Source organism: Noviherbaspirillum phoenicis (genome assembly GCF_047237965.1).
Lineage (GTDB): Bacteria > Pseudomonadota > Gammaproteobacteria > Burkholderiales > Burkholderiaceae_D > Noviherbaspirillum_A.
Map to the genome: position 1 here is coordinate 2,105,358 of NZ_JBDFLX010000001.1, position 57,671 is coordinate 2,163,028.

A 57,671-nucleotide genomic window follows, 5' to 3' on the forward strand; every position below is an offset into this window, starting at 1 on the left:
TGTGGACCTTGCCGGTGTCCTGCACGTAATTGACGGTGCCGAATGGGCAGGCGATGGTGCAGACCTTGCAGCCCACGCAGATATCCTGGAACACCAGCTTGGCGCCGGTGGTGAGGTCGAGCTTGATGGCGTCGACCGGGCAGGCATGCAGGCACCAGGCTTCGGCGCACTGGGTGCAGGTATAAGGCACCTTCTTGCCGGTGTCGTGGAACTCGAACACCTTGATGACGGACTTGGACGGGTTGAACAGCCCGTAATGCTCATAGCTGCAGGCCATTTCGCATTGCAGGCAGCCGGTGCATTTCTCCGGCTCGATATGTAGCGACTTTTGCACTCTGGTCTCCTCCTGGTGGAAGCTTCGCTGCGATGCGCCGCGCAGGGCGGGCAAGCGACGGCGCGCTTTGGGCAAAACGCAGGATGATGTGCAAAAAGCAAGCCAGGCCAGGGCCAGGAGACTTATGTAGCCTTGTTCATACGCAAAACCGGCCCGGCAGGGAAAAACAGTCCATGCCGATACGATCAAGGACTGTCACGGAATGGAACAGTTGACCGGATCTGGAACAGTGCCAGTGTGTGTCAATGCGTGTCATTGCGCGCCCCGGGCGAGCCGGGGCGACGCGGGATTCAGACCAGCTCGGCAATCAGCGCGACGATTTCCTCGCCATAGGTCTGCAGCTTCTTTTCGCCAACGCCGGACACGCCGCGCAGGTCGTCCAGCGACAGCGGCTTGGCCTTGGCGATCTCGCGCATGGTGGCGTCGTGGAAGATCACATAGGCCGGCACATTATGGGCGCGTGCCGTTTCCACCCGCCACCAGCGCAGTTTCTCGAAGATTTCCTGCTCGCTGCGCGACAGGTCGGCCTCGACATAGCCGCGCGGCTTGGTCGAGGCGCTGCGCTTCTGCTTGACCGGCTTCTCATAGCGCCGCAGCTGGATCTGGCGCTCGCCGCGCAGCACCGGCTTGGCCTCGGCGGTGAGCTTGAGCGCGTTGTAGCTGTCATGGTCCACCGTCAGGAGGCCCAGCGCGATCACTTGGCGCAGGATGGCGCGCCACTCCGCCTCGCCGATTTCCGAGCCCACGCCAAACACCGACAGCTGGTCATGCTTCCATTGCTTGACCTTGTCGGAATCGATGCCGCGCAGCACATCCATCACATGGCCGGCGCCGAAGCGCTGGTCAACCCGGTACACCGCCGACAGTAGTTTCTGCACCGGCACCGTGGCGTCATACGACACCGGCGGATGCAGACAGGTGTCGCAGTTGCCGCACGGCCCGGACTCCTGGCCGAAATAGCTCAGGAGCCGCACCCGGCGGCAGCCGATGGTCTCGCACAGGCCCAGCATCGCATCGAGCTTCTGGCCCTGGATGCGCTTGTAGGTTTCGTCCGCCTCGGACTCGTCGATCATGCGGCGCTGCTGCACCACGTCCTGCAGGCCATAGGCCATCCAGGCATTGGCCGGCGCGCCGTCGCGGCCGGCGCGGCCGGTTTCCTGGTAATAGCCCTCGATGCTCTTGGGCAGGTCGAGGTGGGCGACGAAGCGCACGTCGGGCTTGTCGATGCCCATGCCGAAGGCGATGGTAGCCACCATCACGATGCCTTCCTCGCGCAGGAAGCGGGCCTGGTTGGCGGTGCGGGTTTCCAGGTCCATGCCGGCGTGATAAGCCAGCGCGGTGCGGCCGTTCTGGTTCAGGAACTCGGCCACCTCCGCCACCTTCTTGCGCGACAGGCAATACACCACGCCGGCATCGTCCGGATGCTCGGCCTCGATGAAGTCCAGCAGCTGCTTGCGGCCATTGGCCTTTTCCACGATCTGGTAGCGGATGTTGGGCCGGTCGAAGGAAGAGACGAACTGGCGGCCCTCCTCCAGCTGCAGCCGGCGCGCGATTTCCTCGCGGGTCTGCTGGTCGGCGGTGGCGGTCAGCGCAATGCGCGGCACATTCGGAAAGCGCTCGTGCAGGATGGACAGGCGGATGTATTCCGGCCGGAAATCATGGCCCCATTGCGACACGCAATGGGCCTCGTCGATAGCGAACAGGGCGATCTTCGACGACTCCAGCAGCTCCATGCAGCGCGGCGTGAGTAATCGCTCCGGCGCGACGTAGAGCAAATCAAGCTCGCCGTCGCGCACTTGCTGCTCGATGCGCGAGGCCTGCTGCCAGTTCTGGGTGGAATTGAGGAAGGCGGCGCGCACGCCGACCTCGGCCAGCGCGTCGACCTGGTCCTGCATCAAGGCGATCAGCGGCGACACCACCACGCCGACGCCGTCGCGCAGCAGCGCCGGGATCTGGTAGCACAGCGACTTGCCGCCGCCGGTGGGCATCAGCACCAGCGCATCGCCGCCGTTGGCCAGCGTATCGACGATCTCGGCCTGCTGGCCGCGGAAAGCCGGATAGCCAAAGATGGTTTGCAGCAGGTCAAGCGCGCGTTCGCGAAGGTCGGACATGGTTCTGTGTTTCGCCTTTTCCGGTTAGTCGGCCCACACCACCCAGCCGCTGTAGGCGCTGAGCAGCACGAACAGGCCGAACACGATGCGGTACCAGGCAAAGAGGGTGAAGTCGTGGGTGCTGATATAGCGCAGCAGCCAGCGTACGCACAGGAAGGCCGAGCCGAACGCGGCGATGGTGCCCACCGTAAACATTGGCAGGTCGGCCGCCGACAGCAAGGCGCGCTCCTTGTACAGGGAATACACCGTGGCTGCCAGTAATGTGGGGATGGCCAGGAAAAAGGAAAACTCGGTGGCCGCCTTGCGCGACAGGCCGAACATCATGCCGCCGATGATGGTGGCGCCGGAGCGGCTGGTGCCCGGAATCAGCGCAAAAGCCTGGGCGCAGCCGACCTTGAAGGCATCCAGCACCGTCATGTCGTCTACCGACTCGACCCGGGCCGGCCGGTTCTGCGCGCGCTGGCGCTTTTCCACCCACAGGATCACCAGGCCGCCGAGGATGAAGGCCATCGCCACCGGCACCGGCGCGAACAGCACCGCCTTGATGCTCTTGCTGAAAATGAAGCCGAGCACGGCGGCCGGCACGAAGGCGACGATCAGGTTCAGCACGAACAGCCGTGCGCGGCGATCGCTGAACATGCCGGTCAGTACCGCCGCGATGCGCACGCGGTATTCCCATATCACGGCCAGCATCGCGCCGGCCTGGATCGCGATCTCGAACACCTTGACCTTGTCGCCGGTGAAATTGAGCAGGCTGCCAGTCAGAATCAGGTGGCCTGTGGAGGAAATCGGCAGGAATTCGGTGAATCCCTCGACGACGCCCATGATGAATGCTTTAAAAAGTAATACCAGATCCATGCTTGTATTTTTCTTGGGTGAAAGATGCGCTGCGGGAGCCTGCGCGTTGAAAAGGAAAAACCCGCCGGGATGATACAGGCGGGTTCGGTAGGTAGCCCCCGAGACAGGCTGGTTCAGTTGACCGGCGCAAAGGTTACCACGAGGCGATCCGGCTGAGTGACGATTTTCTGGGGCGCAAACTGCATGCCGGCATAGCGCAGGTCGCCGGGCGCGAAGCTGTACACCGGCAGGTCGCCCAGCAGCTGCGCGGCCAGGAAACTGGCGATATTGGCAAGCTGGCCGCCGAATGCCTGGTCCAGACCCGGTATGCGCAGTTCATCCACCCGCGGGTCGCCCAGCAGCAGCACGCCGCGCGACATGTCCACCCGCGGCACGCCCGACAGGGTCAGGCTGCCGCGTATGCCCCTGCCCAACGCCAGCACCGGCGCCACCGACAGGTCCACGCTGGTGGCGATGCGGTTCAGCTCGGGCTGCATGGCCAGGCGCGGATTGACCGCGGTGACGTCGAACAGGCCGAGGTAGCGCTGGTTGTACGGAAACCGTCGCTCCAGGCCCTGCTGCAGGCGCGACACCGGCACGTCCACCTCGCGCGGGCCGATCAGCCCGGCGCAGGATGCCAGCAGCAGCAAACCAAGCACGGCCAGCAGGGAAAACAAGCGCTTCATGCCATGGTCTCCTTCTCCAGCCTGTCCAGCCAGGCCAGCGCCTGTTCCCGGCTTTCGCCGCACATCTCGGCGGAAGGCCTAAGGCTGGCGCACACCGCCGGCCGGGCCTGACTGCCGAAGATGCGGCAGCCATTGGCATCATCCAGTTGGATGCAACGCACGCCGGCCGGCTTGCCGTCAGGCATGCCGGGAATGGCGGAGGTGATGGAAGGCGCGGTGCAGCAGGCGCCGCAGCCGGGGCGGCATGACAGAGCGGAAATCATCGGGGGATTGTACTGAAAAATGGCGGAGGGCTTGAAGTGTTGCCTTTCGGCAAGATTCGGACAGCAAGCGTAAAGGTCACAGCCTTGCATGAAATCAACAGAAATGTTCGTGGACTCGTCATAGTGCAATACATGACTGACCCAAAGCTAGTTTGTAAATAGTTAGTTCACGTTTATATTGTTCGTTATTCGAAAATTACAATCAAAAAACGACCAAGTCTGACAGTGATCAGGCGTCCCAATTCACCCTGGAAAATACAAGGCACGTTGCGCGTGGCGGTTTTCGTCACTGTCTCTACAATTGTGCACCGGAGAAATCGCATGCTCATCGCCGGAATTTCGCTCGTTGCCCTGGCAGGTGCCGTCGCCGTCTGCATCCGCTATGCCGTAACTGACCGCGACATGGACGGTTATTAGCAGTGATCGGCAGTGACTGGCAGGACGGCATCGCATGCTCCGCGATGGCGTGGCTGCAGATCATCCACGAACGGCTATAGGGAAGCGCCTTGCTGCCGCTGTTTCCTTGAAACGCCCGCTTCCTCCTGCGTTACACCGGCCGAATGCGGCAGGTCAGCGCCGCCCGTAACCTCCTTGGCGCGGGCTGTCGGCTTCGCTGCGGATTTGCCCTGCTGCCGCGCGCTACCCACTTGCTTCTTCCTCGGCTTGCGCCGGCGTTCTTCCCACCTTATCCCGGCATGAGAGCCGGGGATCGGCAGGCGGCGGTAAAAACTCCCGTTCAACTGGGTATGCTCGATCAGATAACTGCGAAAACGATTCAACAGTGCGCAATTGACCACCGTCTTTTCCGCATCCTGCCAGAACTGGTCCAGTTCCTCCTGGTACACCAGCCCCTTTATGGCATAGATGGCCTCGCCGCACACCTTCAGCGGCGACTTGTGGAACAGCGCCGACAAGCCGACCGTGCTGTTGATCAGCACCGTGCCGCGCGTATGCTGCAGCAGGCTGGGCAGGTGCAGGTCGTGAACGTAGAGCAGCCGGCCAGCTATGGCCAGTTCGCGGCCGAGACGGCGTAGCAGGCGGCTATAGTCGTTGTAGCCCCGGTCCATCGGATGATGCTTGACCACCAGGACCGTGCCGGCCGGCGCATGCAGCGCAAACGATGTCGCCACATGCCGTATGAATTCCTCCACCGAGGCAAAGCGGGAATGGCTGTGTATCTGCGCATCGTTATGAACCTGCAGGGGCACCAGGAAGAAGCGACTGGACAGCGCGCCGGTCAGCCGGGATTGCATGTCGCGCTCCTTGATCCGGTAAAACGCCTTGCGCCATATCGACCGCACCCAGGGCCCGGTTTCAAGAATGCTCAACGGGCGATGGTGGCGGTAGCGGGAAAACACCGGCCACAGGATCTGCGCCGCCAGGTAGTAAAGGCAGGCCCACAGCGCAGCCAGCCAGAAAGTATTGCCTACCGGCTCGGTATAGACCTCACCGGACGGCACCTTGTTGAGATAGAAGATCGGGTTGTTTGGCAGCGTCGAATTGCCGTTGACGCCGTCGCGCTCCAGCGTGATGTAATCGGGACGGATATAGCCTTCCTCGAACACGCCGACTTCCAGCTTGCGTTCCTTCGCGATCTGGTGCGCGATGCGATGATACGCGCGGCAATCGCCGAACAGTAAAACGGTGTCGATCGCATGGGTGTCGATGACCTCATTCAGGAAGACAGGCCATTCATCGAAGGCGCCGCGAAATGCCATTGCGCCGCGCGGGTAAAAGAGCCAGTCCCCGCCATTCAGATTGACCTTGAACACCTGCGCGCCAGCGGCGGCCAGATCGGCCGCAAGCCGCTGGAAAAAGGGCCCCACCGGCCCCTGCAATAGCAGGACCCGCTTGTTGCGGAACGCTGCCAGACCTTGAACTATCATTTTTCGTGTTCTTCTAATCGACTTTTGTGGCGCCGGCTTCTGTAACGCCGGCGATGTGCAAGCAGCACAACTCCCTCTTTCCCCTACCAGGCTGCCCTGCCCCTCCGCCCAGAGAAAAGTAATTGTCCTATCGCGCCCGCCTTGCGTAACTTGCGGTCGATCCACCCGGCCAGGCCGGTTCGATGCATGCCCGTGCCTGACGAGGCGGCCTGTGCCAGCAGCGCGGTCAGCACCTGTTCCGCCGATGCCAGCCCGGAAACGCCTGGCAGGGCATACCGTGGATATTTCAGCATTGCCGCGAATACCAGTTCATCGAGCGCTATCCGGCGCTGACGATGAGGCAATGGAAAATGGTCCACGGTCAGGCCCCAGCCCGCATAAAACGGGCCGCCATAGCAATGCACCACGCGGCCATGTAGCAATGCTTCGAAACCAGAGAGCGACGTCATGGTATGCACCTCGTCCGCCGCAGCAATGCAGTCGATGATGTTTGCGTCCGGCACGCACTGGTCGACCAGGCCGTTCAACATCTGCGCATCGATCGCGCCGCGGCGATTGCCAGCGACGACATCGGGATGCGGCTTGTAGACAATGTAGGCATCCGGATTGCGCTCGCGGACCTGGCGCAGAAGCGCGAGATTGCTGGTCACGAGAGGCGAACCGCGCTGTATGGATGCATCATCTTCGACCTGTCCCGGCACGAGCAGCACGCGACGCCCGCTTGCAGGGATGGGAATCGGCTTGCCGCCAATGTTGTATTTACTGGCGCGCATGTCGACATACGCCTGCCTGAAGCGCACCGCCCGCTGCAGGTCTTCCTCGGATAGTGCCTGGTTTGCCAGCATGGTTTCCAGTTCGCTCGCGGACGCCGGATCGTAGTACATGCCGCTACGGTCGAGCACCAGCGACACCGGGCGGTGCAGATCGGAGCCGAGGCCGACCGACCGCAGGAAGCCGTCTTCCATGCGCCAGACGGGCACCTGTTTTTGCGCCGCGACTTCCCGTACCGCTTTTTCGTTCTTGATCCCCCAGATGACGACCTTTGCATCGGCAGCCATTGCCATGCGCGCCAACTGCGCAGGCGACCTTGCGAACCTCACTCGCGTGGAAGGACTGTCGAGGAACGGACGCACTATCGCGCGCTTCCACATGCTCATGCCCACGCACCAGAGCTCGCCGCGCGTGACGTCATTGGCTTCCTTATTGCGGGCCAGCCAGTCGATCACATGAAAGATGGTGCCGGGCTTGCCAGTCACCGGGTCGATGTACCGGGCATATTGCAGGTAGGCTGCGGCGAACAGTTCCTCCAGCGTGCGCTTGACGTTGCGGCGTTCGCGCAAGGCATCCATGCCAGGATGCCGGTCGTCGGTAAGACCCCAGCCCGCGTACCACGGCTGGCCAAAGCAGACTACGGACTTGCGCAGCATCAGCGCTTCAAAACCCATTTGGGAGGTGACGACGTAGACTTTGTCGACTTGTTCGATGAGCCAGGCCGGATTGAGATCGGCCGCAGTGCAGATGATGCGTTCGTCGTCGGCAAGATTTGTTAGATAACCCTGCTTCTTCCCTGATAGAACATCAGGGTGAGTTTTCACCAGAACAGCAGCATCAGGATTTTCTGCAATCGCCGCTTCGAGCATGGCCGAAAATACATCGGCAGTGCCAAATCCGCCTGACACCGACATATCCCCGGCGGTTTGGTCAATCACCAGCACTTTTTTTCCAGCGGGAAGGCTAACGCAACCTGATGCCGGCGCATGATTATATTTCGATAAGCGGTTCTGGATGACCAGTGCTATCGCCCCTTTCGCGTCGGTCAGCAGAACCGGATCCATGTGCGGTTCAAGAATATAATTTTCTAAGCGCGATGGCCATGCAGCGTTGTAGTAAACGCCTTTTTCATCGATCACGATCGAATAGGGAGAGTACCCTGCCACACCCAAGCCAACAGAGCGAAGAAAACCATCTTCAAGCGCCACATAAGGTAATCGGTGTTTGCGAGCATAGGCGCGTGCCGCATCGGACGTAGTTTTTAGACCCCAGCCGGCGATTGCATCTAGGCCAGTCGGCTTCATAAATTTGTGCTGCCGTCGATAGGTATGGCTCAGTAGGTTGCCCAAATTCGGGATACGCAGAATGCCACTCGAAAAAATGCCTATCATTTAGGTGCAATCTCGCTTGCGCTAAAAAGGAAATCCGCTTTCATGCCCAACAGGCCTCGAATGCGTTTGGCAGCATGTTCTGTTGCGGCCATCAGTTCGACATGCAAGGCATGCGTATCTGCCATTTCAAGCTTGACTTTAGCGGCCAGCAAATATGCGCCGCAGGCAGTATTGCGCTTGGCTGAAGTCAGGTAGCAGTGCTGCATCACGTCATGGAGCAAATCAAGCGTCACCGACTGCCCGGCATAATCAATGGCGCGGACATCTTCGTTTTTGAAATGCAGGTCAAACAGGGAACGAGCAGTGTAATAGAACAGGTACACGTTATAGGTATTCGCATCTGGGTAGAGATGCAAAAGCGGCATGCCGTGTGAAAGTACATAAACATGGTCGAACCGCCGCGCACGACTCTTGAATCGAGCCGCGGAAAATGTAACCGGCAGTTGTAGTTTGTGGTGTGCATCCATGGCTCGATCCCAACGAATTCCGGCCCGCAGTAGCTTGGCCGGCGCACCGCCAATCAGGCAGTTCGCTTCGCTGAACCTCTTGCCAACGACGGCGCCTGCAGCCACTACGCTATCAGCGCCAATCTTGGTGCCCTTCAGAATTACGGCATCGCGGGCAATCCAAACCCGCGCATCAATGGCTACATCAGCAGAGGTGTTAATGCGCCGACCGTCCTCGACAGAAAAAATGCCGTGCATGTCGCTTGAATAAATAGCGACATTAGCAAACAGGCAATCGTTACCAATCTCGATGCGCGTGCCGTCAGACGCATGGAATTTGCACAGGTCGTTGCATATCAGACCATCACCGATGACGATCTCGCTCTTGTCGTCGACGATGATCGTGCCGCGCAATTCGCATCCAACACCGATTCTCAACTTGCCGCTACCACGCACGATAATGCGCACCTCACGCAGTTGAGTGTCGTCGCCGCATTCAAAAAAGGCAGCAGGCCCTTCGAGCGCGAGGGACGAATCGGACATGGAGCAGTCGTCGCCATAGTGGAAATTCGGCAGGCGGGGCGAATTGAAAGAGGTATAAAGCATGGTTTCCCCCTTATTGGAGACGAAAGCCTAAGTGATTCACGACTGGACGCTCAATCAGCTGGTTTTCCGGCAACGCATTAACGCGCTGGCCATGGATAACCAATGACGTACTCCCACCGCCATCCATATTTACGCCGCGTGTAATATGCAGGCGCCGAAACAGTGCGGAGAGTTCGCCTAGCGTCATGCCCGGGTAATCCACCAACCGGCCTTCTACGGCGACCAGATAAAGATGCTCAGCGTTTGCATCCAGGCCATAGGCAGTGCGCGGATGGGTCGGGATTGCGTTATTGATACGGCAGCCAACAGGTGCCGAGGGCGCACATTGGAAGCTGCCATTCTCGTATATTTGGGAACCGGTTAACACGGTCATCCAGGCAGGATCGACCTTGCTGATAGTGTCGTTGGTTTCGATGCTGCACCGATTCTCCGAGTCGCAAGCAAAATAGGCATGGTGCTTAGAATCCTTGGTGTCGGGCCAATGTTTGCCATCGGTAACGATCAAGCCGTATGGCCGGGCCGAGGCATCCGGCGCATAGAAGTTTCCGTTGACGGCCACATCGACTGCTGCGCGGCGCGCGAATTCGGTCGTCGTCATCAAGCCAAGTCCTTCAGGAGTGCCCGTCAATTTGACCTGCTTGCAGTTCAGGTCAATTTTAACAACGTGCACGTGGGCCTGTGGCTGGCTGTATTCAGCGCACCGGCCGATTGACTGCCTGGAAAAAGCGTAACTGGCGGGTAGCACTGCCAGGCCGGCGGCCAGAACAAAAATATTTTTTGAAATAGTCATGACGTCCTGCCTTACATATTTTTAATGATCGACAGTTTCGGTGCCTCATGCTGAGCTGTTGACGCAGCACTTTCAAACGGCATGGACAGCAATTGAAGCAGTTGGATGCTTTTCGCGTTATCTGTAGGCTTCTTGATCACTTCATTCATCAAGCGATTTTTAGTGGCGGCATACACCAGTTGCGCAGCTTCCTTGGCTTTCCCCAACTTGGCAAAAGCAGTCAACAGGTTAGCAACTGCCTTGTCCGTTGCCTGATCAGGATAAAGCTCCAGATGAAGCTGCCAAACCTTGCTCGATATTTCCCAATCGCCCATTGCGTGACAGACCTCCCCATACAGGTGCAAGTATTCCCTGCATTCCGGGTCGATTTCATAAAGGAATGCGACCGCCTTTCGTGCCTCGTCCATTTTTCCAATTTTGAAACTCGCAAGAGCGCGCTGGTACTTCATACGATGCTGAATGCTAATTTCTAACTCGCCCGCATAGCGGAGATCAACCGCCAGCAGCTTGTACCAGGCGCCGCTGGCAAACAGCATTTCCATGTAGCTGAGCAAATAAGTACCGCGCAATACTGCCGGATTGGAGAGGAAAAGGGCCAAGGATTCCTTTTTCATCCCCGCCATGTAAAGTAGCTGCGCTGCGCGATGGCGCATTACTAACGTAGGCAAGAGGCCGGCATCCTTGGCTAGTTGCGGTGCCAAGGCTTTGGCCACTGCCAAGTTGTTCTGATGTATACCAATCTCAATTTCCAGCAACAGACTCTCCGGCACCCGTCCGGCGCGGCGCTCAAATTCCTTGAGTCTTTTTGCTGCCGAAAGGCTATCGCCAGCTAGGAGCGTGGCATTGGCAAGATCCAACCGGGCGCGCAGCGGAATCGCGCCGTCGCTTACAAATTTTGCGGTATGCCACAGGCGTATAGCACGCTGATGCTGACCGTGATGTGCGGCGATGGCTGCATATTCGCAGGTAACCTCGGCCTGCAGATGTGCGACCCGCACTTGGCGTAGGAAACGCTTGGCGCGCCGGGTAAAGCCCATAAATCGGTAGCTGCGGGCAAGCGATAGCAGCTGCGCGGCATCGAGAGTGGGAATTGCCTCAATAATCGCATTGTGATCGATCTGTTTCAGCACGACATGCGCATTGCCGCGTTGGCCAAGCCGCATTGTGCAGGCGGCGATGGCCGGCAGCGCCTCCGTTGCTACTTGTTCGGGCCAGTTTTTCAACGCCGCTTCCCAACGTTCTTTAGCATGCGCAAAGCGTTCATCCATCAGGGCTGTACGAGCCGCAGAAATAGCAAGACATGCCGGCGCTGCCGCATCACGGTCCGGCGCATTCAGTCCAGCGATCGCTTCAAAGGTCCTTTGGCAGTTCTGACCGTCCCGCAGCACAAAGGTTTTCTCGACACGCGCCTGGTATGTCGGCGGCATGCCACTATTCTTTGCCAGGAAGGTAATGGTATCGGCTAGCTCGACGCTGTTGTATACGCAGGGCCCGAAACCATGATCGTCGTAATCGTAATAGCCCTTCTCGGTCGTGTGCCCACCAGAGAAGTGGGTGGCTCGGTCAAATTGAAAATAGACAGTCGGCTTATCCAGAAGCGCCATCTCGAATGCGACCGACGAATAGTCGGTGACTAACATGGCAGCCCGACGGAAAACGGCTTGCATGGAGCCGGCTGGGCCCTGCTTCATAATTTCCACATGGGCGGGTACCTCGAACCAGTCCAGGTACATCGCCACATTCGGGTGCGGAAAAAATATAATTTTAAAACCGTGTTGTTCGGATAATTCGCGCAATTTCTGTGAATGCAGCGCCTCCTTCCATTGGGTGGCATAGGCAGACGCATAGAAATCCGGATTGACCGCGCGTTCTGCGCCCTTGCCAAGAATTCTTCCGGCCAAGCTCAACCGCCAGGTCGGCATAATGAGAATCAGCTTCTCGGTTGGCACCTTGGAATTGAGCAATGCGTCATGACGCGGCATGCCGCTCATCACCGTATTCTTGCGGGTGAACTTGTAGCGGTTGCCATCACCGCAAATGGACTCATGCTCGTCGACGGTCGAAGTCACGAATACGCCGATATCCTTGGTATTCAGCCAGGTCGCCAAGTCATCCTTCGTAACACCATGCTGCAGGAACGTGTATTTAAAGTTCAACATGTCCTTGTACCACTTCTGCGGCAGATAAGACACGACATATGCATCGGCATGTGATGACACCACATGCTCGGCATTTAACAGACAATGTTTGTGCGCAAGGCTACCAAATGCGAGCAGGCGAAAGCCCTCTTGCCGCAAGCGGTCCCAGTCCGGAGATTTTCTACTTAACACGAAGTAGGCGTTGACTTGCGGATGATGCTTTTGGACGTAACGATACAGATGCTCGGCATTGTCATCGGCCACGGTATCCCTGTCCATGAAAATCCAAGAGTTGTGGAACCGCTTTACTACTGAAGGGCTGCGCGCAGTGTGGCGCAACAGGCGCACACCGATCGGGAATTCCAAGTTAAGTTTCACTACTGTGGTGAAGTGAGCGACGATCTCTTTCACCACCAGACCCAGCGGATGCTGCTTTCCATTCAACGACAGCCGCACCGGCTTATCGTTCAGCGTTAAGATAATGCGCGAATTTTCCGACGGGACACGCACCCAGAGCAAGCGTTCGGTAACGAAGCTCTTTTCAAACAGCAGATTTTCTTTCGACTTGGCGTACGCGGGTATGACTTCAATACCGTCAATCATTATCGATTCGACCGGCATAGGGCCATTGACGAAATAGCGAAGTTGCACCATTTCCTTGGCATCGTCATAGGCATCGACATAGCTGATTTGCATTGGCGGCGCCGTGTCATAGAACATGCCTAACAAGCCGACTTTGTGAAAAAACCAGCAACCGGCCAGATCAAACGCCATCACCGTTTCCGGTTTGATATAGCTGAAGAGCTGATATGTTAACACCTTGAATTCGTTTTTTTGCTCGTCGGTCAGATGCGACAGCGCCGCCGGCGCGCCGACAATCTTTGTGATAGACCAGAACAGATGGTAAAGGATGGTGCGCTGCAGCCATTCCGGTACCGTGCCGGTCTTTAAGAGCGACTGCTTGGCCAGATCAACACATCCTAGGCGCAGCACATCGGTAAAATATGCAGGCTTTGCCCATGAGCCATCTAGGGTAGACGTCCCATCTTCGCGCTTGCGATAGTAGTACTTGGCCTTGGCGCAGAATCCTGCGCTCATGCTGGCTGTATGCAGAAGATATTGCCCGACGAAATGCGCATCTTCAAAACAGGGGCGGATCGCTGGATTAAAGCGGATCTCTTTAGCTTGCATCACCGACCGGCGGAAAAACGCGGAATTGACCGACAATTGCACGTGCTTTCCCAGGTTACCCGGAGCAAGCACCTGATTTCCTTTTGCAAAACGGTATTTCAGGGGATGTGCATCGTTGTACTGATTGGTGTTTTCAATGTAAAAAATGAAATTGCAGGACACCATACCGATATTGCCAGCCGTCTGCTCGGTGAGAAAATCCGACACTGCGCCAAAATAATTCTTGTCCACGAAATCATCTGGGTCGATGAAGGTAATCCATTCGCCGCGGGCGTGTGGAATGCCCGTATTGCGTGCTGCGGCCTGTCCGCCGTTCTCCTGCTTGATGTAATGGATATTGTTCGGGTACTTGGCCTGCCATTTAAGAACGATTGCAGCCGATCCGTCCAGCGAGCCATCGTCAACCATGATCAACTCGACGCTCTCATTGAAATTCATGGTCTGCTTGACCATGCTGTTGAAATACTGCTCTAGGTATTGCTCGACTCCATACACGGCAGAAATTACTGAATAGCGGATGCCGGTCGACTTCTCTCGTTCTCGCGCCGGGGCGGAATCCGAACGGAATTTCCTGAATCTGTTCTTTGCCGCGTCGACAACGAACAATTGAGGATTGCTAATTAATTTCCGAAGTTTCTTGTTCATTGCCTTACCCATTTTTCGATTTTGCGGACCTGACGCTGCAGGGAAAACCCCCTGCCCACATGCCCTGCGCGGTTATCCGAAAGAACCTTAAATTGTTGAGGATCGACTGCCCGTTGCTTGCATTCGCGCTCGAAGCGCGCTTCCAGCTCTAGCCGGCTGCCAGTTGTCGACAATTGTCTGGCACTGTCATACAAATCGATGAGAACCGACTGAAACAGCAGCGCATTTTTCTTGCGTCGCTCGCGGTATGGCCCTTGCATCTCATTTGAATGAAACAAGTGCAGCGCCACGTGTTCGTCTAGCAAGTTCGCTATGGCAAGCTGCGACAAGGTCGCCCGGAATCCTTCCGCCAACAGGGGCGCCCGATATGTTTTGTCGACAAAAACATCGAAGCAAGGTTTTACCAGTGCGAACCAGTGTGCAAAACGGACCATGAAATCAAAATCTTCATAGCCATGACCGTAATAACGCTCGTCAAACCCGCCAGCTTGCCAATAATCGACGACTTTCATCGACATTACCGACGATGGCATGGCCATATGCAAGACGCACTTGCGGTCGAATGCGAGATAATCGTTCATCGCAGCGCTGACATCTCCACTGCTGCGTAGTCGTTGCGTGCCCCGAGCAGTCAGGTATAGACATGGAGCCATAGCCAGCCTTGTACCTTTTTGTACTTCAGTCATCAAGTGCGCGAACAAGGCTTTATCCGGATAAATGTCCACATCCAAGAAAAGTGCTATTTCGGACATCACCTGTTCCATGGCCCGGTTACGTAGCAAGCTCTGGTGGCCGACGTGTTCAGTAAATTTGCCTGATACCAGACGTAGGGAGTGATTGCCAAATTGCCGGACCCAAAGTTGTAACAACTTGTCATGCAGTCCGCCCCGATCGTTGTGAGCGACCACCACTTCAAACGGCGCATCCTGCAATACAGATACAAGCGAAATAGTTCGCGACAGTAGCTGGGTCGCGCGTCGAGCGAAATCCACCGGAATGACGATGGCACCCAGCGGTGTGCTTCTTTTCTCCACCTTACAATCCCAATACGACCTTCGCGCTAACCGCGATCTGGTAAATAATCTGCGTCATGTCCTTCCATATCTGCCGCGACTTCACATCAATCCTCGGCAGCACCAGCACTTCATCTCCCGCGCGCAATGCCTCCGCGCCATTGGCGCTATAGCTGCCGTCCCGATGCGCCACCACTACCCGCGAGTTGTCCGCGTTCTGGGTGTAGCCGCCGGCGCGGCTGATGTAGTCGTCCAGCGAAAGCGTAATGTCGTAGGCAATGGCGTTGGGAAACAGCACCTCGCCGCTGACCAGCACCAGGCCGTCTCGCGACGGCACTTTCAGCACGTCGCCGTTTTCCAGCAGCAGCCGGTCGCGGCTGCTGGCTTGCGCGATCAGCACCTGGCCGCTTGGCTCAACCTTCTTGGCGCGCTCTACCCATTGCAGGATCAGGTCGGCTTCTTCCCTCCTCAGCCTGGCTTCGTCGCTGGTGCCGCTGCGTGCAGTCAGCACGGTGGTTTCCAGGCTCTTCATCGATGCCTGCAACATGGTCTTCTGGCGCTCGCGCACGCTTTGACGGTATAACTGCACGCTCTGCGTGTCGGAACGCTCGGAAAACTGGATCTGCTGCATCAACTGGCCCATCCGCGCGCCATACGGCAGCACATATTCCTGGGCGCTCAGATGTTCGCCTTCCACCCTGACTGTAATGGTGCCGGGCTTCTTGTCGGCGGTGTATTCGACCTCGTCGCCGTTGCCGATGGCAATGTTGGCGGCATCGGCCAGCAGGTAATAGTCGACGTTGCGCACCGTGCCGGTATTGCGCACCACCCGTACATGCGTTGCCTGCGCGCGCGGCTTGGCCAGCCTGGACAGTTGCGCGATCGTCAGGGACGAGGCATTGAATTCGAAACGCTTGGCATTTTCCGCCAGGCCGCTTGCCTGAATCGTATTGCGCCGCGGGCTGATGAAGATGACATCGCCGTCGGCAAGCTGGATCAGAGGCAGCCGGCCTTCCAGCATGAAGTCGTACAGGCTGACGGTGGTTCTTACCTGCTCGCCGCGCTTGACCTGCACGTCGAGAAAGCTACCGCGCTCAGGGTCGATGCCGCCGGCCTGGTCGAGGTAGTGCAGCAGGCTGTCCATGCTGGTGCCGTTGTACAGGCCCGGACGGTTGACATTTCCGCCAACGAAGATGCGCACCGGCTGCGCGGCGGCCAGGCTTGCGTAGCTGTAGACGTTGTTGCGGAATACCTGGCGGCTGGCGGCTTCCATGACGCGCTGCAGATCTCGGTTGCGCACGCCCAGCAGCTTCACCGGACCGGCATGCGGGAGGAAGATATTGCCTTGCGGGTCGACCGCCACGACGCTGTCGAAGGAAAATCCGCCCCACAGCCGCACCTGCACGCGGTCACCCACCGCGATCATGTAGTCGGGGTTGAACTGCGTTGGTCCTGGTCGCGCAAAACTGCCGGAAAAAAGCTGGGCGCCGAACACATCGCTCTTGAGGTTGGCGGCGTAATCAGCCAACTGCGGTGCGACCAAAGGCGGCGGCATGCCCTGGTCGGCCGGCTGTGCGGCTGCGGTATTCGCAGCGGCGGGCGCCACCGGCGCTGTCACCGGCTGCGCCGTGGCGGCGCCAATCACCGGCGATGGTGCGCCTCCGGAAAACAGGTTGAGCGAAGGGCCACTATCTGCGGCAAGGGCGCCACCGGCACTGAGCGCGGCGAGCAGGGTGGCAAGCAGGTACGGGCGATGCATGAATTAATCCTTGTGGTCGCGGATGATCACCGCGAGGAGATGAACGATTCCGGCAGCCAGCAAGGTCACCAGAATGGACAGGACGATGTTGTAGAGGCGGGCTGGCTGCAATGGATATTCAGGCAGCGTTGCCTGCTGTAGCACGGTGACCTTCTTGATGGTGCGGGTAGCCTCCACCCGGCTTCTTTCGAGCGCCACGAGCGCGGTCTTGTAGATGTCCTGCGCGAACGTCGCCGCCATTTCCAGGCGCTGGTATTCCTCGACAGTGCTATTGAGCGTGTTGCCCTTCGGCGCGGTGAGGCGGGCCTGCTCCTGCGCAATCTGCTTGTCCACCGCAGCAAGCTGCGCCTCGATCTCCACGATGCCCGGCGCCTGGGGCGCAAGGTAGGCCAGCAGGGCGGTGCGCCGTGCCTGCAGGTCGGTGCGCTGGGCTTCCAGCCGGCTGATCACGCTGGCCAGGTTTTCGGCGGTGGCCTGGGGTGACACCAGGCCTTTCGTGTTCTGGTACGCCAGCACCTGCCGGCGCGCTTCCTGGAAGCGGTCGGCCAGCACGGTCACCTGCTTCTCGATGAAAGACACCTGCTCGCGCGCGAGTTGATGGGCCGCCAGGTTCATGGTGCGCTCGCCCTCTTCCACCAGCATGGCGGCAATCGCGTGAGCGGTTTCCGGGTCATAGCCTTCGGCCTTGATCACCAGTACGCCGGCATAGTCGTCAAACTCCACGCTGACGCGCGAGAGGTAATACCTGTGGAACCGTTCCTGCGGCGTGCCGGCGGACCACATGCGCGACAGAAGGTCGTGGCTGCTGTTGCTGTAATGGGCACGCAGGTCGAGCTTTGCATCGAGCTTTTTCAGCATGTCGACCGACAGCAGGTGGTCGCGCAGCAGAAGCTGGTCGGCGCGGTTGGCGCCGCTGCCCCCGCTCAGCAGCGAGCTGAAGTCCATGTCCTGGCTGCCTGCGAGGTCGGTGCGCTGGATGATGATGCGCGCCTCGGATACATAGCGGTCCGACGCGATCATGCCCCAATAGAGGCTGATGAGGAGGCAGGCCAGCAGTGCCAGCGCAAGCGTGCGCCGGCGCTTCAATGCACGCAGCTTCAGCCGCAGAGGCATGGTGCCCACTTGCAGGAAGCCGCGCGCGAAGCGTTGTTGTGGAACAGGCGGGGTCATGCTGGAATGCTTTCCTTATAGTGTTTCAGGGCGTCGCCGATATCGTCGAACCAATGGGCACAGCCCTCATGCAGCCAGATGCCGGCGCTGCAGAACTGCCTGAGCGTGCCCTCGCCATGCGAGACCATGATCAGCCCGGCGCGGTCGGCCAGGTTTCTGAAGGCGGCGGCAGCCTTGTTCTTGAAGGCGACGTCACCGGTGGCGGTCACTTCATCAGAGATGTAGACGTCGAAGTCGAAGGCCATGGACAGCGCGAACTGGAGCCGCGATTTCATGCCGGATGAATAGGTCTTCACCGGCTGGTCGAAGTAGTCGCCAAGATTGGCGAAGTCGTTGATATAGGCGAGCCGGTCGGCCAGCGCGTCGTCATGGCCGTGGATGCGGCAGACAAACTTGGCGTTTTGGCGCCCGGTCAGCGAGCCTTGCAGGCCGCCGCCAAAGCCCATGGGCCAGGAGACGCGACACTGCCGCTCGATGCGGCCACGGGTCGGGGTGTCGATGCCGCCGATCAGGCGCAACAGCGTGGACTTGCCGGCGCCGTTGCGACCCACCAGGCCGACATTGACCCGCGGTGGAATGGTGAAACTGACTCCCTGCAATACCCAGCGGCTCGGCCCATGCTCGCCGCTGTAGCGCTTGTGAACATCATCGACGATGATCATTGCGCCACCATCCGCCCGGCGTAACGGACATGCAGTGCCAGGCCGAGAAAAATGGCGACCAGCGCAAAGCCATAGAGATAGGACAGTCCCGCTTCGGGCGCCGGATGAAACTGCACGAAAAAGCCGGCGCGCAGCATTTCCAGTCCATGCAGGAAAGGATTGAACAGCGCCCACTGACGGTATGGCTGTGGAATCGCCATTGCCGGGACCATGACGCCGGAGATGAAGTAAAGCGGAATGAAGGCAATGTTGACCAGCTTGTTCACTTCGGGCAGCAGCTCGGCGGCAACGGACAGCATCAGACCCAGCCCCAGGCCGCACAGCCACAGCCCCGAAAAGGCCGCGAGCGCAGTCAACGGATCATGCGGCGCCACATTGAATCCCGCCAGGGCGGCCCCAGCCAGCAGGACCAGGGTGCTGATGAGCATCAGGAATCCTTCAAGCGCCGCCCGGACCAGCACCGTATCGACCGGGAGCACCTGACGATATGCGAACAGCGCCGCATTGGCGCTGACTGCCCCGGCGCTGCGGGTCGCGGTGTTGCGCGCAATGATGAAGCCGAGCAGGCCAGTCATGATGAACACCCCGCCTTCGACGCCATGCACCATGCGGTGGAAAACGAAACCGAACATCGTCATCAGGAAAATGACATGCGCCAATGGCTCGAGCAGGATCCAGACCCAAGCGATGCGGCTGGCCGAAAGCCGGGTGATGGCTTCGCGCAGAAAAAGCGCGGACGCGACCGACTTTTGCACGTTCCAATGACTTCTCATTTCTGCTTACCTGAAAAGATGACGAAGAAATTCCGTATCGACGTTCAATTTCTTCAACTGACGAATTGACATGAATGCTGAATGCCCGCTCAGCAGGAATGCACCTTTATTGAGGTGCAAAGACGTTCCGTTGGAACCAAAAGAAGGTGTATTTCATTAACAAAAATTACTTTCCGCGCCATCAACTTTCCATACCGCACAATTTCGTAAAGGAAATATTATATATTGATGAATGGAAATAAGTCGAGAGACGGAGCGGAATTTTTATCGACAATTGTTAAAGTGAGAACTTCTCGGTGCACTATGTCAGCTTCCTTACAAAGCCGATCAAAGTGGTGACGCCATGCTGCTTTTGCTTAAGCAATCTGCTTAATCTATTTAATCAAACGACATTTATTAAATCGACGAATGAGAGCTATTGCAGTGGGAAATAAAGCACAGCTTTTCCGTCAATCTGATTTCGATTTCATGCAATTCCAAGAAATATTAGTCCGCGACTTAACATTTTCATTTTTAGCCGATGCGGCGTGCGTAAAACTCGTTTCGCACTCATTGATCGGATGTAACAAGTATTCATAAGCCGGCGGCTTCAGAATGCTGGAAATTCCTTGGTTACCTGTTTGGGAAAGCAGGGGTGATGTACCGGGACTGGCGCTGATCTGCCTGCAAACACGTTGAGGCGATGACCTGTGATGGGCGCTTGACCCGATGCCGGTTTCAATCCAGGGAAGGCCTGCGTCTTGGGGCAACCTGATCGGAAGGGATGTCAGAAGGTGTATTTTGCGAATAAAAACAGCACATCCCCCTTGCCCTTGCGCGTCGACATGTGCGGCACATAGGTGCCCATCAGCTTGAAGTTGCGGCTTCCCAGCGAAAACATGGGCAAGACTGCAGGAAAGGGCACGCCGTCGAACCAGTCCTTGCGCTGGATCAGCCCGGCACTCAGGCCGGCACCCGCCTCGAGACCTGTCGAGCCAAGCGGAAATATCCATTGGTAGGCATAGCCTGCAGACCACTGGTGATTCCGGTTGGAGTCGCGGATGACCAGGGCATAAAGGGATTCGTCATTGCCCTGCTCATTGCGTATCGTTTTGCCCACGCCGACGCCCCACGCCTTTTCATTAAGTTTCTGCAAACGCTTGTGGCTGTAGGTATCGCGGCTATGGTGGGCATAACCGGACAAATAGAGATCCCAGTTGCCGCGATCCGCGATACCGGATACACGGTCGATGGCTGCACCCAACGCATTTTGCTCGGGACCTGCTTGATCGCCTGCGGCATCAGCCTGCTGGGCCAGGCAAGAAAGAGGCGCGGCAAACGCCATCAGCAGCAATGCCTTCTTACAACGAACGATATGCGACGCCATCACTACTCCAGTTGATTTTTTTACAACTTTATAGGGATGACAAACTGACAAGTTGTCAATACGCAAACACTCTTTCCGTTAGTCCAGACTCCCGCTGGCGAAGCTGAGGGTGTATCCATTGCGCAGCGCAATCCGGTACGCCAGAGATGGCACGAGCACGGTGCAGGGAACTCGACAAGTCCCGGTGGTACCCATCGGACCATTCTTTTCACTTTGGCGAGGGCGTCCCATGAAAATCGACGGCAAAAGATTGGCGGAACCGCACCTGAGCTCGTCCGGGCTGGCTTTCAACGAGGCAAGGCGCAATGAGCTGACTACCCCAAGACTGCTGGCAAGGCCGGAACATGCCGAAAAGTTCATGCGTGCCGCGCAAGGCGAAAGCAAGGCAGGCCCTCTCCCCGTTCCACTACAGCTTGCTTCCTTGCCTTTCCCGGCGCTTTCATGTCAGATCAATGCCAGTTTCCCGGACGCCGGACAGCAGTCTTGCAAGCGGCCGGCAAACGAGCCGTTTTCCACTCCGCACGACGCTGTACTGTGCTTTGACGAACAACTTAGCGATCAGCGGATCGCTCATCAGCACATGCGCAATCTCGCCAGGTATTTCACGGATACCTGGCCCAGCCGGCTTCCGTTCAGCCAGCCGCAGCAGTTCGAGCAGAGCGAGTACGTGCTAACCCATGGCAACGGGCAATCTCGCCGATGCACGACCTACCGCGAACTTGCCCGTTTCGTCGCCAGCAGCGCCGTACCTGACATGCCGGACCGCCTCCTGCACGTGGCGGGGCCGCAGTTGTCCAACTTTCTGTGCCAGACTTATCTGTATAACCCCGCACTTTGCCTGTTCGGAAATGTCGGCCATCATCGCATCGAACCGCTGGCAAACCTGCGTGTCACGTTCGAAATCGCCTGTAACCCGGATGGAGCGATCAGGGTCCGCTATAGCGCGAGCGATGACCATGTCGACAGAGTCATGCTGGTTGGTCCACAGGAGCACGACGAGCACGAGGCGCCGCTTCTTGCGCCAGCCAGCATCCGGTTCAGCGGCACGCTGCTGTTTGCAGCAGACGGCGCTTATGCTGTCGGCCCGGTGCAAGTGCGTGCCAGTGCCTTCCAGCCGCAACATGCGCCGTATAGCTTGTAGTTTCACTTGACGCTTCGCGCAACGGGCACTTACATTACTGACTCGTCAGTAAGTTATAAGAAGTGCCCAGATGCAATGCCCGTTCAAAAACAAACCCCGCTGGACGCGCCGCAAGGATGCCCGGCCTCAGGAACTGCTGGCCGCTGCGCTGGCGCTGTTCGTTGAACGCGGTTACGCAGCGACCCGCCTGGATGACGTAGCCGCCCGCGCCGGCGTATCCAAAGGCACGCTTTACCTCTATTTCGCCAGCAAGGAAGACTTGTTCCGGGCAGTGGTCCGGGAAAACCTGGTGCCGGTGCTGGACGAGGCTGAACAGATCATCGACGGCTATGCCGGTGACAGCGCGAGCCTGCTGCGCGAATTCATTCTTGGCTGGTGGCAGCGTATCGGCGATACGCCGCTGTCCGGCCTGACCAAGCTGATGATGGCCGAGTCGGGCAACTTTCCCGAAGTCGCCAAGTTCTATCACGATGAAATCATTTCGCGCAGCGACGCGCTGATCGTGCGCATGCTGGAACGCGGCATGGCCCGCGGCGAGTTTCGCCAGGTGGATGCGGCGCAGGCGCGGCTGGTGATCGTGTCGCCCATACTGATGCTCACGCTGTGGCAGCATTCGTTCGATCTCTGCCGGCCGGAACCGATTTCCGTATCGCATTACCTGGAAACGGTGATCGACCTGATGATGCACGGCCTTCTTCCTTCGCCTCCGCCTTCTCCAACTCCCTCTCCTACTCCGACGGAATAGTCATGCTCAGACGCCGGTCATTCTGGATCATTGCCATCGTAGTGCTGCTCGCCGCGGTCGGCGCACGCGGCTTCGTCAAGTCGCGCCAGGCAGCCGCCAGCACGCAGGCCAGCGCGCGCATCGAAGCGCCGCCGTTGCAGTTCCTGGCCTCCGACCTGCTGACGGTCACGCCGCGCGACCTGCGGCAGACGCTGTCGGTGACGGGTTCGCTGCGGGCCATCAACCAGGCTGCGGTGAAGGCCCGGGTGGCGGGCGAGGTGCGGGAAGTGCTGGTCCGCGAAGGCGAGGCGGTGACTGCCGGCCAGGTGCTGGTGCGCATGGACGAAAGCGACTACCGGGCGCGGCAGGCACAGTCGGAAGCGGCGCTGGTGGCCGCCCGCGGCCAGCTCGATATCGCCATCAAGGCGCGCGACAACAACCGGGCCCTGCTGGAGCGCGGCTTCATCTCCAAGAACGCGTTCGACACCACCGCCAGCCAGTACGACATCGCGCTGGCCAATGTCGACGCCGCGGCGGGCGCGCTGGCGGTGACGAAGAAGGCGCTGGCCGATACGGTGATCCGCGCGCCGATCGCGGGCCTGGTGGCCAGCCGCAGCGTGCAGCCGGGCGAAAAGGTCGCGGTCGACGGCAAGCTGCTCGACGTGGTCGACCTGTCCAAATTGGAAATGGAAGTGGCGGTGCCGACCAGCGACATCCTCAGCATCGCGCCCGGCCAGGAAGTGGCGGTCAGGGTGGAAGGCCTGGACAAGCCGATGCCGGCGCGGGTGGCGCGGATCAACCCGGCAACCCAGGCCGGCTCGCGCTCCATCATGGCCTATCTGCAGCTGGATAATCCGCAAAGCCTGCTGCGGGCCGGCATGTTCGGCGAGGCGCGGCTGACGCTGTCGAAGAAATCCGGCGTGCTGGCAGTGCCGCAGTCGGCACTGCAGGGCAATGGCGACAGCTTCTTCGTCTATGCGATCGAAGGCGACAAGCTGGAACGCAAGACGGTGCAGACCGGCATCACCGGCAGCGACGGCGACGCGGTGCTGGTGGAAATCACCGGCGGCTTGGCGCCGGGCGCGCAGGTGGTGCGCCGCAATCTCGGCAACCTGCCCACCGGCGCGACGGTGAAGGTGCTGCAGACCGCCGCCGGCCCGGTTGACGCGTCGGCGCGCTAGAGGAGGCCGCCATGTGGTTCACCCGCATCAGTATCGGCAATCCCGTGCTGGCCACCATGATGATGGTGGCGTTCGTCGTCCTCGGCCTGTTTTCCTACCAGCGGCTGCAGGTGGACCAGTTCCCTGACATCACCTTCCCCATCGTGGTGGTGCAGACCGAATATCCGGGCGCTTCGCCGGAGTCGGTGGAGTCCGACGTCACCCGCAAGATCGAGGAAGTGGTCAACACCATCAACGGCATCGACAGCCTGACCTCGCGCTCCTACGAGGGCAACTCGGTGGTCATCATCCGCTTCCTGCTGACGGTGGACGCGGCCCAGGCGGCGCAGGACGTGCGCGAGAAGGTGGCGCTGGTCAAGCCGGCCTTCCGCAAGGAGGTCAAGGAGCCGCGCATCATGCGCTACGATCCGGCCGACCGCGCCATCTTCTCGATCTCGGTCTCGGCCGAGGAAGGCAGCCAGCGCAATCTGCGCGAGCTGACCACGATTGCCGACCAGGTGGTCAGGAAGCGGCTGGAGAATGTGCGCGGCGTCGGCTCGGTGACGCTGGTGGGCGGCGTCAAGCGCGAGATCCAGATCTATGTGCGGCCCGGCGACATGGAAGCGCTGGGCGTGGGCGTGGACCAGGTGATCGCCGCGGTGCGCAACGAGAACCAGGAACTGCCGACCGGCGCGATCCGCGCGGTGGACAATGAAAAGGTGGTGCAGGTGCAGGGCCGCATCGGCGACCCGGCGGAGTTCAGGCGCATCATCGTGGCCCGCCGCGGCGGCCAGCCGGTGCTGCTGTCGCAGGTGGCCACGGTGGTGGACAGCCAGCAGGAACAGGAGACGCTGGCGCTGTACAACGGCCGCCGCACCCTGGCCATGGACATCCTGAAGGCGCAGGGCCAGAACACCATCGAGGTGGTGGACGGCCTGCGCCAGGCCCTGACCGAGATGGCGCCGACCATGCGCGCGCTCTATCCCGGCGTGCGGCTGGAAGTGATCAAGGACGGCTCGCGCCAGATCCGGGTCGGCGTGGAAAACGTGCGCAAGACCCTGATCGAGGGCGCGGTGCTGACCATCCTGATCGTGTTCCTGTTCCTCAATTCCTGGCGCTCGACGGTCATTACCGGCCTGACGCTGCCGGTGGCGCTGATCGGCACCTTCCTGTTCATGTACGCATTCGGCTTCACCATCAACATGATCACGCTGATGGCGCTGTCGCTGTGCGTGGGCCTCTTGATCGACGACGCCATCGTGGTGCGGGAAAACATCGTGCGGCATGCGGGCATGCGCATCAACGGCCGCTACAAGACCCATAGGCAGGCGGCGCTGGAAGGCACGGCCGAGATCGGCCTGGCGGTGCTGGCCACCACCTTTTCCATCGTGGCGGTGTTCCTGCCGGTGGGCTTCATGGGCGGCATCATCGGCCGCTTCTTCCACCAGTTCGGCATCACGGTGGTGGCGGCGGTGCTGATCTCGATGTTCGTCTCCTTCACGCTGGACCCGATGCTGTCCTCGGTATGGCCCGACCCCGACGCCCATGGCCGCGCCGGCAAGCGCACGCTGTATGACCGCACCATTGGCCGCGTCACCGGCAAGTTCGAGGAATGGGTGCAATCCCTGTCGCGCGTCTACCAGGTGCTGCTGAAGTGGTCGCTGCGGCACCGGGTCGCCACCCTGGTGCTGGCCATCGCCACCTTCTTTGCCGGCCTGGCGCTGCCGGCCTCCGGCCTGATCGGCAGCGAATTCGTGCCGCAGGCGGACTATTCCGAAACCGGCGTGGCCTTCTATACGCCGGTGGGCTCCTCGCTGGAACTGACGGAAGCCAAGGCGCGGCAGGTGGAAGCGGTGCTGCGGGAATTTCCGGAAGTGCTGGACCTCTACACCACGATCAATACCGGCAACGCCGCCGGCAAGAATTTCGCCACCACCTTCGTGCGCCTGAAGCCGCGCGCCGAGCGTAGCCGCAGCGCGGCCCAGCTGACCACGCCGCTGCGGCAGCGCCTGGCCGGCATTCCCGGCATTACGGTCACCCTGGTCGGCAGCCTGGACGACGTCGGCGGCGACAACAAGCAGGTGCGCTTCTCCATCCTAGGCAACGACCTGGCGCAGCTGGCGCGCATCTCGGACGAGGTGCAGCAGCGGCTGCGCAGGATACCCGGCGTGGTCGACCTCGACTCCAGCATGAAGGCGCAAAAACCGACCATTTCCATCCAGCCGCGGCGCGACATCGGCGCCGACCTGGGCGTGGGCGTGGCGCAGATCGGCAATGCGCTGCGGCCGCTGCTGGCGGGCGAAGCGGCCAGCAGCTGGCGCGGCCCGGATGATGAAAACTACGACGTCACCGTGCGCCTGGCGCCGTCCGACCGCGGCAGCAGCGAAGACCTGTCGCGCCTGATGCTGACCAGCTCCCAGCTCAATGCCGACGGCTCGCCGCGCATGGTGCCTCTGCGCCAGGTCGCCACCGTGGCGCCCTCGCTGGGCGCGAACCAGATCAACCGGCGCAACCTGAACCGCGAGGTCGAGATCTCGGCCAACGCGGTCGGCCGCTCGGCCGGCCAGGTCAATGCCGACATCAAGCAGGCGCTGGACGAGATGCACTGGCCGCCCGGCTACCGCTACGAGATCGGCGGCGCCGCCAAGAACATGAAGGAGTCGTTCGGCTACGCGCTGTCGGCGCTGGCGCTGGCCATCATCTTCATCTACATGATCCTGGCTTCGCAGTTCGCCAGCTTCCTGCAGCCGGTGGCCATCATGTCGGCGCTGCCGCTGACGCTGATCGGCGTGTTTCTCGCGCTGATGTCCTTCCGCTCCACGCTCAACATGTTCTCCATCATCGGCTTCATCATGCTCATGGGGCTGGTGACCAAGAATGCGATCCTGCTGGTGGACTTTGCCAACCAATCGCGCCAGGCCGGCATGGAGCGCGGCGCAGCGCTGCTGGAAGCGGCCCATGTGCGGCTGCGCCCCATCCTGATGACCACGCTGGCGATGGTGTTCGGCATGGTGCCGCTGGCCTTCGGCCTCTCGGAGGGATCGGAGCAGCGCGCGCCGATGGGCCAGGCGGTGATCGGCGGCATCATCACCTCCTCCATCCTGACGCTGGTGGTGGTGCCGGTGATTTATACCTATCTCGACGATTTCGCCGCCTGGGCGAAGCGGCGGCGGCGCCCTGCCGAAGCGGTCGGCCAGGGTGCGGCGCCGATCGTCGCGCCACAGGCCGGTCATCGCGACGACGGGCTTTGATAAAATTGCGCCATTTTTCCATTCCTGACACTGAGCCTCTCCATGAACATTGAGCAAGCCCGCTTCAACATGATCGAACAGCAGATCCGCACCTGGGACGTCCTGGATACGGAGATACTGGACCTGCTGCATGTGGTCAGGCGCGAAGCCTTCGTACCGGAAGCCGTCCGCAGCCTGGCCTTCGTCGACACCGAGATTCCCCTGCCGGGCGGCGAAAACATGCTGCCGCCCAAGTTCGAAGCGCGCGTGCTGCAGGAAGTCGCGCCCAGGAAGCATGAAACCGTGCTGGAAATCGGCGCCGGCACCGGCTACATGGCGGCGCTGCTGGCGCACCGGGCGCTGCATGTGACGACCGTGGAAATCTCGCCCGAACTGAAGGCAATGGCCGAGAAAAACCTGGCCGACTACGGCGTGGGCAATGTCGACGTGGTGCTAGGCAATGGCGCCTTCGGCTGGGAAGGCAGCGGCCAGTTCACCGCGCCGTATGACGTGATCGTCATTTCCGGCTCCCTGCCGGTGCTGCCGGACGCCTTCCTGCGCCAGTTGAAGGTCGGCGGCCGCCTGCTGTGCGTGATTGGCGAGCGTCCGGTGATGGAAGCGCGGCTGATCACCCGCACCTCCGAAACCGGCTACCACACCCGCAACCTGTTCGAAACCAGCGTGACGCCGCTGCGCCAGGCGGTTCATCCTTCCCACTTCAAGTTCTGAGGACCAGCGATGCAACATCTGAGCGCGCCTGAACTGGCGCAATGGCTGGCCGATCCGGCCCGCGACAAGCCGCTGCTGCTGGACGTGCGCGAGCCCTGGGAATTCCAGACCTGCCAGATCGCCGGCTCGACCGAGATGCCGATGCGCACGGTGCCGGCGCGGCTGGCCGATCTGCCGCAGGATGCGCCGGTGGTCTGCATCTGCCACCATGGCGCGCGCAGCATGCAGGTGGCGAATTTCCTGGAGCAGCACGGCTTTTCCGAAGTGTCCAACCTGACCGGCGGCATCCATGCATGGGCGCTGCAGGTCGACAACAACATGCCCACTTACTGAAATCCACGCCGGAGACTCTATGCGCCTATCCCGCCTTGCCGCCCTGTTTGCCACCACCCTGTTTGCCTGCCAGACGCAGGCCGCCGACCTGTTGCAGGTTTACCGGGAGGCGCTGGCGAATGACGCGGTGTTTGCCAGCGCCCGGGCGGCGCTGACGGCCGGCGCGGAACGCGCGCCGCAGGGCCTGGCCGGACTGCTGCCCAACATCGGCGTCACCGGCAGCTATGTGCGAACCGACGGCACGGTGGATATCTCCAGCCTGAATGTGCGGCGCGACAGCGGCGCCACCGTCAACAGCTATACGGTGTCGCTGGCACAGCCGCTGCTGCGCTGGGCCAACTGGGAAACCTACCAGCAGGGCAAGCTGCTGACCGCGGTCAGCGAAGCCCAGTTCGCGCAGGCCCAGCAGGACCTGATCGTGCGAGTGGCGCAGGCCTATTTCGACGTGCTGGCGGCGCAGGATGTGCTGGCCACGGTGCAGGCGCAGAAGGTGGCGATCACCGAGCAGCTGGCCTCGGCCAAGCGTAATTTCGAAGTCGGCACCGCCACCATCACCGACAGCCAGGAAGCCCAGGCGCGCTATGACCTGGCCGAGGCGCAGGAATCGGCGGCCATGAACGACCTGGAAGTCAAGCGCAGCGCGCTGCAGCAGATCATCGGCCGCCCGGCCGGCGACCTGGCGACGCTGAAACCCGGCCTGCTGCTGCCCAGGCCGGACCCGGAACGCATGGAGCCGTGGATAGACAGTGCCGAGACCCGCAACTATGGCGTGATGGCGCAGCAGCTGTCGCTGGAAGTGGCGCGGCGCGAAATCAGCAAGAACCGGGCTGGCCATTATCCGACGCTGGACCTGGTGGCCAGCCGCACCCACTCGAACCAGACCGGCGTGCTGCCTACTGCAGTGAACCAGGCATCCGGCATCGTCTCCAACACCAGCAATATCGGCGTGCAGTGGAATATCCCGCTGTTCTCGGGCTTCGCAGTAACCAGCCGCGTAAGAGAATCGATTGCGCTGGAAGAGCGTAGCCGGGCTGACCTGGAAAACGCCCGCCGTGTCGCCACCCAGGGCGCGCGCCAGGCTTTCCTGGGCATCAACAGCGGCCTGGCCCAGGTGCGGGCGCTGCAGGCGGCGGAAGTGTCGAGCCAGTCGGCGCTGGAATCGAACCGGCTCGGCTACCAGGTGGGCGTGCGGATCAATATCGACGTGCTCAATGCGCAGCAGCAGCTTTACGCCACCCGCCGCGACCTGGCGCGCGCCCGCTATGACACCCTGGTCAACAGCCTGCGCCTGAAATCGGCGGCTGGCGTGCTGCGCGAGGAAGACCTAACGCAGGTGAATGCGCTGCTGCAGTCATTTTGAGCGCTAGCTCAGTGCATGGGCGCTCCATAGGGAAGCGGCTATGAGCCGACGCAATCGGCACGATCAGCGCGATCAGCGCTTCTTGTGCTTGGGCCGTTTCATTACCTGCCATGCCATAGGTGAAAGGGCGGAAACCGCGATGCAGTAAATCTGCAGCGTCAGGCCCCGTCATGGATCGAATCCGGCGTCAGGCCTGCCCTGCCCGCCTCACACTTATCACCACCCGCCTGTTTGGCGCCAGGCAATCCTGCTGCTCCTGACCGCTGCCCGCGCAACTTGACAGCGGTACCTTGGGATCGGCCGCGCCCATGCCGCGCACCGTGATCGGCACGTCCGGGAATCCGTTGGCCTTCAGGTAGTCGCGCACCGCTTCCGCCCGCGCCTGCGACAGCTTCAGGTTGACCGCATCGCTGCCGAGCTGATCGGTATAGCCGCTGATAGTCAGGCCGGCAATTGGCTCGCCATCCTCCACCGACGCTTTCGCTTCCTCGATCAGGCTGTCCAGTTCCTCCTTACCCTCCGGTTTCAGCGTTGCCTGGTCGAAGTCGAACAGCACGTCGGACGACAAGTCCAGGTCGTCCGACGCGGGCACATCCGCCTTGCACACCGGGCATGGTTGCCCGCCACAGGCGGTGCCGCTGTCGGATGTGGTATTGGCTGGCGTATTGGCGTCGTCATTGCCGGGGACGGGTTGATCGTTGCCACTGGTGGGTGGCGCCGGCGGATCGCCGCTGCCCTTGTTGCCGGCCGGGTCGGGCGAGGTGGGCGGCTGCGAAGCGGGTGGATTCGACGAACCGCCTGGTCCGGCGGGATCGGCTGACCTGCTGCCTTCCGGCGATATCCACACCGGGTTCGCCCACTCGAAGGCATCGCTGTTCATGTGCAGCGTGATATCGGTGACCACCGGCACCCTTCCCTTGGCCAGCAAGGCGCTGACGAAGCTGTCCTTGCCATCGTCGGCCGCCTGCAGGCCGCCGGTGAACACCTTGCCCACCAGCGGCACGCCCGGCCGGTAGCCATGGGTGATGCGCACCTTGAGCAGATTGGCGTCGAAGATGTTTTGCCCTGAGTTGGCCTTGATGATGGCGGGATTGCGCAGCGCCAGCGAGGAATTGGGCAGCACGCGGGCATCGGTATTGTGCTTTTCCTTCAGCTCCGGCTCGCTGAAGTCATCGAAACTCGCTTTGGTGGGATTGATCAGTTCGAGGCGGAAGTTACCCTGCATGTCGACCGCCGCCCGCGCCGCCGCCTGCGCCACTTCCTCGGCGTTGCTGCCGCCGCCGTACAGCGGCGCCAGATGGCGCAGGTAGGCAGCGCTGATCGACTCGGCGGTCGCATTGTGCATGCTGCCGGCCCGCACCGCCATGAAGCCGGCGTGGTTGACCTGGTTCCTGGTGAAGAACAGTAATGCGTATTGGAGCAGCGCCAGGCCGATCAGCAGCAAAACCGGGGCGACGACGATGAACTCGGTCATCGAGGCGCCGCGCTGGGGGTGGGAGGGTATCGCGGCTTGCTTGCTGAAGAAGGGATGGGCGAGGTGGTGGCCGGACGCGATGCCCAGACGCGTGATGCTGCCGGCGGCCATTTCCAGCACATGTTTTGCGCCCGGCCTGGCACTGGCGCGCCACGGGGGGACGTTGGCGACGCAGCGCAGGACCACGCCGTGGGCGTCGAGATAGAGAACGTCGATGGTTTGCCGCATGAAGGCGGTATGGATGCTGGCGCAGCGGGTCAGAAGCAAGGCGGTCATCGGTTCCAGAGGGCGTGCGAACATCAGCCCGCGCAGACGGTGCCAGAAGTTGTCGGCGGTTCGGACATTCAACGGCTTGAAGCCAGAGCCGGTATGCAGACCGGTTGTGATGTCAGCGCCCGTAGCCTGGGTTGAGCGCAGTGAAACGCGAACCATCCCTGCCTCACTCACAAAATCCTCCGCTCCCAGCCTCCTTGCCACCCCGGTCAACCGGATAAATCACCTGGCGCACAAACCAGTGAAATGAGGAAGAAGTCCATTGCACCATGCGCGGCACAGGCAATACAACGACGGCATCCAGGATGAAGGGCCATTGGGCGCACACTGATTGCAATGCGTTGCGCAGGATTGCGATGTGCTCAATCAGGAAAGAGGAGATCAGATTCAGCACGGCGCCAGTAAATCTGTAACTGGCGCCGTGAAGGAAATTGCGACGGTATTGGACCATGGCTTTTCAGGTTATTTGCAGTTTTTGGTAGGTGGGCACAGGTTTCGCAGCGCTCCACCCAGGCTACGATGGCTGCTTTTTAGGATGCCTCCTTGCCTAATTCGAGCCAAATAATTCTTTCTACAGCCGCTTGAATGAATTTGCATTCAAAAATAGGAACATCTTGACAACTATACAATGACTGCAAACCTGCATTCATTTTTCTCCAGTCATTACCTCGCCACTCACCAGAAAAGTAAATTATTCCTTTTCTATAGAAAAGATCTTCATTTAACTCAGTAAAAAAATAGATAATGCCTGTCTTTTTATCTTTTATTCTTAACAAAGGCTTATCATCTAATCCAAACTCTTTCACCCATAAGTGACCATCAAAACGGTGAATTATTGAGTATATCTCTCTTCTATTGTCAGTCGAAAGATTTGTAATTCGCTGAATCCATACATCAAGGATTTGACAGCTTTCTTTCCCATCAATAGATAAATAGTATCGTCGCGAGGAAAACGGAGTATTTGGCCTTTTTGGCTCAGGAGCCTTAACTTTTTTACAAGTAGATTCCGGCTCCACAACGAAGCGGCTCGTGATTTCCCGGTCAGAATATTCTTCTTCAGCATTACAATTCGAAGAAATAAAAGATAGAATATATAGAAATAAAAATTTCATCACGCCTTACTCTCCTTGGCAAAGAACGAATTGCTACCGACCAAGTTTTTCAATTATGGCCGACACAACCAAGCGATAACGATTCCTGCACTCAATAGGCAATTCAAGCTGACGAAGCTCCAACGGATCGGTGTATGTTGCATTTAGCCACCCAGAAATGACATCATTCCAATATCCCTTAGGATCAGTCAATGGATCATTTTTCGCAAATTCAGGAAAATGGAATAGAAGCATATAGCTTATGGCTAAATATTTTCTCGAAATTTCACAATTTACGGGACTAAATCCCGCAGCGGCACTGTAACCTGCATTCCCATAAACATAATCGACTTGCATTCTTTCTCCACTAACCTTATCCAATAAAATTAGCGGTACCCAGCTTCCAGCCATGATAGGCGAAACTTTCCATCGCCCTCCGGTGTATTTTGAAATCCGTATTGGATATCCATAAATCTTACTAGTGAACTTTGATGTCTCCATCTCACCTACATCATATAATTCACACATACCATCACCATCAGCATCAAGCCAACGCCGCATAAATATTTTATGTTTATTTTTTTCTGGATCGAGGAAAAATATTGGTGGAATAGGCTTTGCCGATGGCCTATTGCATTTTCCAGCATTCACCCACAAAAAATCTTCTTTAAATTTATCAGGCTGCTGTGGTTCACCAAGATCACCTGCTACTGAACTTTTTAAAATAGCCATTCCTAGAAAAAAAATATAGATTTTCTTCATGATTCAACCAAGGTTTAAAGGCAAAAGAAGCAAACCGTTCAAACTAATATCTGACTTTCTGGCACACCGCAGCGAAGAGTAATTGCCATATTCATCGAAGCCTGGAGAGCCAGCCATTTTTTTTACGTAATCATGTGCATCGTTCTTTTTTAAATCTTGAATGCTAGACCACCAAGCGCCGCCGTTGTGTCTACGTGCGAGACGCAGAGCCATCTCTAAATTTATACTCAGCTGGTTTTCCGCGGTTTTTTCTTTTGCCAAAGGATAGAGATGGTCTTCACTGTACTTAAGGCCATGCTCTTTGTCATTTATTAACTGCTGCTCCCGAATTTGAAAATACAAAATAGCAAGTGCCTCCATCTTTCCGCCGGCTGAATTATCACTAGCAAGATTCCTAAACCATTTTTCTGCATCAGAAACTGTATTCCATGCATGCCAGGAAAGTGAATCCAGCAGTTCCTTTGGATTAGTTCCATTAACATAATCTACTTTTGATTTAAGTTCACCATTAACGAATTTTTTCAAAAAATCCCAAGCATTGCTTTCAAGACCTGTTTTCATCGAAAACTCTTCTCTAACAGTCACTTTTAAATCTTCCCATTGCTTTGAACTGTCCAATCCCGAAGGGCAATCCATATTTCTATAGAGATAACGACTTTTTTTACCACTCAAACAATCAGCGTATACATAGGCCCATCTGGCACGCGTCGATGCCAAATTAATATCACTCTTACTAGCATTACTATCGAATATTCTATCAATTAATACTGTGCTAATTTTGTATTTTATGACCGCAGAGTCATTAAGAATATTTTCCGTAATAATTTCAGTAAAAGTTTCTGGCGCGAATTGAAGATGACTGAACGCAGCAGGTATTCTATTTTTGTATTCACTTGGAATTTTCAAAAATATACCAGCTTTAGATGGGCAACCGTTCAATGCACAGTCTTTATAAACCTCAGTTATTTCATTTAATGAAATCGCCTGATTTAGCTTTAAAAATTTTCTGATTCTTATTGTTTCCACTTCATTTTTGCTGAGCGATATATCACCGCAATTCAAAATTCTCTGCGGAACCTTATTTTCAATAGGCGATATCGGATTTTCATCTGCAGCAAAATTTATTGGAGGAAGAAGCATGTTTTTAACAGGGCACAGTTTCGCGTCTTCCGTATTGCCTACTAACCCTGCCACTAACAACGCCGCATCCCGATTACTAAAATTCCCAATCGTAAAATTCGGCAACCCAATCAAATTTTTCCCGTAGTGCTTCCTGAACCCATCCACCGTCTCATCCGCCGCGCCATTCCATGACACCGCCTTCTTCCCACCCGTTAGATAATCCCCGCCGCCGTCGAACAGCAGACCGGTCTGGTTTTTCGCGTACTTTTCCATTAACTGATTGATCGCGTCGCTGCCGCCGTCGCCGCTGGCTTCGATGCCGTCGATGCTGAAGGCCCAACGAGCGCGGGTGAAGCCCTGAGTCACGCCCAGCTGCTTACCCTTGGCGTCGGTGGTCAAGGCGTAATAGATCAGGCGGGCGGCGCCGTCGGGGTCGATGTATTGCCAGGGTTGACCGGCGACGTAGGCGGTGAGGTCCAGGCGTAGCGCGGGCGGGACGTCGGCGAACAGGGTGTCGGCGATGCCGGCCGGGTCGGGGCTCAGGAAGCGACCCTGCGATGGGTCGTAGTAGCGGGCGATGTGGTAGGACAGGCCGGTTTCATCGTCGGCATACTGGTTCACCAGACGCAACCTGGGGTCGTGCGGGCTGGGCAGCGCGTTCTTGGGGCGACTGCCCCAGGCGTCGAGTTCGGCGCGCCACAGGGTTTGGGCTGGCTTGCCATCATTGGCCAGGGCGCGCACTTCACTCAGCGCGCCGCGGCTGTCGGTTTGCAGCGCATGCGCGACGCCCTCGCGCAACCAGGCTACTGCCCGATAACCCTCATACAGGTACTGGTTCAGGCTGCGACGGCGCTTTGGATTGATCCTTACCGCAGCAACCAGTTGCGTGCCTTCGTACAGGTAGTACTCATCGCCAGCAGCGGTGTGCTTGCTGGCGCGGCGACCGCGGGCGTCGTAGCGGTAGCGGGCAACCGGTTGAGATCCGGATTGGTCGGCGCCGGGCACCACACCTACCTCGCTCAGCTGGCGGGCGGCATTCCAGCGCAGCAGTAGTTTTCCCCCGGGAGCGGACAGGCGGTGCGGCAAGCCGGCTGCATCATGGTCGGCGCCTGGCGCCTGGGCGCTCAAGCCGGGTTCGGCATCAGGCGGCCTCCCGGGCCAGGCGATTGGCCCGGCAGCTCCTGCCGCTCCTGCCGCTCCTGCCGCTCCTGCCGCTCCTGCCGCTCCTGCCCTCACCGCATTCAATCCCGCTGTCATCGTCATCGCCGCCGCGCCCGATGCCGCCAACGTTTGCTCCGCTTCCCGCGGCGCAAACACCGCAATGCGGGTTTTCCAATGCCAGCGGTCCAGCCAGGTTTCGGGCAATCGGGTCATCAGCCCATCCAGCCAGACCGGCCAGTGGATTTGCTCGATGGCTGCCTGCTGGCTGCGATACGGTGCGCTGGCGTAGTAGCGCCAGGCCAGCCGCTCGCCGCCCGGCAGGGTGCGCGAGATCAGGCGGCCGGCGCTGTCGTAGCGCGACTGCAGGCTCATCCGGACCGGCGCGCCGCCGTCGGCGCCCGCGATTTCCACCTGCATCTGGCTGACCTGGCCCCAGGGGGCGTGGCGGTAATGCGTGGCATGGGTCTGCTGTCCGGCGATGCGCACGGTTTCAGTAAGCCGCTCGGGACCGCGCCAGGCAATGTCCACCCGCTCGGGCAACGCGCCCGGCATGGTCCGCTCTACCCGCAGCAGGCGGCCGGCGGCGTCGTAGCGGGCCAGCGTGATGGCGGCGCGCGCATCGCGGATCTCGACCAGGCGGCCGGCTTCGTCATAGCGGGCATGCTGCCAGCCCTGGCCGGGATTGCGTATGGCCACCACTTGGCCGAAATCGTCGATGCGGCGTTCGGCCGAGCGGCCATTGGCGTCGAAGCGCAGCGCTTCATGGGCGGCCGCGGTCAGCGGGTCGCCGTACTGGGTCGGCCAGAGCGCACCGGGAGCATTGGTCTGGTCTGCCGGGGGCAACAGGCCAGGTGCGGCAAGGGCTGGGCTGACCGCAGTGCCTGCCAGCGATGCCGCAAGCGCTCTGACGGCAACAGCAGATGGCATTGCTGCTGACTTCATGGAAGTTGTAGAAATCGCAGAGGTCGCCGAGGTCGTGGAAGTTGTGGATGCCATCGAAGCCTGCGCCCCGACCAACCCGCCTTCATCCAGTTCCCGCACCGTGCCATCGGCTTCCACCAGCGCGCTCGGCCGGCCCAGCGCATTCCAGCGAATGCCCAGCTCCCGTTCGGCCAGCACCGTGAGGCCGTCCACATCCAGCACCCGTTCCCCCACCTGCTCCACCTGCCCCAGCGGATCGTAGGCATAGCGCAGTTGCCGCACCGTGCGCTCCCAGCGCAGCGTCAGCACGGCGAGGCGGCCGGTGTGCGGGTCGTATTCCATCTCGCTGATGGCGCCCATCGGATGGCGAACGCGGCGCACGTAAGCGCCCGCGGCGTCCCATTCATAGCGGGTGATGTCGGAGTCGGCCGGCGTGCCGGCCGGGCCGTTGGGCAGCGGGCCGTCGATTTCCGAAAGCAGGCTGCGCCCGGCGATCTCTGCATAACGGTAACGGGTGGTGCGCGCCTGCATGCTGCCATCCGCCGGGTGGTAGCCGGTTTCGGTCACGGTCAGCGGCTGCCGCCGCTGGTTGTACTCGATGACGGTCTTGTGATCGTGCCCGGCCAGCACGCTGGGCATGGCGACCTGCTTGGGGCCATGCTGGCCGGCCGGCAACGGCGTTGCAGGCGATGTCCCGGACGCCGCAGCCGCGATGCCGGCCGGCCGGTACAGCTGGCGCAGCATTAGGGTGCGGCCGGTTTCTCGGCCATGGGCATACTGAACGGTCTTGCTGGAATATGTCCGGCCCCATGCATCGTGCTCCTCGCGCCGGCCTTCGACCGGCATGCCCCGCGCATCCAGCCGGGTGACTTCCTGCAGCCGCCCAAGGTGGTCATAGCCATAGCGCAGATTGACCGGACCACAGCGCTCGCAGCCGGCGCCCCGCGCTTCCAGCAGGCGGAAAGCGCCGTTGACGATGGCATGGCGGTAGACGGTGACGCGGCCATCGCCATCGGTGAGCGTGGTGCGGCCGGGCGTGCGCCGGTCCAGCATGATCAGGCCGGCGCCGGCATGCGGCTGGCTGCCGGGTGCCGCGTCCTGCGCCGCCTTGCCGCTGGCCGACAGCACCGCCAGGCCGTTGCGGTCATAGGCCCAGCGGGCAATGCGCTGGTCGAACTGGCGGCCGTCGCTGCCGGCGCCGGTGACGGAAATGCCGGTCAGGAACGCGGGAAAGCGCGGATCCTCGTAGTGATAGCGCCGCCGCAGGGTGCTGCGGCTGTAGTCGGCGGGCCGGTCGCCGCGGCCGTCGAGCGAGCGCAGCCTGCCCGGCTCGTGGTGGGTCGGCAGATGGACCGCAAGCAGGTTTTCCGCCTGCTGGGGCGGGTCGCCCGGCGCGGCGTCGCCATAGTCGTAGAGGATGCGGCCGACCGGGGTATCCACGTGGCGAATCGCGCTCAGCCGGCCCGGCCGCAGGCTTGCCTTTCCGGGGTAGTGGAAGCTGAGGCTGCGGCCCTGCGGATCGGTGACGCTGGCAAGGCGGCCATCGGCCAGGCGCTCGATTACCAGCGCCTCGCCGCCGGCTAGTGTGATGCGCCGCAGACGGCCGTTGCGGTCGAAGCCGAGTTCGCGGCCATCCGGCCAGCGCCAGCGGTAATGCAGCACATCGTCGCCGCGCGCGATGCGCACCACGCCCTCGGCCGGATTGGCGCTGGCAAAGAGTGTGGTGCGCAGCGCGCTGCGCGCGAAGCTGCGCCGCGCGCCGTCGGCCTGCACAATGTGCAGCGTGCGGCCCTGCGCATGCAGCCGGGTGTCATAGGAAAACTGCCAGCCTCGGCCGATGCCATACAGCGGCATGCCCGGCCGCGCCAGTTCGCTGTTGTAGTGGCGGACCAGTTCCAGGCCCAGTGCGCCGGGCAGCGCCGCCATGTCGGTCTCGCGCTGGTGCTTGTTGCCGGTGATGAGATTGACCGGATTGCCCACGCCCTGCGGCACGCCGCCGGTGGCGGGCAGCCCGGCGACCTGCTCCTCGCCGCAGGGAGAGCCGGCGACATCCGGCCCGCAGGCGGACGGCTCGGCGGCCCGGCCATGGCTGGGAATGACGCAGGCAAGCAGCAGCAAGGCAATCGGAAGGATCCGGCAAAGGCATGCACGCATGGCGACGCGATCGGCAAACAATCAAGGCAATCAACGCGGCGGGCTGCCTGCCGGCCACGGGCTGCCGCGCTGCGTCGCAGGCGGGAAAGGAAGGCGATACGGGCAAGTCGGGTAAATCGGGCAAGACGTGCGAGACCAAAGACTGAGGCAGTGCCGGCCAGGCCGGCGCGGGCATGTGCCCGGGCGCTACGGAAACGGTGAGGCAAGGCAGGACTGCGATGCTGCTGCGCCTGCCCGTCAAAGGCAAGCGCGTCTGGCGCAATGGCAGGAAAACGGCGACGGCCGGCAAGGCCGGTTTGCAGGCTGTTCTTCTATCGAATCGAGCATGCACAGGCGGCAACGAAGCCCGCTGATAATGCCCGTTTGCGCGGTGGATTCAGCCAAATGGCGAGAGCGGCCGCAGGCCGGGTGCATGCGACGGATACGCTGTCAGGGCCTGGGGTATCGCGATGGGCGCCGATACCGGTCGCGGCAATGCCTCGGGCGCCAGCGCCGTTTCGGTATCGGCCGTCTGTGCTGTGCTCACCGTTGCCTGGCTCGGCTGCGGACCAGGCGTCTGCGCATCGACCGGCGTCGTCCCCTGCTGCAGGTTCAGCGACAGCTGCGCCATGTAGGCCTGCCAGACGGGCAGGCTGGCATCCGGCGGCGGTGCGACTGGAATGCTGCCCGCGGCCCGTATCGCCGCCGTCACCCGCGTGCCTGCCGGTATCTCCGCATAGTCGTTGATGACTGCGCCTGGCTCTGCCCGTACGTCGGCGCCAAGGCGCGCGCCATGGCCGACCACGACGCCCTGACCCAGGGTGAGGTTGCCTTCGACGATAAACATCGCCGGCAGGGTGGTCCGTGGGCCAACGCAGAACCGGCGCACCCGGGCGCGGTCGGCCACGACTACGCCAGGAGGCAAACGCACGCGCGGCCCGATCACCACATCCTTCCCCAGCAGCACGCCATCGCCGACGCAGGCGCAGGCCCCTATCACCGCATTGCCGGTAAACACCACTTCGCTGCCCAGCGTGACATTGCCGGCAATCTGCAGACGGTCGATGCGGGCGCCGTCGCCGATGACGGCGCCGTCCGGAACGGGCACGCCTGGCCCGAGCCGTATGCCGGCGCCGAAAACGACCTGCCGGCCGATCGTCACGCCGGCTGACATCGACAGGTCGCCATGTATGCGCGTGCCGTACGGCACCCGGACATTGCTGGCGATGGACAGCGCGCCCAGGCGGGTGCCGGGCGCCACCTGCAGGCCTTCCGGCAGGCGCACATGGGGCCCGATTTCCACGTTGGCGCCGAACTCGACATCGCTGCCCAGCACGGCGCCGCGCCGGACGATCAGGTTGCCGCCGATGCGCGTTCCCGCTGGCAGCGACACGCCCTCGCCCAGGCGCAGATCGCCCAGCCGAGCGCCGTCGCACAGCATCGTGCCGGCCGGCAGCGCGACGCCCGGGCCGATCACCACGTCCCGCCCCAGCATCGCGTTGTCGCCGATGCAGGCAGCCGCGCCGACGATGGCGTTGCCATGCAGGTGAAAGCAGGCGGGCAGGTCCGCGTCCGGCGCGATCTCAAGGCGGGTGATGCGCGCCTGGTCGGCGATGCGCGCGCCGTCAGGTATGCATACGCCGGGTCCGACCTCCACATCGTCGCCGAACTCGACGCCCGCCCCGACCCGCACGCCCTGCGCCAGGCGCAGGCTTCCGCCGATCCGGGTGCCGGCCGGGAGCGTCACGTCAGGCGCGACTTCGAAGAAGCGCACCCGGGCGCCGGCGCGAAATACCAGTCCATCCGGAACCCGGCAGGCGGTCTTGATGCGCACGCCATGCTCCAAGCGGATATGGTCGCCAAGCGCGACGCCGCTGGCGAGATACAGGTCGCCAGCGATGCAGGTATCCGATCCCAGCAGCGCGCCAGCCACGTCGCACTTGCGCACTACTGCGCCGGGAGCGACCGAGAGTCCGTCCGGGATCGTGGCGCGCAGGGTGACGTCCGCGCCCAGGATCACGCCGCGTCCGACCCGCGCAGTCGGACCGACGATGAGATTGCCATGGATGGCGGTGCGAAGCGGAAGCGGCGCATGCAGCCGCAGGTAGTTGATTCGCGCTCCTCTGGCGACATGGACGCCAGCCGGCAGCTGCACTGCCGGGCCGATCCGGTTGTCTCCCTCGAACACCACGCTGCGTCCGACCCGGCACTGGCGTCCCAGTGTCAGGTTGCCGCCGATCATGGTCTGGTGCGGCAGCTCGCAGCCGTTCAGTTGCAGGCGCTCGATGCGCGCATTTGCCATCACCGTCACGCCGGATGGAATGATCACGTCGGGGCCGACGTCGGCGCCATAGCCGAACACCACGCCGATGCCGACCACGCAGTTGCGGCGCAGCGTCAGGTCGCCGTGCAGCACGGTGCCGGGCGGTATGCTGGCGCTGGCGGCGATGTTGCAGCGGCTGATCCTGGCGCCGGCGGCGACCATGATGCCGCGCGGCAGATGGAGCCCGCTGCCGATTTCCGCTTCGGCGCCGACCTCGACGTCGGCGCCGAAGCACACCCCGCCGCCGATGCGGCTGCGCGTCCCCACGGAGAGGCTGCCCTCGATCCGGGTGCCCGGCGCCAGCACCACGCCCCGCCCAAGGTAGAGCTGACGCACCCGCGCCAGGTCGGCCACGACGATGCCGTCAGGCAGATGGACGCCGGCGCCGATCTCCGCATTCGCGCCCAGGCTTACCTGCCTGCCCACGCGCACGCCGCGCTGCAGGCGCGCGCTGCCGCACAGCACGGTGCCGGCCGGCAGCAATACGCCCTCCAGCGCCAGGCTCGTGACCCGGGCGCCGGCAGCCACCACCACGCCCTCCGGGATCAGCACGCCGGCGCCGACTTCGGCGCCGCCCTGGATGATGGCGCCGCTTTCCACCACGCTGCCCCTGCCGATGCGCACGCCCGGCCCCAGCAGCGCATCCGGCGCCACCTGCGCCTTCTCGTCCACCTGCGCCATCCATCCGGCCATCAGCCGGGCCGAGGGATGGCGGGGATGCAGCATCTCCTGCGGCCACATGGCCGCCAGCTTCATTACCGCATCGGCCAGCAGCACAGCGGCCGACAGGCTGCCTTCCAGTGCTTCGCCAGACGCTGCCTTGTCGATGGCGTCGGCCAGCAGCATGCAGGTTTCGCTCATGCCGTTGAAGTCGCTCAGTCCCGTGTCTTCGGCCTGCGCCATCAGCGTGGCCAAGCCGCGGCACTGCGCCGAATCGGCATCCCAGCCCCAGCCCTGGCCGGCGTCATGAAACATCAGCCTGAACAGAAGGAGCACCGACGCCTTGAAGTGACGCTCCACTTCCTGCGCGACGCGGGCCTGCCAGCCGGGCGCGCAGATGAGCTGCGGCGGCTGGCCCGGCGCCTGCAGCAGGAAGCCATGCGCCAGCGTGTCGGCATCAAGCCAGGCGCAGCCTTGCGGCATTGCCGCGACGCTCAGGCGCGGCCGCCTGGCCTCCTGTTCCAGCAGGCGGTCGCGCAGCAGCAGCTTCTGCAGCGGCTGCCAGGCCAGCTGCAGCCATGGCCCATCCTCATGACCCGCACCCTGACCGGGGCTGCGCAGGTGGGGATGGCTGTCGCAAGGCTGCATGGCATCGGCCATCAGCGGCACGGCCGAAAGCTCGGCCAGCATGCCGCCGGCGCCGCGTGCCGACATGCCGATCGCATCCGGCGTCGCGGCACGGCCCATGCTGAGCGCGGCGGCATACAGGCCGTTCCATGTGCCCGTGCTGACGCCGATGCGCAGCGCCGCTTCGTCGCCGCTGATCAGCCCGTGGCTGCGGTTCCAGCGGGCCAGCTGGCGCATCGCATGCTCATACTGGCGCGGGTCCTGATAGACGGCGACGATGCCGTCGGCGGCGGGCCTGGAACAAGCGAGGAACTCGGCGATGACGTCCAGCCCATCGGAATAAAACGTGGTTGCTTGATGCATGACGGCCTTTCCTGCTTCGGGGTCGATGAAGGAAAGCGACAGTAAGGCCTGACCGCCCGCGCCGCCTTGGGACGGCTCAAGCGGCTGCATCGAACCGCGTGCGCCGCCGTGTCACCGGCCGGGGAAGGCGGCACATGCGAAGCGGCACGAAAGGAGAACAGCGTGATGGCGGCCACAGGCCTGGCCGCGCTGTCTGCAGGCGCTTATGCGTTGCGGCTCATGCGTTGCGGCTTGCGCTCGGCGACGGTGCGCAGCGAAGGCGCGCAGCGCAGCATCTCGATGGCCGCATCGACCATGCGTTCGGCATGGGCGTCGAAGTCGGCGCTGTCGGGTGTGAAAAGACTGATATTGATCAGACCGTCGATCTGCGCCTGCATCATGATGCTGGCCAGTTCGGTGTCGAGATCGGCGGGAAGCTGCGACCTGGCCAACGCATTGTCGAGGATGCGGCGCAGGTCGCTGCGGCCTTTCAGGAACACATCCTGCTGGCGCTCGATGATGGGTCCGGCCGCTTCCACGAACTCGCATTTGTGAAACACGATGCCCAGCACCTTGCGCGAATGCGGATTGTGGCGCACGTCGTTGAGCACGAACAGGATGGTCTTGCGCAACTGCCCCAGCGGATCGGCTTCCCGGTCGTCCAGGCCGGCGGCTGCCATTTCCTCCATCGGCAGCCGCACCCGCTCGCACATCGCGTCGAACAGGTCGCCCTTGTTCTTGAAATGCCAGTAGATCGCGCCGCGAGTGACGTTGGCTGCCTGCGCCACGTCCGCAAGCGAGGTGCGCGACACGCCATTGGCATGGAACACTTCCTCGGCCGCATCGAGGATGCGGTTACGGGTTTCTAGGGCTTCTTCCTTGGTTGATCTGGCCATGATGGTCCGGTGGGGGACGCACCGTTGATGAATTTCCATTGCAGGAAAAAAAACTTCATCGGCACGCCATACATACATTCATGAATGTATATATACTAGCAGACTTTGACGGCAATATTGACGGTTTTCGTTACTACGTACTGTTGACCGCACCGTTACCCCAATTCCTTATCCATTGTTTCCGATGACAACCCACCGTGTGCCAGCGCGGTCTTTTTGTGTGAGATTTCCATGACAGCTTTCCAACGTTCTTCCTGGGCAGCCGCCTCCCTGGCGCTGCTGGCGCTGGGCGCCTGCGGCGACAAGAAGGCCGATGCCCAGGCCCAGCAGGCAGCCATGCCGCCGCCCGAGGTGTCGGTCGTCACCGTCGCCCCCGAGCGCATCGCCATCACCAATGAATTGCCGGGCCGGCTGGAAGCCACCCGCACCGCGCAAGTGCGCGCCCGGGTGCCCGGCATCGTGCAGAAGCGCCTGTTCACCGAGGGCAGCGATGTGAAGGCCGGCGATGTGCTGTTTCGCATCGACCCGGCCTCGCTGCAGGCTTCGCTGGCCAATGCCCAGGCGGCGCGCTCCCGTGTGGAAGCCAACCTGGCGCAGGCCAACCTGAAGGTGCAGCGTTACCGGCCGCTGGTGGAAACCAATGCGATCAGCCGTCAGGAATACGACGACGCGCTGGCCGCGCAGAAGCAGGCCCAGGCCGACCTGGAAGCGGCCCGCGCCACCCAGCAGACCGCCAGCCTCAATCTCGGTTACGCCACCGTCACCGCGCCGATTTCCGGGCGCATCGGCCGCGCACAGGTCACCGAAGGCGCGCTGGTTGGCCAGGGCGAAGCCACGCCGCTGGCCACCGTTCAGCAGCTCGACCCGATCTACGTCAACCTGACCCAGTCTTCCAGCGAGCTGATGCGGCTGCGCCAGGCGCTGGCCGCCGGCAAGCTGAAAACCGTCGGCAAGGATGAAGCCAGCGTGTCGCTGGTGATGGAGGACGGCACGCCCTACCCGCGCACCGGCAAGCTGCTGTTCTCCGACCTGGCGGTGGACCAGAGCTCGGGCGCCATCACGCTGCGCGCCATCGTGCCCAATCCGGAACGCTTCCTGCTGCCCGGCATGTATGTGCGGGCGCGGCTGGAGCAGGCGGTGGCCGAGTCGGCCATCACGGTGCCGCAGCAGGCGGTCCAGCGCGACAACAACGGCGCCTCCGTGATGACCATCGCCGCCGACGGCAAGGTTGCGCCGCGCCCGATCAAGACCGGCAGCGTGCAGGGCGACAAGTGGATCGTCACCGAAGGCCTGAAGGAAGGCGATGTCGTCATCGTCGAAGGCCTGCAGAAGGTCAAGCCCGGCGCGCCGGCCAAGGGCGTGCCCTGGAAGCCGGCCGGCGCGGCCGGCACCCCGGTTGCCGCTGCCGGCGCTGCCCCAGCCGCTCCGGCAGCCGCAGCCAACCAGAAATAAGGAAGCCGCCACATGGCCAAGTTTTTTATTGACCGCCCGGTCTTTGCCTGGGTGATCGCGCTGTTCATCATGCTGGCAGGTCTCCTGTCGATGCGCACGCTGCCGATCTCCCAGTACCCGACGATCGCGCCGCCGCAGATCGTCATTACCGCCACCTATCCCGGCGCATCGGCCGCGACGCTGGACGAAAGCGTCACCAGCCTGATCGAGCAGGAGCTCAACGGCGCCGACGGCCTGCAGTACATCGAGTCGCAGAGCCAGTCCAACGGCCAGACCCAGGTCACCGCCACCTTCCTGCCCGGCACCAATCCTGACCTGGCGGCGGTGGACGTGCAGAACCGCATGAAGCGGGTCGAGCCGCGCCTGCCGGAGTCGGTGAAGCAGCAGGGCGTGCAGGTAACCAAGTCGCGCGCCAACTTCCTGCTCTTCACCACCCTCGCCTCCACCGACGGCCGGCTCGACCCGATCGCGCTGGGCGACTACCTCTCGCGCAATGTACTGAATGAAATCCGGCGCGTGCCGGGCGTGGGCCAGGCCCAGCTGTTCGGCACCGAGCGCGCGATGCGCATCTGGATCGACCCGGCCAAGCTGGTCGGCTACAAGCTGAGCACCGCCGACGTCTCCAACGCGATCCGCGCCCAGAACGCGCAGGTGGCGTCCGGCACGCTGGGCGACCTGCCCGCGCCGAACCGGCAGCAGATCGCCGCGCAGGTGGTGGTCAGCGGCCAGCTGACCTCGCCCGAGCAGTTCGGCGAGATCGTGCTGCGCGCCAATCCGGACGGCTCCACCGTGCGCCTGCGCGACGTCGCCACCATTGAGATCGGCGGCCAGGCCTATGCCACCGCCGCCCGCCTGGACGGCAAGCCCACCGCCGCCATCGGCGTGCAGCTGTCGCCAACGGCCAATGCGCTGCAGACCGCTGACCTGGTCAAGGCCAAGATGGCCGAGCTGTCGAAGTTCTTCCCCCAGGGCGTGAAGTACGAGATCCCCTACGACACCTCCACCTTCGTCAAGATCTCGATCGAGGAGGTGGTCAAGACCCTGGTCGAGGCGGTGATCCTGGTGTTCCTGGTGATGTACCTGTTCCTGCAGAACTTCCGCTACACCCTGATTCCCACCATCGTGGTGCCGGTGGCGCTCCTGGGCACCTTCGCCACCATGGCCGCCTTCGGCTATTCCATCAACGTGCTGACCATGTTCGGCATGGTGCTGGCCATCGGCATCCTGGTCGACGACGCCATCGTGGTGGTGGAGAACGTCGAGCGCATCATGAGCGAGGAAGGCCTGTCGCCGCGCGACGCCACCCGCAAGGCCATGAGCCAGATCACCGGCGCCATCATCGGCATCACGCTGGTGCTGGTGGCGGTGTTCATTCCGATGGCCTTCTTCGGCGGCGCTGTCGGCGCGATCTATCGCCAGTTCACGGTGTCCATGGTGTCGTCGATGATGTTCTCGGCGCTCCTGGCGCTGACGCTCACGCCGGCGCTGTGCGCGACGATCCTCAAGCCAGTGGAGAAAGGCCATCATGTCGAGAAGCGCGGCTTCTTCGGCTGGTTCAACCGCGGCTTCGGCCGCACCGCCACTCGCTACCAGGGCTTCGTCGGCCGCATGCTGACCAAGGCCGGCCGCTACATGCTGGTGTATGGCGCGATCCTGCTGTGCGTGGGCCTGCTGTATGCGCGCCTGCCAACCTCCTTCCTGCCGGCCGAAGACCAGGGCTATGCGGTGACCAACATCCAGCTGCCGCCGGGCGCCTCCGCCGCCCGCACCGAGCAGGTGATCGAGCAGGTCGAGAACTACTACATGAAGCAGAAGGACCTGGCCCATATCGTCGCGGTGCGCGGCTTCTCGTTCTCCGGCAGCGGCCAGAATGCGGGTCTTGCCTTCACGCCGCTGAAGCACTGGGACGAGCGCAAGGGCGAGGAACATTCGGTCAATGCCTTCGTCGGCCGCGCCTTCGGCGCGCTGTCGCAGATCAAGGACGCGATCATCTTCCCGGTCAATCCGCCGCCGATTCCCGAGCTGGGCAATGCGACCGGCTTCACCTTCCGCCTGCAGGACCGCGCCGGCCTCGGCCATGACGCGCTGCTGGCAGCGCGCAACCAGCTGCTGGGCATGGCCGCGCAGAGCAAGGTGCTGGCCGGCGTGCGTCCGGAAGGACTGGAAGACACGCCGCAGCTGCGGGTCAATGTCGACCGCGACAAGGCCAATGCGCTGGGCGTGTCGTTCGCCGACATCAACGCCACGCTGACCACCGCCTTCGGCTCGTCCTACATCAACGACTTCCCGAATGCGGGCCGCCTGCAGCGGGTGATCGTCCAGGCCGATGCCGAGGACCGTTTGCAGCCGGAAGACATCGGCCAGCTGTACGCAAAGAACAGCGCCGGCGACATGGTGCCGTTCTCGGCGTTCTCCAGCACTTCCTGGAACACCGGCCCGGTGCAGCTGAACCGCTACAACGGCTATCCGGCGATGAAGCTGGCCGGCAATGCCGCGCCTGGCCGCAGCACCGGCGACGCACTGGCCGAGATGGAGCGCCTGGCCTCGCAGCTGCCGACCGGCTTCGGCTATGAATGGACTGGCCAGTCGCTGGAGGAAAAGACCTCCGGCTCGCAGGCGCCGGCGCTGTTTGCGCTGTCGCTGCTGGCGGTGTTCCTGGTGCTGGCCGCGCTGTATGAGAGCACCAGCATTCCGCTGGCGGTGATCCTGGTGGTGCCGCTGGGCCTCCTGGGCGCGCTGCTGGGCGCCACCATGCGCGACATGCCCAACGACGTGTACTTCAAGGTGGGCCTGATCGCCATCATCGGCCTGTCGGCCAAGAACGCGATCCTGATCATCGAGTTCGCCAAGGACCTGCAGGCGGAAGGCATGAGCCTGATCGACGCCACGCTGGAAGCGGTGCACCTGCGCTTCCGCCCCATCATCATGACCTCGCTCGCTTTCATCCTGGGCGTGCTGCCGCTGGTGATTGCAAGCGGCGCCGGCTCGGCCAGCCAGCGCGCGATCGGCACCGGCGTGATGGGCGGCATGATCACCGCCACCGTGCTGGCGGTCTTCCTGGTGCCGGTGTTCTTCGTGGTGGTGCGCAGCCTGTTCAAGGGCAGCAAGCGCCAGCGCGAGTTCTACGCCTCCCACCGCATCCATACCCATGAGGAACAACTATGATCCCGTCCCCTGCCCGCCTGGCTGTCACAGCCATCGCCGCGGCGGTGCTGGCCGGCTGCTCGCTGACGCCGGAACTGGTGCGGCCGCAGGCGCCGGTGGCGCCGGCCTTTCCGCCGCATGCCGCGGCAGCGCCTGGCCTGACGCCAGCGCGCGCCGCCGTCGACATCGGCTGGCGTGAATTCTTCACCGATGCGCGCCTGCAGTCGCTGATTGCGTCGGCGCTGGAAAACAACCGCGACCTGCGCACCGCCGCGCTGCGCATCGAGGAAGCACGCGCCCAGTACAACGTGCAGTCGGCCGACCTGCTGCCCAACCTGAACGGCGTCGGCAGCGGCACCCGCACCCGCACGCCGGCCAATGTGTCGCCGGTGGGCCGCGCGATCAACACCACGGTGTACCAGGTCGGCCTGAGCCTGGCGTCGTTCGAGCTGGACTTCTTCGGCCGCGTGCGCAGCCTGAACGAAGCCGCGCTCGCTGCCTATCTCGCCACCGAGGAAGCCCAGCGCGCCGCGCAGATCAGCCTGGTGGCCGAAACCGCCAAGGCTTATCTCAGCGAGCTTGGCGCCGGAGAGCAGCTGGTGCTGGCGCAGCGCACCCTGCAGTCGCGCGAGGAAGGCTACAAGCTGGCCAAGCAGCGCTTCGACGTCGGCGCCTCGTCCGCGCTGGATCTGCGGCTGCAGGAAACCCTGGTGCAGTCGGCGCGGGTATCGGTGCTGACGCTGCAGCGCCAGCAGGCGCAGGCCCGCAATGCGCTGACGCTGCTGGTTGGCGCGCCGCTGCAGAATCTGCCGGCCGGCGCCGACCTGTCGTCGCAGAACGTGATCACCGCGATCCCCGCCGGCCTGCCGTCGGACCTGCTAACCAACCGGCCCGACATCCGTGCCGCCGAGTCGCGCCTGGTGGCGGCCAATGCCAATATCGGCGCGGCCCGCGCCGCCTTCTTCCCGCGCATCTCGCTGACCGCCGCGCTCGGCACGGCCAGCACCGCGCTGTCGGGCCTGTTCGACTCGGGCACGATGTCGTGGTCGTTCGCGCCGCAATTGACGCTGCCGATCTTCGATGCCGGCCGCAACCGCGGCAATCTGGACCTGGCCGTAGTGCGTCGCGACCTTGCCGTCACCGACTACGAGCGCACGATACAGGGCGCGTTCCGCGAAGCGGCCGACGCGCTGGTCGCCCGTGGCACGCTGGAGGAGCAGGTGGAAGCCCAGCGCCTGGTGCGCGAAGCCCAGGCCGACCGCCTGAAGCTGGCCGACCAGCGCTTCCGGGCCGGCGTATCGAGTTCGCTGGACGTGCTGGACGCGCAGCGCGAGCTTTTCACCGCGGAGCAGAACCTGGTGCAGACCAGGCTGCTGCGTCTGACCAATGCGGTGGATGTGTATCGCACGCTGGGGGGTGGGTTGAAGGTGGAATGACGCCTTGCCGGCTTAGGCTGGCAACGATTCATGCAGCGCGCACCTGGCCTGGCCGGTGCGCGCTTTTTTTTGGGCTGGATGAGCGGGCGGCTGTGGCTGCCGATTCATGCATGGCTACTCTGCATGCTGGATAGACCACGCGAGCATTCGAACAGGATAGGTTGAAGGTCTCTGCAGGGTTGCCAGTCAAACCAGCCTGCAGCAATCAGGGACAGGCGCGGATGCGGTGCTCGCTGCGTTTTGCGCCGCAGAGGAATGACCGCCTGTGCCCTGCTGCTGCAACGACGGCGCCGGTATCTGCGCGTACGGCAAGCCCGGCGCATACGCGGAACTGGACGGATAGGAGTAGCTGGCTGCATGCCAGTCCAACGTCCCATGCAACCTATGCCAACGCGCCGTGTTTTGCCTGGCCCGCTCCGCCTCGGCTTCCCGGGCGCATGCATTCAGTGCAGCATGCACGTCGACGATGGTGTTCTCATAGTGCTCTGTGCTTTTGGAGACGAGAATCAGGTACCGGGACAGCAGCTGTCCCACTTCTGCGGGCAGAGCAACCGGCAGGGATGGCTGTGCAAACCTCTCACCGTCCTGCATTGAAAGAGAAGCCAGCGTGCGATTTCTCTGCTGGAGGTCATCGAGCCGCCCACCCAACAGGTAAGGTATTGTGGGTTCGATGAACTGGTCCAGGTTGTTATTCATAAGACTCAGATGTATCAGCACAGGATTGCACTGGAATCCGTCGACTATGTGCTCGACCGTTCGGGAGCGACGAAACTTGTCCGTCATGCCGATCTTGTTGCTGGTCAGGTGAAGTGCGGTCAGGGTGCTGTTTTGCTTCAGCAAATCGCTTATCGTTTCCGCAATGCCGTAGTCAATCTGATTGCCGCTGAGATTCAGGGTAAGCAACGCCTTGTTGGTCTTCAAGGCAAGCAATATTTCCTGCGCGCCGCCCGTACCCAAGGAATTGCAGAACAGGTTCAGTGCGGTCAACGTGCTGTTGGTGCTCAAGGCGTGCCCAAGCATAACGCCACTTGCGCCGTCGAGGTCGCAACTCGATAGATCAAGTTCGGTCAGGCTCGTGTTGGCCGCCAGCATGCTGGAAAGGGTTGCTACGGCTTCTTCGCCAAGGTGGTTGTAGTCTAGGTCAAGGGAAGTGAGCCGGATGCCGGACTGCAATGCGTCACACAATTTCCCGAGGTTTGCCGCGGAAAGCTTCACGCCAGCCAGACTGAGCCTGGTAAGGCAGGCCGTGGTTCGAAGCGCATCGATGACCACGCCGAGTTCCGCATCGTTCCACCGTCCCAGCTTGAAGCTTGCTGTGCCGATATCACCGTGCTCGAACAGATGGGCCAATGCCTTCGGCTCGCCGTTGCGCATGCACCAGATTCCAAGATTCACGACGTCCGCCAGATCGTCCGGCACCTTGCCCTGCTCGATGAAGTCCTGGAATACCTGATGGCCGATGTTGTCGGGACAGCCTGGGCACGGTTTGGACAATTCAAAAGCCGGACCGCTTCCTTCAGCAGTCGTTTTTGGGCCATCGTTGAGTACAGCGATGTAGCCGGGGCCATCCTGACGATGACTACGTGAGCGCGAAAAAGCAGGCTGCATGAAATATTCTCCTTGAGACGAGCGGGATAAAGGCGATGGGAATGGCGGTGACGGGGTGTGATTGCGCTTTCGTTCGCGCCGTGGCAGCGGCATCGTCCGGGTAGTACTTGCGCGATCAGCGAAAGACAGCCGTGGGTAACCATTGTCCGAATCGTGTTCCGCCGGTCCTGGAAGGCATCTGCGGCCCGGGCAAATGCTTGCTGATCGCAGTCTGGTGGCGTTGGCGTGTCAACAGATCCCCTGGGAAAGCGGGTTGTCCGCTCGTGACACTCCGGAAAGCAGGTGTTTCATTGCCACTCTGCCTTTGATCGTGATCCCCCATTCGTGCCAACAGCCGGGATATGCCCGAACCTCTCCACCACAAACAGCAGTTACCATCCTGACTTCCTCAGGCAAGGAGATATCTTGGATTCCGCTACATCACCAGGTACGGCAGCCAGGCTGGAGAACGATTTCTTAGGCCATCCCAAAGGCCTGTTCGTGCTGTTCTTCACCGAAATGTGGGAGTGGTTTTCCTACTACGGCATGCGGGCGCTGCTGGTGCTCTACATGACCAAGCACCTGCTTGCGCAAATCGAACAGGGCGCGGAAGTGATGGGCTTTGCCGCGCTCAGGTCAGGCATCGAAGCCCTGTTCGGCCCGCTCAGCAATCAGGCATTGTCGAGCCAGATCTATGGCCTCTATACCGGGCTGGTGTACCTGACGCCGGTGTTCGGCGGCCTGCTTGCCGATCAGTACATCGGGCAAAAGAAATCGATCTATTACGGCGCGCTGCTGATGGGCATCGGCCACTTCCTGATGGCCAGCGAACGGTTCTTCCTGCTGGCCCTGCTGTTCCTGATCGTGGGCAACGGCTTCTTCAAGCCCAATATCTCCACCCAGGTCGGCTATCTCTATGCCCCGGGCGACACGCGGCGCGACCGTGCCTACATGATCTTCTACATGGGCGTGAACCTGGGCGCCTTCCTCGCACCGCTGGTCTGCGGCACCCTGGGCCAGAAGGTGGGATGGCATTGGGGTTTCGGCGCGGCCGGCGTCGGCATGTGCATCGGTCTAGCGGTGTACCACTTAGGCCAGCATCGGCTGCCGCCCGCCAGCCAGCCGGCGCGTCCGCATCGCAGCCATGCCGGTCCAACGAAGCCGGAACGGCTCACTGCCGAGGAATGGCAGCGCGTGGTTGCGCTCATCGCGGTGTGCACCGTGACCGTGATTTTCTGGGGCATCTATGAACAGCAGGGCAATACGCTGCAACTGCTGGCGGACCGGCAGGCCGACTGGCATGTCCTTGGGTGGGAAATGCCGTCGAGCTGGTTTCAGTCCTTCAATCCCCTGCTGATCTTTGTGCTGACGCCCTTCCTGAACCGCTTCTGGGGCTGGCAATCGCGCCGCGCCAGCGAACCCGGCAGCATCGTCAAGATGGGCATGGGTTGCCTGATCATGGGGCTGGGCTTCGTCCTGCTGCTGGCCCTGATGCATGGCCTGCCCGCCGGCCGCAAGCTGCACTGGCTATGGCTTCTTGCCTGCGTGTTCTTCTTCACGGTCGGTGAAATCTATCTGTCCCCGATCGGGCTGTCCTTCGTCAGCAAGATCGCGCCGCGCAGGATCATCGCGATGATGATGGGCATCTGGCTGCTCTCCAGCTTCTTCGGCAACTACATGGCCGGGTACCTCGGCAGCTATTACGAGCGCATCGGCAGCGAGCGCTTCTTCGGGCTGATGATTGCGCTCTCGCTTGCGGCAAGCATCATCCTGATGCTGCTGGCAAGGGGCTTGCGACGCACCGTGCAGGGCATGTAGCACGGGCGCGGCCACCGTCTATTGCGCCTCGCCCTCGCTGCCCTGCCTTGCCGCCTGCCGCGCCTCCCACCGCGCCAGGTTCTCCCGGTACTGCTGCAGCTCCTGCTGGTAGAGATCGAAGATGCAGGGATCGCAGCCGCTGCGGCAGCATTCATCGTCGCCCGGCTGCTCGGGCGGCAGCGGGCGGGGGTCGTGAGAGATACGGGTAGCCATCGTCGTCATCCAAGCAGGGGCGCCAGCAGCCATACCGTGCGAGCGGTGGCGCCGCGGTGCTGCAGCGCGTATTCGCGGGCGCGCATGCCCATGGCCTTGCGCGCGTCGCCATCGGTCAGCAGCGCGGCCGCCTGCTGCAGCATGGCGGCGGCGCTGTCGACGCGGATCGCCGCGCCGTCGGTGATGGCGTCCTCGCTGACGGCGCTGAAGTTGAAGGTATGCGGGCCGATCAGCACCGGCGTGCCGACCGCGCAGGCTTCGATCAGGTTCTGCCCGCCCAGCGGCGCCAGGCTGCCGCCGATGAAGGCCAGGTCGGCGGCAACGTAATAGGCAAACATCTCGCCCATCGAGTCGCCCAGCACCACGCGCACCTCGGGCGGCACCTCGTATCCCAGGGAGGAACGGCGCCGGTAGGCCAGGCCGCGCGCCTCGATCTCGCGCGCCACGTCGTCGAAACGCTGCGGATGGCGCGGCACGATCACCAGCAGCGCTTCGCCCAGCGGCGTCTCCGTCTGGACCAGCGCATCCAGGATCATCGTCTCCTCGCCTTCCCGCGTGCTGGCGCACAGCAGCACCGGGCGCTTGCCGAAGCGGCCATGCATGGCCGCGCCCGCATCCAGCATGGCCGGCGTCGGGCTGACGTCGAACTTGATGTTGCCGGTGACTTCCACGCTGTTGGCGCCGGCCTGGCGCAGGCGCTGGGCATCGGCCTCGGTCTGGGCGGCGATGCAGGCAATGCCCTGCGCGGCCTTCTGCAGCAGGCCGCCGAAGCGGCCGGCGCGCGCCAGCGAACGGGCCGACAGCCGCGCATTGACCAGCGCCACCGGCACGTGGCGCACGTTGCACTGGGCGATCAGATTGGGCCAGACCTCGGTCTCCATCAGGATGCACAGGCGCGGCGCGAAATGCTTCAGGAAGCGCTTGACCATCCAGCCGGTGTCGTACGGCAGGTAGACCTGGTGGAAGCGGTCGCCATAGTGGCCATACAGCTCGCGCCCGGTGGCGCGGCCGGTCGGCGTCATATGGGTCATCAGCAGGCTGCGGTCGGGATAGACATCCAGCAGCGCGGCAATCAGCGGCTCGGCGGCGCGGGTTTCGCCGACCGATACCGCATGCAGCCAGATCAGCTGATTGCCCGGCGCCGGCGCGGCATCCTTGTAGAAGCCCAGCCGCTCGCCGATATGCCGGCGATAGCCCGGCTCCCTGCGGCCGCGCCACCACAGGCGCATCAATACCAGTGGCAGGCCAACCCACCACAACAACGAATAAAGCAGACGCATCAGATCAGTGTGCGGCCGGTCAGCCGCGTCAGGATGGCAAGGGGACTGGATGCCGGATCGTACTGGGCATCCGCGGGAAGATGAAAGGTCTGCTCCAGCATGTACTGGCCGGACATGACCGCATGCGAAGTCTGGTCGGAAAAGCAGACCCAGACCGCGCCCGGCGCGAACGGCATCGTGACCTGGCGCGCATCGCGCTGGTAATTCAGGTCCGACTTCATTGCATCATGCAGTTGCAGCATCAGGTGGTCGTATTCGCTGCGCAGCGACTTGGTCACATGCAGCGCGCGGAGCAGGCGCGCCTGCACCGGCGAATACTTTTTCATGCGCGGCAGGAAGTGCCGGGCAACGTCCTCGAACGGCTCGCCCACGCGCCAGACGCGTGGCTGGCCTTCGGGGTTGACGTTGGTGAACACGCGCAGGATGCGCTCGCCGTAATTGGGCCGCGACGGAAAGGCATCGACATGCAGCCGGCGGTCGTCGGCGCGCCACGACTGCGCCCGCGTCTCGACCTGCGACGGGCGAAAGCTCGTGGGCGCACTGCGCAGCTTGCCGGTATAGGCCGGCAGCAGCTGGGCCACCAGGGTCTGGGCCTGCTGGCGAAAGCGGCCGACCATGCGCGCCAGGCCAGCCTGGCCGGCAGCGTCCAGCACCGTGCCTTTCAGGCCGCCGTTGGCGTCCAGGCTGATGTTGCGCACCTTGGGGTCGCGCACGTCCGGCGTCAGATAGGCTTCCTCGCCCGGCTGCAATGCAAACGGCAGCCGCGGAAAGTGCAGCACCTTGCCGGCTTCCAGCGCGGCGATCCATTCGGGGTTGGCTGGTTCGGAGCCGGCGTCCCAGTCGCGCCGGTCGAGATCAATGATTTGCTGTTCCATCAGCCGTATTATGCCGTGTCGGGTCGGTATCAGGCTAACGAATGGCCTGGCGTTCCAGTACAGACAGCGCCGCCGCTTCCACTTGCGCCACGTCGGGCGGCATGCCCTGGTCGCCGAGATTGATGATGCGCGGCGACCAGTTGCCCTCGGTCTTCCAGCGCGGCGAATCGCAATACAGCTCCACCGTGGGCCGGCAGAAGGCCGCGGCGATATGGGTCAGGCCGGTGTCGACGCCCACCGCCAGCGTCGCGCGCTGGGCCAGTGTGACCGCCTCCATCAGCGGCAGCGCCGGCAGCACCCGCGCGCCGGGAATGCCGGCCGCAATTTGCTGCGCCGCCTCGTGTTCCGCGGCGCTCCCCCATGGCAGCAGCACGGCCAGTCCCTGCGCGGCAAGGCGATTGCCGAGCGCGATCCAGTTCTGCTGCGGCCACTGCTTGGCTGCGCGCGCGGTGCCGTGGAAGAACACCGCATAAGGCTCCGGCGGCAGCCAGTCCGGCTGCAGCGTCGGCGGCTGCAGATTGAAGTCAGCCGGCCCGCTGACCTGGTAGCCCAGCGCACCGGCCGCCACCTCGCGCGCGCGCTGCACCGCATGGGTACGCCTGCCCACCGCGATGCTGTTCGTATGAAAGACGCGGGACACCGCCTCGTAGCCAGAACCTTCGGTGGCGTTGGCCAGGCCGATGCGGCGTCCGCCCGGCGCCAGCCGCGCCATGCGCATCAACAGGCCGGTCTTGAACAGGCCCTGGGTGTCGAACACCAGGTCATAGTCGGTAGCGCGCAGCGCCGTGCGAAAGGCGCGGATCTCGGCGCGCGTGGCGGCCGAGGCCAGGCTCTTGCGCCAGCGCCGCAATGCCACCGGGATCACGTTGCGCACGCCGTCGTTCAGGCGCACCAGGCTGGCATACGCCTCCTCCACCACCCAGTCGATCTGCGCATCGGGCGCATGGCGGCGCAGGTCGGCCACCATGGGCATGTTATGCACCACGTCGCCCAGCGAAGAAACCCGCACGATCAATATCTTCATGCCGGCTCCGCGCCGGACTGCCGGATGCATCGACGCGTCAGTAAGGCAGCGCGGCGTCCGGCTTGGCAGCCTGGATCACCCGCTTGAACTCCGACTGGATGCGCGCGAGCGCCGCATCGTTCTCCGCCTCGAAGCGCATCACCACCACCGGCGTGGTGTTGGACGAGCGCGCCAGGCCGAAGCCGTCCGGATATTCGACGCGCAGGCCATCGATGGTGATGACCTGGTCGGCGCCGGGGAACTGCGCTTCCTTCTGCAGCTTCTCGATCAGCGCGAAGTTCTCGCCTTCATTGAGCTTCAGCTGCAACTCGGGCGTGCTGGTGGACTGCGGCAGCGCGTTGAGCACCGCCGACGGATCGCTCTCGCGGCTCATCAGTTCCAGCAGGCGCGCGCCGGCATACATGCCGTCGTCGAAGCCATACCAGCGGTCCTTGAAGAAAATGTGGCCGCTCATCTCGCCGCCCAGCGGCGCGCCGGTCTCGCGCATCTTGGCCTTGACCAGCGAATGGCCGGTCTTCCACATCAGCGGCTCGCCGCCGTTCTGCGTGACCCAGCTTGCCAGGTGGCGGGTGCACTTGACGTCATAGAGAATCTTTTCGCCGGGATTGCGGGACAGCACATCCTTGGCAAACAGCATCAGCTGGCGGTCGGGGAAGATCACCTGGCCATCCTTGGTGACCACGCCCAGGCGGTCGCCGTCGCCGTCGAAGGCCAGGCCCAGCTCGGCGTCGGAGGTCTTCAGCGCATGGATCAGGTCTTCCAGGTTTTCCAGGTGCGCCGGGTCCGGATGGTGATTCGGGAAGTTGCCGTCAACCTCGCAGAAAAGCTCGGTGACTTCGCAGCCCAGGCCACGGTACAGGTCGCCCGCGAAGGCGCCGGCCACGCCGTTGCCGGCATCGATGACGATCTTCATCGGCCGCGCCAGCTTGATGTCGCCGATGATGCGCTGCAGGTAGTCGTTGCGGATGTCCAGCTGCCGGTAGCTGCCCTGCCCGCTCGCGTAGCCATTGCTGTCTATGGTGCGGTACAGCGCGGTGATGGCGTCGCCGTAGATTGCCTCGCCCGACAGCACCATCTTGAAGCCGTTGTAGTCCGGCGGATTGTGGCTGCCGGTCACCATGATGCCGGAGCGCGCCTCCAGCGTGCTGGTGGCGAAGTAGACCATGGGCGTGGCCACCACGCCGATGTCGATCACGTCCACGCCGGCGGCCTGCAGGCCTTCGGCCAGCGCCGCGGCCAGCCCCGGGCCGGACAAGCGGCCGTCGCGGCCGATGACAACCGTGGTTTCACCCTTGGCCCGCACAGCGGTGCCAAAGGCCTGGCCGATGCGGCGCGCCACGGATTCGTCCAGCGTCTTGCCGATGATGCCGCGGATGTCGTAGGCCTTGAAAATGGAGGGAGAGAGATTGAGCATGGTTGTCTTGTCGTTTCGTTGTCTCGGTTGGCAAAAGCGCCGGCATTCCGCCGGCGCCGCTCTGTTCAGGAGCAATGGCAATCGGCACGGGGCCATTGCGCAATGCTCATTTCACGGCATGAATGCGT

At 62.0% G+C, this 57,671-nt stretch carries 42 protein-coding genes (2 of these 42 cut by a window edge); 12 read left to right on the forward strand and 30 right to left on the reverse strand.

Translation table 11 applies throughout. The features are described 5' to 3' along the window. From ABC383_RS09590 to ABC383_RS09665, 16 genes are all read right to left on the reverse strand, one after another. Positions 1 to 334, reverse strand: the 5' portion of a protein-coding gene (locus tag ABC383_RS09590) for a 4Fe-4S dicluster domain-containing protein (RefSeq protein WP_194715832.1). It extends 152 nt beyond the left edge of the window; 334 of the gene's 486 nt are visible here — the first part of the coding sequence; its start codon is at positions 332 to 334; the stop codon falls past the left edge of the window. A gap of 290 nt (positions 335 to 624) precedes the next feature. After that, on the reverse strand, positions 625 to 2,445 hold the full coding sequence (recQ, locus tag ABC383_RS09595) for a DNA helicase RecQ (RefSeq protein ID WP_413013463.1): 1,821 nt from the start codon (positions 2,443 to 2,445) through the stop codon (positions 625 to 627). Positions 2,446 to 2,469: 24 nt separating this feature from the next. Then, a complete protein-coding gene (locus tag ABC383_RS09600) occupies positions 2,470 to 3,303 on the reverse strand; it encodes an undecaprenyl-diphosphate phosphatase (protein WP_413013465.1) in 834 nt (277 codons plus the stop codon). 113 nt (positions 3,304 to 3,416) lie between these two features. Beyond that, a complete protein-coding gene (locus ABC383_RS09605; protein WP_413013467.1) occupies positions 3,417 to 3,968 on the reverse strand; it encodes a YceB family lipoprotein in 552 nt (183 codons plus the stop codon). Further along, positions 3,965 to 4,231 (reverse strand): YkgJ family cysteine cluster protein, encoded by a 267-nt coding sequence (locus tag ABC383_RS09610; RefSeq protein WP_413013469.1) that lies wholly within the window; start codon positions 4,229 to 4,231, stop codon positions 3,965 to 3,967. Before ABC383_RS09610 ends, ABC383_RS09605 begins: the two co-directional genes overlap by 4 nt. Before the next feature lie 491 nt (positions 4,232 to 4,722). Then, entirely contained in the window at positions 4,723 to 6,117 is a 1,395-nt protein-coding gene (locus ABC383_RS09615; protein ID WP_413013471.1) for a capsular polysaccharide export protein, LipB/KpsS family, read from the reverse strand. An 83-nt stretch (positions 6,118 to 6,200) separates the two neighbouring features. After that, positions 6,201 to 8,192, reverse strand: coding sequence for a capsule polysaccharide biogenesis protein (locus ABC383_RS09620; protein WP_413013473.1), 1,992 nt, complete (start codon positions 8,190 to 8,192; stop codon positions 6,201 to 6,203). A gap of 83 nt (positions 8,193 to 8,275) precedes the next feature. Further along, a complete protein-coding gene (locus ABC383_RS09625) occupies positions 8,276 to 9,331 on the reverse strand; it encodes an acyltransferase (RefSeq protein ID WP_413013474.1) in 1,056 nt (351 codons plus the stop codon). 10 nt (positions 9,332 to 9,341) lie between these two features. After that, positions 9,342 to 10,121: a phosphodiester glycosidase family protein gene (locus ABC383_RS09630; protein WP_413013476.1), complete on the reverse strand. Its 780-nt coding sequence runs from the start codon at positions 10,119 to 10,121 to the stop codon at positions 9,342 to 9,344. Between the two features lie 11 nt (positions 10,122 to 10,132). Next, positions 10,133 to 14,095 (reverse strand): CDP-glycerol glycerophosphotransferase family protein, encoded by a 3,963-nt coding sequence (locus ABC383_RS09635; protein ID WP_413013478.1) that lies wholly within the window; start codon positions 14,093 to 14,095, stop codon positions 10,133 to 10,135. Then, on the reverse strand, positions 14,092 to 15,129 hold the full coding sequence (locus tag ABC383_RS09640; protein WP_413013480.1) for a galactosyltransferase-related protein: 1,038 nt from the start codon (positions 15,127 to 15,129) through the stop codon (positions 14,092 to 14,094). Before ABC383_RS09640 ends, ABC383_RS09635 begins: the two co-directional genes overlap by 4 nt. A gap of 1 nt (position 15,130) precedes the next feature. Beyond that, positions 15,131 to 16,867: a polysaccharide biosynthesis/export family protein gene (locus ABC383_RS09645; protein ID WP_413013482.1), complete on the reverse strand. Its 1,737-nt coding sequence runs from the start codon at positions 16,865 to 16,867 to the stop codon at positions 15,131 to 15,133. Positions 16,868 to 16,870: 3 nt separating this feature from the next. Continuing rightward, the gene (locus ABC383_RS09650) at positions 16,871 to 18,037 is read right to left on the reverse strand and encodes a KpsE/RkpR family capsule polysaccharide export protein (protein WP_413013484.1); all 1,167 of its coding nucleotides are present in this window, start codon (positions 18,035 to 18,037) and stop codon (positions 16,871 to 16,873) included. Next, positions 18,034 to 18,699, reverse strand: a complete 666-nt coding sequence (locus tag ABC383_RS09655) for an ABC transporter ATP-binding protein (RefSeq protein WP_413013485.1) — start codon at positions 18,697 to 18,699, stop codon at positions 18,034 to 18,036. Before ABC383_RS09655 ends, ABC383_RS09650 begins: the two co-directional genes overlap by 4 nt. Then, positions 18,696 to 19,454: an ABC transporter permease gene (locus ABC383_RS09660; RefSeq protein ID WP_413013487.1), complete on the reverse strand. Its 759-nt coding sequence runs from the start codon at positions 19,452 to 19,454 to the stop codon at positions 18,696 to 18,698. The genes ABC383_RS09655 and ABC383_RS09660 overlap by 4 nt, the downstream gene beginning before the upstream one ends. Positions 19,455 to 20,238: 784 nt before the next feature. Then, positions 20,239 to 20,904, reverse strand: coding sequence for a hypothetical protein (locus tag ABC383_RS09665; RefSeq protein WP_413013489.1), 666 nt, complete (start codon positions 20,902 to 20,904; stop codon positions 20,239 to 20,241). Between the two features lie 163 nt (positions 20,905 to 21,067). Here ABC383_RS09665 and ABC383_RS09670 point away from each other — a divergent pair, with 163 nt between their 5' ends. The 7 genes from ABC383_RS09670 (at position 21,068) to ABC383_RS09700 (ending at position 29,515) form a co-directional block, all read left to right on the forward strand. Then, positions 21,068 to 21,979 carry a hypothetical protein gene (locus ABC383_RS09670; RefSeq protein WP_413013491.1) on the forward strand — a complete coding sequence of 304 codons (912 nt, stop codon included), beginning with the start codon at positions 21,068 to 21,070 and terminating at the stop codon, positions 21,977 to 21,979. Between the two features lie 70 nt (positions 21,980 to 22,049). Continuing rightward, positions 22,050 to 22,724 (forward strand): TetR/AcrR family transcriptional regulator, encoded by a 675-nt coding sequence (locus tag ABC383_RS09675; protein ID WP_413013494.1) that lies wholly within the window; start codon positions 22,050 to 22,052, stop codon positions 22,722 to 22,724. Between the two features lie 2 nt (positions 22,725 to 22,726). After that, positions 22,727 to 23,884 carry an efflux RND transporter periplasmic adaptor subunit gene (locus ABC383_RS09680; protein WP_413013495.1) on the forward strand — a complete coding sequence of 386 codons (1,158 nt, stop codon included), beginning with the start codon at positions 22,727 to 22,729 and terminating at the stop codon, positions 23,882 to 23,884. An 11-nt stretch (positions 23,885 to 23,895) separates the two neighbouring features. After that, positions 23,896 to 27,114: an efflux RND transporter permease subunit gene (locus tag ABC383_RS09685; RefSeq protein ID WP_413013497.1), complete on the forward strand. Its 3,219-nt coding sequence runs from the start codon at positions 23,896 to 23,898 to the stop codon at positions 27,112 to 27,114. Between the two features lie 42 nt (positions 27,115 to 27,156). Further along, the gene (locus tag ABC383_RS09690) at positions 27,157 to 27,822 is read left to right on the forward strand and encodes a protein-L-isoaspartate O-methyltransferase family protein (RefSeq protein WP_413013499.1); all 666 of its coding nucleotides are present in this window, start codon (positions 27,157 to 27,159) and stop codon (positions 27,820 to 27,822) included. A 9-nt stretch (positions 27,823 to 27,831) separates the two neighbouring features. Next, complete coding sequence (locus ABC383_RS09695; RefSeq protein ID WP_413013501.1) at positions 27,832 to 28,155, forward strand: rhodanese-like domain-containing protein; 324 nt, start codon at positions 27,832 to 27,834, stop codon at positions 28,153 to 28,155. 19 nt (positions 28,156 to 28,174) lie between these two features. Next, the gene (locus ABC383_RS09700; RefSeq protein WP_413013503.1) at positions 28,175 to 29,515 is read left to right on the forward strand and encodes a TolC family outer membrane protein; all 1,341 of its coding nucleotides are present in this window, start codon (positions 28,175 to 28,177) and stop codon (positions 29,513 to 29,515) included. A gap of 187 nt (positions 29,516 to 29,702) precedes the next feature. On the opposite strand, the gene ABC383_RS09705 is transcribed toward ABC383_RS09700, so the two are convergent. From ABC383_RS09705 to ABC383_RS09725, 5 genes are all read right to left on the reverse strand, one after another. Next, positions 29,703 to 31,421 carry a DUF192 domain-containing protein gene (locus ABC383_RS09705; protein ID WP_413013505.1) on the reverse strand — a complete coding sequence of 573 codons (1,719 nt, stop codon included), beginning with the start codon at positions 31,419 to 31,421 and terminating at the stop codon, positions 29,703 to 29,705. 7 nt (positions 31,422 to 31,428) lie between these two features. After that, complete coding sequence (locus tag ABC383_RS09710) at positions 31,429 to 31,713, reverse strand: hypothetical protein (protein WP_413013507.1); 285 nt, start codon at positions 31,711 to 31,713, stop codon at positions 31,429 to 31,431. A 79-nt stretch (positions 31,714 to 31,792) separates the two neighbouring features. Continuing rightward, positions 31,793 to 32,377, reverse strand: a complete 585-nt coding sequence (locus ABC383_RS09715) for a hypothetical protein (protein ID WP_413013508.1) — start codon at positions 32,375 to 32,377, stop codon at positions 31,793 to 31,795. Between the two features lie 30 nt (positions 32,378 to 32,407). Further along, complete coding sequence (locus ABC383_RS09720; protein WP_413013510.1) at positions 32,408 to 33,115, reverse strand: hypothetical protein; 708 nt, start codon at positions 33,113 to 33,115, stop codon at positions 32,408 to 32,410. Between the two features lie 3 nt (positions 33,116 to 33,118). Further along, positions 33,119 to 38,494 (reverse strand): DUF6531 domain-containing protein, encoded by a 5,376-nt coding sequence (locus ABC383_RS09725; RefSeq protein ID WP_413013512.1) that lies wholly within the window; start codon positions 38,492 to 38,494, stop codon positions 33,119 to 33,121. A 197-nt stretch (positions 38,495 to 38,691) separates the two neighbouring features. On the opposite strand from ABC383_RS09725, the gene ABC383_RS09730 reads away from it, so the two are divergent. Beyond that, positions 38,692 to 38,826 (forward strand): hypothetical protein, encoded by a 135-nt coding sequence (locus tag ABC383_RS09730; protein WP_413013513.1) that lies wholly within the window; start codon positions 38,692 to 38,694, stop codon positions 38,824 to 38,826. A gap of 23 nt (positions 38,827 to 38,849) precedes the next feature. On the opposite strand, the gene ABC383_RS09735 is transcribed toward ABC383_RS09730, so the two are convergent. Together ABC383_RS09735 and ABC383_RS09740 are read right to left on the reverse strand one after the other, a co-directional pair. Further along, entirely contained in the window at positions 38,850 to 42,425 is a 3,576-nt protein-coding gene (locus tag ABC383_RS09735) for a hypothetical protein (RefSeq protein ID WP_413013514.1), read from the reverse strand. Between the two features lie 203 nt (positions 42,426 to 42,628). Beyond that, a complete protein-coding gene (locus tag ABC383_RS09740) occupies positions 42,629 to 43,300 on the reverse strand; it encodes a TetR family transcriptional regulator (protein WP_413013516.1) in 672 nt (223 codons plus the stop codon). 231 nt (positions 43,301 to 43,531) lie between these two features. Between ABC383_RS09740 and ABC383_RS09745 the strand changes: the two genes are divergently transcribed. From ABC383_RS09745 to ABC383_RS09755, 3 genes are read left to right on the forward strand one after another with little or no spacing between them, the layout of a single operon-like run. Next, on the forward strand, positions 43,532 to 44,752 hold the full coding sequence (locus ABC383_RS09745; RefSeq protein ID WP_413013518.1) for an efflux RND transporter periplasmic adaptor subunit: 1,221 nt from the start codon (positions 43,532 to 43,534) through the stop codon (positions 44,750 to 44,752). Positions 44,753 to 44,764: 12 nt separating this feature from the next. After that, positions 44,765 to 47,917: an efflux RND transporter permease subunit gene (locus ABC383_RS09750; protein WP_413013520.1), complete on the forward strand. Its 3,153-nt coding sequence runs from the start codon at positions 44,765 to 44,767 to the stop codon at positions 47,915 to 47,917. Then, positions 47,914 to 49,332 carry an efflux transporter outer membrane subunit gene (locus tag ABC383_RS09755; protein WP_413013522.1) on the forward strand — a complete coding sequence of 473 codons (1,419 nt, stop codon included), beginning with the start codon at positions 47,914 to 47,916 and terminating at the stop codon, positions 49,330 to 49,332. The genes ABC383_RS09750 and ABC383_RS09755 overlap by 4 nt, the downstream gene beginning before the upstream one ends. A 186-nt stretch (positions 49,333 to 49,518) precedes the next feature. Here ABC383_RS09755 and ABC383_RS09760 read toward each other — a convergent pair whose 3' ends face one another. Next, a complete protein-coding gene (locus ABC383_RS09760) occupies positions 49,519 to 50,940 on the reverse strand; it encodes a leucine-rich repeat domain-containing protein (RefSeq protein WP_413013524.1) in 1,422 nt (473 codons plus the stop codon). Between the two features lie 405 nt (positions 50,941 to 51,345). Between ABC383_RS09760 and ABC383_RS09765 the strand changes: the two genes are divergently transcribed. Next, positions 51,346 to 52,737, forward strand: coding sequence for a peptide MFS transporter (locus ABC383_RS09765; protein WP_413013526.1), 1,392 nt, complete (start codon positions 51,346 to 51,348; stop codon positions 52,735 to 52,737). An 18-nt stretch (positions 52,738 to 52,755) separates the two neighbouring features. On the opposite strand, the gene ABC383_RS09770 is transcribed toward ABC383_RS09765, so the two are convergent. The 6 genes from ABC383_RS09770 to ABC383_RS09795 form a co-directional block, all read right to left on the reverse strand. Then, a complete protein-coding gene (locus ABC383_RS09770) occupies positions 52,756 to 52,950 on the reverse strand; it encodes an oxidoreductase-like domain-containing protein (RefSeq protein ID WP_413013529.1) in 195 nt (64 codons plus the stop codon). A gap of 5 nt (positions 52,951 to 52,955) precedes the next feature. After that, a complete protein-coding gene (waaA, locus tag ABC383_RS09775) occupies positions 52,956 to 54,230 on the reverse strand; it encodes a lipid IV(A) 3-deoxy-D-manno-octulosonic acid transferase (RefSeq protein WP_413013531.1) in 1,275 nt (424 codons plus the stop codon). Further along, on the reverse strand, positions 54,230 to 55,105 hold the full coding sequence (kdoO, locus tag ABC383_RS09780; RefSeq protein WP_413013533.1) for a Kdo hydroxylase KdoO: 876 nt from the start codon (positions 55,103 to 55,105) through the stop codon (positions 54,230 to 54,232). Before kdoO ends, waaA begins: the two co-directional genes overlap by 1 nt. Positions 55,106 to 55,139: 34 nt before the next feature. Then, a complete protein-coding gene (gene waaC / locus ABC383_RS09785; protein WP_413013535.1) occupies positions 55,140 to 56,129 on the reverse strand; it encodes a lipopolysaccharide heptosyltransferase I in 990 nt (329 codons plus the stop codon). Between the two features lie 37 nt (positions 56,130 to 56,166). Then, positions 56,167 to 57,543, reverse strand: coding sequence for a phosphomannomutase/phosphoglucomutase (locus ABC383_RS09790; protein ID WP_413013537.1), 1,377 nt, complete (start codon positions 57,541 to 57,543; stop codon positions 56,167 to 56,169). Positions 57,544 to 57,649: 106 nt separating this feature from the next. Beyond that, positions 57,650 to 57,671, reverse strand: partial view of a polysaccharide biosynthesis protein gene (locus ABC383_RS09795; protein WP_413013538.1) — the 3' portion only. 1,913 nt of this gene lie beyond the right edge of the window; the window shows 22 of its 1,935 coding nt (coding positions 1,914–1,935); its start codon lies off the right edge, out of view — the gene reads right to left on this strand; it ends in the stop codon at positions 57,650 to 57,652.

Excerpts from the sequence above, each read along its gene's own strand:
- recQ (WP_413013463.1), bottom strand. The coding sequence starts at position 2,445 with ATGTCCGACCTTCGCGAACGCGCGCTTGACCTGCTGCAAACCATCTTT.
- ABC383_RS09600 (WP_413013465.1), bottom strand. The coding sequence starts at position 3,303 with ATGGATCTGGTATTACTTTTTAAAGCATTCATCATGGGCGTCGTCGAG.
- ABC383_RS09605 (WP_413013467.1), bottom strand. The coding sequence starts at position 3,968 with ATGAAGCGCTTGTTTTCCCTGCTGGCCGTGCTTGGTTTGCTGCTGCTG.
- ABC383_RS09610 (WP_413013469.1), bottom strand. The coding sequence starts at position 4,231 with ATGATTTCCGCTCTGTCATGCCGCCCCGGCTGCGGCGCCTGCTGCACC.
- ABC383_RS09615 (WP_413013471.1), bottom strand. The coding sequence starts at position 6,117 with ATGATAGTTCAAGGTCTGGCAGCGTTCCGCAACAAGCGGGTCCTGCTA.
- ABC383_RS09620 (WP_413013473.1), bottom strand. The coding sequence starts at position 8,192 with ATGAAGCCGACTGGCCTAGATGCAATCGCCGGCTGGGGTCTAAAAACT.
- ABC383_RS09625 (WP_413013474.1), bottom strand. The coding sequence starts at position 9,331 with ATGCTTTATACCTCTTTCAATTCGCCCCGCCTGCCGAATTTCCACTAT.
- ABC383_RS09630 (WP_413013476.1), bottom strand. The coding sequence starts at position 10,121 with ATGACTATTTCAAAAAATATTTTTGTTCTGGCCGCCGGCCTGGCAGTG.
- ABC383_RS09635 (WP_413013478.1), bottom strand. The coding sequence starts at position 14,095 with ATGAACAAGAAACTTCGGAAATTAATTAGCAATCCTCAATTGTTCGTT.
- ABC383_RS09645 (WP_413013482.1), bottom strand. The coding sequence starts at position 16,867 with ATGCATCGCCCGTACCTGCTTGCCACCCTGCTCGCCGCGCTCAGTGCC.
- ABC383_RS09650 (WP_413013484.1), bottom strand. The coding sequence starts at position 18,037 with ATGACCCCGCCTGTTCCACAACAACGCTTCGCGCGCGGCTTCCTGCAA.
- ABC383_RS09655 (WP_413013485.1), bottom strand. The coding sequence starts at position 18,699 with ATGATCATCGTCGATGATGTTCACAAGCGCTACAGCGGCGAGCATGGG.
- ABC383_RS09670 (WP_413013491.1), top strand. The coding sequence starts at position 21,068 with ATGAAAATCGACGGCAAAAGATTGGCGGAACCGCACCTGAGCTCGTCC.
- ABC383_RS09675 (WP_413013494.1), top strand. The coding sequence starts at position 22,050 with ATGCAATGCCCGTTCAAAAACAAACCCCGCTGGACGCGCCGCAAGGAT.
- ABC383_RS09680 (WP_413013495.1), top strand. The coding sequence starts at position 22,727 with ATGCTCAGACGCCGGTCATTCTGGATCATTGCCATCGTAGTGCTGCTC.
- ABC383_RS09685 (WP_413013497.1), top strand. The coding sequence starts at position 23,896 with ATGTGGTTCACCCGCATCAGTATCGGCAATCCCGTGCTGGCCACCATG.
- ABC383_RS09690 (WP_413013499.1), top strand. The coding sequence starts at position 27,157 with ATGAACATTGAGCAAGCCCGCTTCAACATGATCGAACAGCAGATCCGC.
- ABC383_RS09695 (WP_413013501.1), top strand. The coding sequence starts at position 27,832 with ATGCAACATCTGAGCGCGCCTGAACTGGCGCAATGGCTGGCCGATCCG.
- ABC383_RS09700 (WP_413013503.1), top strand. The coding sequence starts at position 28,175 with ATGCGCCTATCCCGCCTTGCCGCCCTGTTTGCCACCACCCTGTTTGCC.
- ABC383_RS09705 (WP_413013505.1), bottom strand. The coding sequence starts at position 31,421 with ATGGTTCGCGTTTCACTGCGCTCAACCCAGGCTACGGGCGCTGACATC.
- ABC383_RS09710 (WP_413013507.1), bottom strand. The coding sequence starts at position 31,713 with ATGGTCCAATACCGTCGCAATTTCCTTCACGGCGCCAGTTACAGATTT.
- ABC383_RS09720 (WP_413013510.1), bottom strand. The coding sequence starts at position 33,115 with ATGAAGAAAATCTATATTTTTTTTCTAGGAATGGCTATTTTAAAAAGT.
- ABC383_RS09730 (WP_413013513.1), top strand. The coding sequence starts at position 38,692 with ATGCTGCTGCGCCTGCCCGTCAAAGGCAAGCGCGTCTGGCGCAATGGC.
- ABC383_RS09735 (WP_413013514.1), bottom strand. The coding sequence starts at position 42,425 with ATGCATCAAGCAACCACGTTTTATTCCGATGGGCTGGACGTCATCGCC.
- ABC383_RS09740 (WP_413013516.1), bottom strand. The coding sequence starts at position 43,300 with ATGGCCAGATCAACCAAGGAAGAAGCCCTAGAAACCCGTAACCGCATC.
- ABC383_RS09745 (WP_413013518.1), top strand. The coding sequence starts at position 43,532 with ATGACAGCTTTCCAACGTTCTTCCTGGGCAGCCGCCTCCCTGGCGCTG.
- ABC383_RS09750 (WP_413013520.1), top strand. The coding sequence starts at position 44,765 with ATGGCCAAGTTTTTTATTGACCGCCCGGTCTTTGCCTGGGTGATCGCG.
- ABC383_RS09755 (WP_413013522.1), top strand. The coding sequence starts at position 47,914 with ATGATCCCGTCCCCTGCCCGCCTGGCTGTCACAGCCATCGCCGCGGCG.
- ABC383_RS09760 (WP_413013524.1), bottom strand. The coding sequence starts at position 50,940 with ATGCAGCCTGCTTTTTCGCGCTCACGTAGTCATCGTCAGGATGGCCCC.
- ABC383_RS09770 (WP_413013529.1), bottom strand. The coding sequence starts at position 52,950 with ATGGCTACCCGTATCTCTCACGACCCCCGCCCGCTGCCGCCCGAGCAG.
- waaA (WP_413013531.1), bottom strand. The coding sequence starts at position 54,230 with ATGCGTCTGCTTTATTCGTTGTTGTGGTGGGTTGGCCTGCCACTGGTA.
- kdoO (WP_413013533.1), bottom strand. The coding sequence starts at position 55,105 with ATGGAACAGCAAATCATTGATCTCGACCGGCGCGACTGGGACGCCGGC.
- waaC (WP_413013535.1), bottom strand. The coding sequence starts at position 56,129 with ATGAAGATATTGATCGTGCGGGTTTCTTCGCTGGGCGACGTGGTGCAT.
- ABC383_RS09790 (WP_413013537.1), bottom strand. The coding sequence starts at position 57,543 with ATGCTCAATCTCTCTCCCTCCATTTTCAAGGCCTACGACATCCGCGGC.